A 57,671-nucleotide genomic window follows, 5' to 3' on the forward strand; every position below is an offset into this window, starting at 1 on the left:
CTTCTGTTGATTTTTAGGCAGCAAGGCCATGAGCTTTTCTGACATTGCTATAGCAGGCTCGTGCGTAAAACCACTAAATACGATCTGATCCATCCGCAGCATTTGTTCTGCAACGGCAGAGGTGATCATAGGATTACAATGGCCGTACATACTGATATACCAACTCGAAATGGCGTCGATATAGGAATTCCCAGCTTCATCCCACAGGTAAACACCACTGGCCCGAGTTATGGGAAAAGCCGGCCCAGCGAGTTTATGCTGAGTCAGCGGATGCCAAAGGTGTTTGGAATCTCTATCGGACAAACTCATAGCAGCTTAGATTTAAAATCGTCCGCGTAAGCCTTGACCACATTCTGATCGAAGTATGGTTCCTGATCTATACGCGCCAATACAGGCACATCAGGATGGGTAGTTGTTATGATGTTCTCCGTAGTAGGATGTTCATCTCCAGAGAAAACAAGACTGATGTTCTTAAATCCTCGAGCCTTGAGCAAGGCTATGCTCAACAGGCTGTGATTTATACTTCCCAAATAGTGACGGGAGACCAAAATTATATGATCGCTAGGCTGGGCAATGTCGAGAACGGTATCGCTATTATTCAATGGAACCAACAAGCCGCCAGCACCTTCAATAACCAAATGATTGTCTGTCTTAGGGCGTTTGATCTTATCTAGACCGATCTCCACCCCATCGATGGCAGCAGCGGCATGCGGACTCATTGGAGTTTCTAAGGCATAGGCCGATTGATGAAAGACCGTTTTATCATTGCTGATCAGTCGCCCGACTTTGTGCGTATCTGAATTCGCTAGATCTCCGGCTTGAACAGGTTTCCAATAATCAGCTTGAAGCGCTTCGGTGAGGATAGCCGCAACTACGGTCTTCCCCACATCTGTTCCTATTCCGGTCACGAATAATTGCATATTGCAAAAATACGCAAGGTCTTAGAGAAATTGAATTAATCTTTCAGAAAGCTCGCAATGCGCTCCGCAAGAAGCTCAATACTATCAGATTCGTTGTAACAGTGTAGACATATCCGCAGACGTTCTGCTCCTTCTGGCACTGTGGGTGCAAGAATTGGCAGTACACCAAAGCCTGCTTCATTTAAACTGTCGCTCAATGCTTTTACACGCTCATTTCCGGGAATTATTACTGAATGGATCGCGCTATTTGACACAATGAAGTATTCGTTTAATCCATATTTTTCAATATATGATCGTAATAATGCTATATTACAATGTAATTTATTTATCTCCTGTATAGCCTCAGTAGAATTAGACAACCAAGTATAACGGTCTGCCAAGGCATAGACCATGTCTTCTGCTAAAGCCGTAGTATAGATAAGAGAACGTGCAAAATTTACTAAATAGCTCTTTAATGGTTCTGAGCCAAGCACTGCAGCACCATGGTAGCCTAGGGCTTTCCCAAAGGTCACTATTCTTGCAAACACTCGGTCTTGCATTTGCAAAGCCTGTACAAGTCCATGCCCGCGCTCTCCTATTACACCAAGAGCATGCGCCTCATCAACTATTAAATAGGCTTCGTAACGTTCACACAAGTTGACCAAGGCTTCTAGATCCGGACTGTCTCCATCCATTGAAAAAACAGACTCCGTAACCACATACAAGGTGCCCGTAGACTCCTTATGTTCTTCTAAAAGTTGTTGTAAGTGCATCAGATCGTTATGGCGATACTTGAGACTCCTAGCCTTGGTAAGCTGTAAGCCGTCTCTAATAGAAGCATGTGCCAATGCATCGTAAAAAATATGATCCCCGCGCTGTCCGATAGCTCCCAACAGGCCTAAATTTGCTGCATAACCGCTGTTAAAGACCAATGCAGCCTGCGATTTATGGAAACTGCAAATTTGCTTTTCCAATACCTCATAAGCCTTGTGATTCCCTGTGAGTAAACGCGAGCCGGCGGCTCCCTTTAGCTTATGTGATTTATGGCTCCAGTTGAGCTCCGCAGCAGCCAATCCTAAATAATCATTTGAAGAAAAGTCGAAGGTCGGATTGTAAACACTTAGTTTGCGCAAGGCATTATTTTGCAAGCGTTGTTCTAAGCGTTTTGCCAATTTATCCGGAAGCTGCTTCATCATCACAAAAATACAGAGATTTTACGGGCTCAAACAATTTAGTGCATCGCGAGTTATCGCTCTTATGATTCCTAATGATAATTTAACCTGATTCCCAGCATTGTACTTTAAATTACTCTTTTTATTTGGTATTTTTAAAGAAGAATAACTATCCAAAAATTGAATACCCGAGAATCTCAACTCGCTCGTTTGCTCGAGCAAGAATCTTTTGACATTATTATAGTCGGAGGTGGCGCTAGCGGTTTAGGTATTGCTGTTGATGCGGCGAGTCGCGGCTATAAAACGGCCTTGTTCGAATGGTATGACTTTGCCAAAGGCACATCGAGCAAGAGTACCAAACTTGTTCATGGTGGGGTGCGATACTTGCAACAGGGAGATGTAAAAATGGTCAAAGAAGCCCTGAGAGAGCGTGGGCTTTTAGAGCAAAATGCCAAACACTTGTTCAAAAGACAAGAATTCATCATCCCAAACTACAGCTGGTGGGGTGGTTATTACTATACTATTGGTTTAAAGCTATACGATCTACTGGCCACCAAATTCAGCCTGGGTAAATCACAATTGATCTCCAAACATAAGACGCTAAAGGCCTTGCCAACATTAAAGCGAGATGGCCTACACAAAGGTGTTTCTTATTTTGACGGACAGTTCGACGATGCTAGGTTGGCTGTTAATTTGGCTCAAACCGCCGCAGAACAAGGAGCCTTGGTTATGAACCATATGCGAGTGGTTGGATTGTTAAGCAATGAAGACGGCTCCGCAGCAGGTATCGAAGTCGAGGACATGGAAACCGAGCAGGTGTACAGCGTACAATCCAAAGTGGTGGTCAATGCTGCAGGCATCTTTACAGACAAAGTGCTAAAGCTCAAAGACCCTAATCATAAAAAGACCGTAGTTCCTAGTCAAGGTGTGCATTTGGTGCTAGACCGAGAATTCTTGCAGAGCAATACAGCATTAATGATCCCTAAGACTTCCGACGGACGCGTGCTTTTTATCATTCCATGGAACGGTAAGGTCCTGGCTGGAACAACAGACACCCTGATCAAAAAACCGAAGATAGAACCGGTGGCCTTGGAGTCGGAGATCGAATTCATACTTGAGACCATAGGAGCGTACTTAACAAGAGCGCCGGAGCGCCAAGAGGTACGCTCTGTTTTTGTCGGATTACGCCCATTGGCTAAACCTAAAAAGGATGATACCAACACTAAAGAAGTTTCCAGAAGCCATAAAATTCTGAGCGAACAAGGCGTGGTGAGTATTGTAGGCGGCAAATGGACCACCTACAGAAAAATGGCAGAAGATGTGGTAGACACTATAATTGAGGACTACAATTTCAAACCTGCAGCCTCTGTCACAAAATCCTTGCCTATAAAAGGGAACATTAGCGAGCAAAAACATTCTGATTTTCCCCATTTACAAATGTACGGCAGTCTACTGGACGCCTATTTAGACTTTGAATCTAGTAAAGCCGAATACGCAAAAAAAATTCATCCGGACTATCCTTACACTAAAGGACAAGTAGTTTGGAGCGCTAAAGAAGAAATGGCTAGAACAGTAGAGGACGTTCTGGCAAGACGGGTGAGATTATTATTTTTAGATGCTAGAGCTGCAGTAGATGCAGCTCCAGTAGTTGCTAATTTACTTGCTGCGGAACTAGACAAAGATCAGTCTTGGCAAGACCAACAGCTTAAAAGCTTTAACGATCTGGCCGGACAATATGTGCTGGATTAATAACAGATTTATGAGAAAAAAGTACATACTATCATTAGATCAAGGAACTACATCTTCTCGTGCTATTCTTTTTGATCACAGCGGTTCGAATGCTGGGGTTGGTCAAAAGGACTTTGAGCAAATATTTCCACAGCCGGGTTGGGTAGAACACGATCCGATGGAGATCTGGGAATCTCAGCTCTATGCCGTGCGTCAGGCCTTTAAATCGGCTCAGGTCACCTCCGAGGCCGTTGCAGCCATAGGTATTACTAACCAACGCGAAACTACTGTGGTTTGGGACAGAGAAACCGGAGTGCCTATCTACAATGCCATTGTTTGGCAAGATCGGAGAACGGCCAAGTATTGTGACCAACTCAAGGCAGAAGGACATATCGAGAATATCAAGGAAAAGACCGGGCTGATCATCGATGCCTACTTTTCTGGGACCAAACTCAAGTGGATCTTGGACAATGTAGAAGGCGCAAGAGAAAAAGCAAAACAGGGCAATCTTTGCTTTGGAACTATAGACACTTGGCTGATCTGGAAACTCACTAATGGCAAGAGCTTTGTTACCGATGTGAGTAATGCCAGCCGCACCATGCTGTTTAATATACACACTTTAGACTGGGATAAAGAGCTGCTGCAACTGCTCAACATTCCAAAAACGGTCTTGCCTCAGGTAAAATCCAGCAGCGAGGTCTACGGAGTAACCGCTAGTGAAATACTTGGTGGAACTGTTCCTATTGCCGGTATAGCCGGAGACCAACAAGCCGCTCTCTTTGGGCAGCTCTGTACGGAGAAAGGCATGGTAAAAAACACTTACGGCACGGGTTGTTTCTTGCTTATGAATACCGGCGATAAGCCCGTCTATTCTAAGAACAACCTACTCACAACCATAGCCTGGCAGATCGATGATCAGGTCGCCTACGCCTTAGAGGGTAGTATTTTTGTAGGAGGTGCTGCCGTGCAATGGATCAGAGACGGATTAAAACTAATAGACGATGCCAAAGAAATTGAAGCTTTGGCCAGCAGTGTGACAGACAACGGAGGCGTTTACTTTGTGCCTGCATTGACCGGACTTGGAGCACCACATTGGGACCCTTACGCAAGAGGTGCCATTGTTGGACTAACGCGAGGAAGCACGCAGGCGCATATTGCAAGAGCAACGCTAGAAGGTATTGCCTACCAAGTATACGATATTGTAAAAGCTATGGAAGCCGATTCTGGAGTGGCCGGTGCAGAATTGCGGGTAGACGGTGGTGCTACGGCCAATAATTTACTCATGCAGTTCCAGTCAGATATCTTCGGATTTCCCGTGGTAAGACCAAAGCTATTAGAAATCACCGCGTTAGGGGCTGCTTATCTAGCTGGCCTTGCCGTTGAGTTTTGGCCAGATCTGGACTCCTTGAAATCGCAGTGGAAAATAGACCGTAGCTTTGAGCCAGAAATGGATCAGGCCCGAGTAGAAGAGTATCTCAGCACTTGGCATAAAGCGGTGAAACGCGCAGCAAATTGGATAGAATAAACAACTAAAGAATATAAAAAATGACTCCTTTTATAGCAGAAATTGTGGGCACCTTCATTTTAATGGTATTGGGAAATGGAGTGGTCTGTAATGTGGTACTCAAAGGTACCAAGGGAAACAATTCCGGCTGGATAGTTATTACCACGGGTTGGGCCATGGCAGTCTATGTAGCAGTTCTTATTGCCGGACCGTACAGCGGAGCTCATATCAATCCTGCTGTGACGGTAGCCTTAGCGATTACCGGATTGTTTGAATGGTCTCAAGTGCCTATTTATATTGCCGGGCAATTCATTGGTGCTATGGCTGCGATGGTTGCCCTTTGGATAACCCATAAAGATCATTACGATGCCACCGAGGATTCAGCGAGTATCCATGCTACTTTTTGCAACACTCCTGCTATAGCAAACAACTTTAGAAACCTAATGACCGAAATCTTGGGAACCTTTATTTTGGTCTTCGCTGTATTTTACATTGTCGGCCCGGAATTATCTGTAGGCGAACAAGAAGGGATAATTGGCCTAGGGTCTTTAGGGGCCATCCCAGTGGCCTTTATAGTTTGGTCTGTGGGTATTAGTTTAGGAGGTCCAACGGGATACGCGATCAACCCAGCCAGAGATCTAGGCCCGCGAATAATGCACGCTATTCTTCCTCTTAAAAACAAAGGTGATTCCGGATGGGGATACAGCTGGATCCCTGTTGCGGGTCCTTTAATTGGAGGAGCTATTGCAGCCTTATTGTATTTAGCGATGCAGTAAATAAAAAAAGCCTCTCCATTTTGGAAAGGCTTTCTTATCTCAGTTAAGTTCGATTATAGGTCTGATAATGTATCAACTCGCAAGCGACCGTTGTTTCCATCCCAACTGAAAGTACCGTAACCAGCTGCTTCCGAAGTTCCACAAGCAGGCGTATCGTAAATGAATTCCCCTCCAAAGAAATAATAAGCTAAAGACCAAGTAGCTACCCTTGTTGCAAAGGTGGTCGTTTGATTGTAGCCAATAAATTCGCGATATCCCGTAGTGTCAAAAAACCAAACATGTGGAAATGTCGCGTTGTAAAAGCAGGTTTCGGTAAATGAGTCATTGGTTTGTGCTCCATCTTGATTGATGTACATGTTCGACCCTTGAGTGATAACAATTTCATCCACAATAAGAAGGTCGGTAGCAAAGGTAGAGTGCTCTCCTGCTGGAGAAGTATAAACAGCTCCGCGATGAATCGCATCCCAGTTGCCCTCAAAGCCCCCAGGGGTTGTGTAATCGTCATCAAAAGTACCCATGGCCAGAGAAACATCCCCTCCGCGAGAGCGCTTGTAAGCTACTACATATGAATCGGTGCCGTCAAAATCAAAATGCTCTACCACTAGGCGCTTCTCATCATTTAATAAAATGCTAAAAGAACCGCGGTCTCCAATAAAATAGAATCGATCCGGATCCGACACATCTTGCACACCTTCGAAATAGACCTCGCGCTCAAGCCCATCGTTTACCTTATGTAATCTCGCCGCCGCTACTAAACCGCCTTTTTCGGTGGTATTAATAGCTAGAGTACCTTTAGTTTTTAGGTCATAGCTGGCAATTATTCCTTTGAATAGTCCGCTATTGGAATTGTCAAAGGCAGGATCTGGTTCCAAATCCATGATTGCTGCAACTCTATCTGCAGTTGTGGTCTGAAGTTGAACGTCTTCTGAGTTGTCTGTGCTGCAAGCCGCTAATCCGATGGCCACAAATGCAATGAGTAGTTTTTTCATAATTTAAGATTTAAGTCTAGGAATAGTCTAATATTGTTTGTGAGGTTACTGTATGCAACGAATTATTCCGATTAAGACCATAAAAGTCGGTATTTAGTATTGCCCACAAAAGGGGGTTTTCCCCTGTTTTTCAAACAATAGCAAGCATAAAAAAAGCCTCTCCAAATGGAAAGGCTTTCTTTTTATAAAGTTATAAGCACTTAATCTGCCAAGACAATCACTTTGTTGTCGCTCATCTCTACAGTACCTGAAGTGATCTCTAAGCGAGTGATGCCGTCTTTACCTTGGGTAAACTTATCGGCTACCTCTTCGTCTAGCTTTACATCTCCCCAAACCTTAACGGTTCCAGGACCAAGTAAAGAAACAGTGGCTGCGTGATTGTTCAGCATTTGGAATTCTCCTTCAACCCCAGGCACAGCCACAGATTTTACCTCGCCGCTAAAAAGTGTTGCTTCTGGAGTTACTATTTCTAAATGCATCTTTTAATTATTTGGTGATTAGGCTTCGGCTAACATTTTCTCTCCGGCTTCAATGGCTTCTTCGATTGAACCTTTCAAGTTGAATGCCGCTTCTGGTAGGTGATCTAGCTCACCGTCCATGATCATGTTAAATCCTTTGATAGTCTCTTTGATATCTACAAGTACTCCTGGGATACCGGTAAACTGCTCTGCTACGTGGAAAGGCTGAGATAAGAAACGCTGTACACGACGTGCACGTCCTACGGCCATTTTATCCTCTTCAGAAAGTTCTTCCATACCAAGAATCGCGATGATATCTTGAAGTTCTTTGTAACGCTGTAGCAACTCTTTTACGCGTTGCGCACAGTTGTAGTGCTCGTCTCCTAGAATGTCAGCAGTAAGGATACGAGAAGTAGAATCTAGTGGATCCACCGCAGGGTAGATACCAAGCTCAGCAATTTTACGAGACAATACTGTAGTTGCATCCAAGTGAGCGAAAGTTGTCGCTGGAGCAGGGTCAGTAAGGTCATCCGCAGGTACATAAACCGCCTGTACAGAAGTAATCGATCCTTTCTTTGTAGAAGTAATACGCTCCTGCATAGCACCCATCTCTGTTGCCAAAGTTGGTTGGTAACCTACCGCAGATGGCATACGTCCTAGAAGTGCAGATACCTCAGAACCGGCTTGTGTAAAACGGAAGATATTATCTACGAAGAAAAGTACGTCTTTTCCTTGTCCGTCTCCGGCACCATCACGGAAGTACTCAGCAATAGTCAATCCAGAAAGTGCTACACGAGCACGAGCTCCTGGAGGTTCGTTCATCTGTCCGAATACAAATGTCGCTTTAGATTCTTTCATGGCTTGCTTGTCTACCTTAGAAAGATCCCATCCGCCTTCTTCCATAGAGTGCAAGAAGTCGTCACCGTATTTGATAATTCCAGATTCCAACATTTCACGAAGCAAGTCATTCCCTTCACGAGTACGCTCGCCTACACCGGCAAATACTGAAAGTCCACCGTGTCCTTTTGCGATGTTGTTGATCAATTCCTGGATCAATACTGTTTTACCTACACCTGCACCACCGAAAAGACCAATCTTACCACCTTTTGCGTAAGGCTCAATAAGATCGATTACTTTGATTCCGGTAAATAGCACCTCTGTAGAAGTAGAAAGATCTTCGAATTTTGGTGCTTCGCGGTGAATAGGAAGTCCGTTGTCTCCTGTTTTAGGAAGGTTTCCAATTCCGTCGATAGCATCTCCAATTACGTTGAAAAGACGTCCGTAAACATCTTCTCCGATTGGCATCTGAATTGGCTGCCCGGTTGCTTTTGCATCTACACCGCGGCTCAAACCGTCTGTAGAATCCATAGAGATGGTGCGAACTGTGTTCTCACCGATATGCGATTGAACCTCAAGTACTAAGGTTCCTCCACCTAAGGCAACTTCTAGAGAATCGTAGATTTGTGGAAGCTCCTGACCACTTGTAAACTCTACGTCTACAACAGGTCCGATAATTTGTACAACTTTACCTGAAACGTCTGACATTTGTTCGGATTTAATTTCTTCATTTAGAAGAGCTAATAAGCCCCTCATTTTTAACGGTGCAAAGATAGTTCTTTAACCGAAAAAATGGGAGGCTTAAATGCTTTTTTTGAGAAATTTTTACTCTACCGTTACAGACTTGGCTAAGTTTCGTGGTTGGTCCACGTTTTTACCTAGCATTACGGCGATATGATAAGAGAGCAATTGCAGTGGAATTGTCGTCACAAGTGGCGTTAAAGCCTCGGGAGTTTTTGGTACTTCCATTACGTAATCGGCAATTTCGGTAACTGTGGTATCTCCTTCTGTCACTACGGCAATGATCTTTCCGTCGCGAGACTTGATCTCCTGGATGTTACTCACCACTTTTTCGTAGTGGTTGCTGTTTACAGCGATCACCACTACAGGCATATTCTCATCAATAAGTGCAATAGGACCGTGCTTCATCTCTGCTGCCGGATATCCCTCCGCATGAATGTAAGAGATCTCCTTAAGTTTTAAAGCCCCTTCAAGAGCCACTGGGAAATTGTATCCACGCCCTAAATACAAGAAATTCCTTGCATCTTTGAACTGCTTAGCTACAGCTTCAATATGATCGTTGGTCTTTAATGCCTCTGCAACCTTCTCTGGAATAAGATCCAATTCGCGCAGGTGCATCATATAGTTGCTTTGAGACATTGCGCCTTTCTCTTTGGCCAAACGCAAAGCCATAAGCGTTAGAACGGTGATCTGCGTAGTAAAGGCCTTGGTTGAAGCCACACCAATTTCAGGACCAGCGTGCGTATACGTTCCGCTATGTGTTTCTCTAGATATACTAGAACCTACCACATTACATACCCCATAAACAAAGGCTCCTTTAGACTTAGCCAATTTGATCGCCTCTAGGGTATCTGCAGTTTCTCCGGATTGCGAAATGGCGATAACCACATCGTTTTCCGTAATGATAGGGTTGCGATATCTGAACTCCGAAGCGTATTCTACCTCAACAGGAATTCGCGCCCATTCTTCAAAAATATATTCACTCACCAAACCGGCATGCCAGCTGGTTCCGCAGGCTACAATGATAATACGGTCTGCGTTCATGAATTTTTGAATGTGATCTTCCAAACCGCCCAAACGAACAATTCCCTGATCTGCAAGCAAACGTCCGCGATACGTATCTTTTATTACCGATGGCTGCTCATAGATCTCTTTGATCATAAAGTGATCATAACCACCCTTTTCTATTTGTTCTAGATTCAACTGAAGCTCCTGTACATAAGGATCGACCAGTTTGTCGTTCTTGATCTTTCGTACGCGAACCTCACGCCCCAAACGTATTATAGCCAATTCGCCGTCTTCCAAATAGATAGCGTTGTTGGTAAATTCTATGAAAGGTGTAGCATCACTGGCAACAAAGAATTCCTCGTCGCCTATTCCAATAGCTAAAGGAGATCCTAACTTTGCAACAATGATCTCGTTGGGTTTCTTTCTGTCAAACAGCGCGATCGCATAGGCTCCGACCACTTGGTTCAAAGCGATCTGTACCGCTTTACCAAGCTTTACTTTTTCTTGTTTCTTGATCTCCTCGATAAGATTAACCAATACCTCAGTGTCGGTATCTGACTTAAAGGAATAACCGCGTTTTTCAAGTTCCTTCTTAATGGTCGCATAGTTTTCTATGATCCCATTGTGAATTAACACCAAATCTCCACTGTTAGAAATGTGTGGATGCGAGTTGATATCGTTTGGCACTCCGTGGGTTGCCCAACGGGTGTGTCCTATTCCTAAATGTCCGTTTTTTGAAATGTGTACATCTGCCTTTTGAGAAAGGTCTTCTACCTTTCCTTTGGTCTTACACATTTCAATATCATTTCCGTCATAGAGTGCAATACCTGCCGAATCATAGCCACGGTATTCTAAACGTCGTAGTCCGTTGAGTATAATAGGGTAAGCATCTCTATGGCCAATGTAGCCTACAATTCCACACATAATTTCTGGGTCTTATTCGGGGTCTGTGTAATAGATGGTTAATTTCAGACGCTTGGCCGCATCGGGCGAAGCGTTACCGTGCACTATAGTACCTTCTTGTGAGTTTACACCTCCCGGAGGCACATTATCGATATCTTCACTCAAAGGACTCTCTACCTTTCTAAAGTTGGTAGTGATCACATCCTGAACCACAGCCAAACCAAGTCGAACATTGGTTGAATCTCTTAAAATGATGTTGTTCAGATGGGTTGTGAGTCTGAGCTTATAGCTGATACCATTATCGCTGGCATCACGGACTACAGGCCCTAGATGCGAGCTTTTAAAATCGTTTGCAGTATTGGCAAAGGTATTGTCAATTTCGTAGTCGATCAGAACACGACGATTGTCCATATCGTACAAAAAGAGCCTATCTGGTTCGTTGTTACCTCCTGGAACCTGATCTGTGTCAACAAAGACTTCTAAGTTCGCTTCGTTGATCAACCAGTCATTAGCCTTAAGTTCGGTAAGTTGATCTGGTTCACCATCGCCATCGGTATCTGGTCCAAAAAGCTCAATAACACCTATAGAACCTTCTCCTCCTTTTAAGTAAAGGTAAGGCTCTCCATTGGTAGTGTCTTGATCTGCAAGTAGCAATTCAATAGCAGGGTTGTAATCTGCATCGAATACATTTACAGTAATCCCTTGGAAATTGAATCCTACCTCATCTTCAATGGTAATGGTGTCGGTAGTATCGCCATCGCCGTCGGTGTCTGCAACGTCGATAGCTTGATAGGTGTACTCAATATTTAAAGTTGCTTCCGTAATATCAAAATAGAACAGCACTCCCTCATCACCCAAGGGGGTGATTTTAAAATACATGCCTCTAAAATAGTCTTTAAACGCATTGTTGGAACTCAGTTCTGGCGTACCCTCCATATCCAAGATCAACTCGTTCCAAAAGTCAACAGGTAACTCCACGCGCAATTGCGGTTCCAAGACCTCTTCGTCGTCTTCACCTTCGTTAATGGTAATGGCTTCTTCGGATGGGAAAAAGCTTAAGTCCTCATAGATCAGCTCGCCCATAAAACTCTCAAAAGTCGGCCCTTGATCTGAGAAGTAATCTTGCGGATCCTCAAATCCGGTTTCGGGATCAAAATCCTGCAAGAAATAATTGGATCTAAAAATCTGTAAATGCACTGGCTGATCACCATAGACAGAATCTAAGATATAGGTGTTAGCTTCATCCGCAGTAATATCCAAAGTATTGAAATAAGGGATAGACAGAGTCACTGTCTGAAATTCTGGCTCGTCATTGAAATTCGGACCAGGCTGGTTGAATAACAACTGGGTTAGCACATTGGCTGTTGTTGTTCCGTAAATAGGATCGGTATAGGTTCCGAGCTGATACGAATTCAGTCCGTTAGTTTGTACTCTTGGGGTACGTGCAGTGTAAGATACTACCTGAGTGCCCTCAAAAATGCTAGTTTCGAAATTATTTCCTCCAATGATATTTCCGCCAAGAGTAGTGGAATCTTCATCACAAGCAAGGGTGATCGCTCCGAGCACCAATGCCGCAAGAAACACACGATAGGTGTTCAAGTTGTTCAATACGCTTTTCATAAAATTATAACACTTTGGAGTTGTAAAAGTCCAAATACGCTTCGGAAAAGGAATCTATGTTATGAAAGTTTAACACAGGTTTATCCCATTTTTTAAGATAATCTTCCAATTCTTGAGGAATCTCTTCTGATCCAACAATGGCAGCATCAGAGTGCGAGATAGCAACACGCATGATACTGTTGTAATCGGCTTCGTTGAGTTCCTCTAGTGCGTCTCCTTCGATTCCGTCGAATTTGACCTTCTCTACCATAGAACTATCTAACGTGCCTTCAAAGCCAGTATTGTAAACCGAAGTAACAATCTTGCTGTTTTCGAAAAGCGGTTCTTCCTTGTAGTATTGACGCAAATAAAGCGGGAACAAAGACGCTAACCAACCGTGAACATGAATAATGTCTGGTGCCCAGTTTAGTTTCTTTACCGTCTCTATAACTCCTTTGGCAAAAAAGATAGCGCGTTCGTCGTTGTCTGGGAACAAGTTACCATCTTCGTCGGCAAAGGTTGCTTTGCGCTTAAAGTATTCTTCATTATCTATAAAGTATACCTGCATACGCTCTTTAGGTATAGAGGCTACTTTTATGATCAACGGCATATCCATATCGTTGATCACTAAATTCATTCCAGACAGGCGAATCACCTCGTGCAATTGGTGACGACGCTCATTGATATTGCCGTAGCGCGGCATAAAAATTCGTATCTGTCCGGAGTTGTTATTCACTAAGCGCGGCGCTTCAAACGACATCGAAGAAATCTCGGTCTCTGGCAAATAGGGAATTACTTCAGAAGACACATACAAGATTCTTTTATCTTTCATACAGGATTTTTAATTACTGATGTTTTTCAAAAACTCTGCAAAATTACGAAAAATTAGTGAAGATTCCCGCTAAACTCTTAATTTTGCGGGCCTTCTAGCAGATTCAAATGGCCATTTGTACCAGCATATCGACCTTACAGCAAACCTTGAGCCAAAAACGCGCAAGCGGAGCGCAAATTGGGTTTGTTCCTACCATGGGCGCACTACACGAAGGACACGGGTCCTTGGTGACTCAAGCGCTAGCCCAGAACGACTGTGTCGTGGTGAGTATTTTTGTGAATCCAACCCAGTTCAACAACGCCCAAGATCTGGAGAAATATCCACGCCCTTTTGAGCAAGACGTTGCATTTTTAAATGCTATAGATCCGGAGATCGTGATCTTTGCTCCAGAGGCTGCGGATCTTTACGGCGGAGCTGTACAGGCCAAGTCATACCGCTTTGGAGCTATTGAATCGGCCATGGAAGGCAAGCACAGACCAGGCCATTTTGACGGCGTGGGAACTGTACTAAATCTGTTGTTTAGAGCTGTCGAGCCCGACCGAGCCTATTTTGGAGAAAAAGACTTCCAGCAGTTACAGATAGTACGCAAGCTTGTGGCTTTAGAACAATTAGCAGTAGAAATCATAGGTTGTCCTATTCATCGCGCTGAAAATGGCTTGGCTATGAGTTCTAGGAATCGCAGATTGACTCCGCAGCAACTAGAGGCAGCTCCCTTTATCTTTGAGATCCTAAAGAAGACGCAAGACGAATTCGATTCGAAGTCGATTCCAGCTTTAGTTCGTGAGGCAGAGGCAGCCTTTGCCGCAAATCCGATGCTCGACTTGGAATATTTTGAGATAGCTGCTACCGATAATTTACAAACCGCTTACCGCAAACATCCTAGTAATACCTATAGAGCCTTTGTGGCGGCCTTTGCCGGCGAGGTAAGGTTGATCGATAATATGGGACTCAACTAGGGTAAAAAAATTAATACCTTTGCAGCATGCAAATTCATGTAGTTAAATCAAAGATTCACCGCGTAAAAGTTACCGGTGCCGATCTGAATTATATTGGCAGTATCACCATAGACGAAGATCTGATGGACGCCGCTAATATTGTGCAAGGAGAGAAAGTGCAAATTGTAAACAACAACAATGGTGAGCGTTTAGAGACCTATGCTATTCCTGGGCCTCGCAACAGTGGCGAGATCACCCTTAACGGTGCCGCTGCCCGTAAGGTTGCCCCTGGCGATATTTTAATCTTGATCACTTATGCGATCATGAGTATAGAAGAAGCCAAGAATTTTAAACCTGCGCTGGTATTCCCTAATGAGGAGAATAACCTCCTACAATAAACCAGACATTGAAAAAGGGTCTTCTCAAATTCCTTAAGGTTGGAATTCCGATAGGTATAGGAGTTGCATTGATATGGTTCTCCCTAAGCAAAATGGGGCCAGATTCCCGCGCCGCCCTTTGGGAAAATATTAAAACGGCTGATCCGTTTTGGATTGGGGTTTCGCTCTTTTTGGGCTTTGTGAGTCACTTCATTAGAGCCTACCGCTGGAAGTACTTGCTAGAACCTTTAGATTGCCACCCAAGACTGGCCAATAGTTTTATGGCTGTAATGGTGGCTTATGTGGCCAATTTGGGAATTCCAAGATCTGGAGAGGTCTTAAGGGCAGTGACCATTGCGCGTTATGAGAAAGTGCGCTTTGAACAAGCTTTCGGGACCATCATCTCCGAACGTGTAGCAGACCTCATACTGCTAATAACGGTTGTAGCCACAGCCTTTGCTCTACAGAGCGGCAACCTGCTCAATTACTTTGAAAGTCAACAAGTAAATCCGCTTTGGGCAGTATTAGCTATAGGGATAGGATTTGCAGGCTTATTGATCGCCATTAGGGTTATCCGACACAGTAAAAATAGAATGCTACAAAAGATCAACACTTTTCTTATTGGGATCTTAGAAGGCACCAAGAGTATATTAAAAATGAAGCGCAAAGGAGCCTTTATTTTTCAAACCCTGCTGATCTGGATTTTCTACATCCTGATGTTTTGGGTAATTAAATACGCGGTGCCGGATATGGAAGACACTCCTTGGGGAACGATCATGGTGGCATTTGTGGCGGGAAGCTTTTCTATGTCCACCACCAACGGTGGCTTGGGAATCTTTCCCTACCCTTTGATCATAGGTGCCGTTTTTGCCTTTTCTGGAATACCGCAAGAACAAGGTGAAGCCTATGGTTGGGTCATCTGGGGGTCTCAAACGGTATTGAACATCATTATTGGGGGAGCGTCCTTCTTGCTACTGCCCATTCTCAATGCCAAGAAATAATTTTTTACCTTACGGGGCGTAATTAACTAAGTCCCTTATCATGAAGCGTATTTTATTACTGCTGATCCTCGCTCTTTGCAATAGCGGGATTCTTCAAGCCCAAGTTGTTTATGAAGAATTTGCCTCCGAGCGATTGGGCGCAAATAGAAAGCTCAAGATCCAGCTCCCGCGTAGCTACAGCTCCGAAGAAGAAAAGGTCTACCCCATTGTCTTGGCATTAGACGGCAATTACCTATTTGAGCCTGTAGCTGGTAACGTAGACTATTATTCGTATTGGGAAGATATGCCAGAGGCCATAGTTGTAGGTATAATGCAAGGCGGAGACCAGCGCTATGACGACTGTTATTACGACGACACTGAGTTTTTCCCTGCCGAGACAGGCGCTGCCTTTTTTGAGTTTATCGGCATGGAACTCATTCCTTTTTTAGACGATAATTATCGCACTGCTAAGTTTGTGATCGCTGTGGGCCATGACTTTACGGCCAACTACATCAATTATTACCTCTTTAAAGAGCCGCCTTTGTTTCAGGGTTATATCTCTTTGAGTCCCGATCTAGCTCCTCTTATGGATGAGCGCTTGGCAGAAAGATTGCCTAGCATAGAGGACAAGATCTTTTATTACTTGGCCACTGGTACTGACGATGTGAAAGACCTCATGGAGATCTCCGTGGATCTCAACGAAAGACTCAAGACAATTGAAAGCCCTAATCTGCAGTATTATTTTGACAATTTTGAAGGAGCAACACATTATTCGCTGGTAGGGCGCGCAATTCCGCGAGCGCTGGAACAGATTTTCCAGGTATACCGACCCATCAGCAAAAAAGAATACAAAGAAGTACTGCTTAAACTGCCGGGCTCTCCGTATGATTATCTGATAGAAAAATACGCGACCATCAAGGAGCTTTTTGGATTGGAGAACGACATTCGCGTCAAAGATTTTATTGCGGTAGCAACTGCTGCAGAGAAGACCCAGAAATGGGAAGCTCTAGGAGAGATCGCAAAATTGGCCAGAAGTCAATATCCAGACACCGTTCTAGGTGATTATTATCTGGCGCGCTATTACGAGGAAATGGGCGAACCTAAAAAGGCCATGCGCACCTATCAAGGCGCTTACGATAAAGAAGAGGTGGATTTCATCACCATAGATATGATGCTCGACAAAGCAGACAAGATCAAAGAAGATTTTGGATGGTAAAAAAAAGCCCTGCAGTTGCAGGGCTTTTTAATTTCTATCGCACTACAATTTGCGTTACCTGCCAAGTACCGGCAGTTTGATAGTGCAACGGATAGGTAGCTTTGGGAAAGTTACTAAGGTCTAATTCCATCTGCGTAAAGCTGCGCTCACTACTCCACAACAATCTTCCGAGCATATCGTAAAGTCTTGCTCCAGTGATCTCTTTGGCTTCTGCCTGAAGCATCACATTGCCAGAAGTTGGATTAGGATAGGTTTTCATGTTCGTTGTAAGCCCAGAAGTAGTAGGCCTTTCAAAATGCAGCTCGAATCGGAATGGGTGATTTCCTTCGTCCGCAGTAAAATGGTAATCTGTTTGGTTTAGGTCGATCCAAACATCTTGCACTCTGTCGTAGAGGTATAGCTCGGCGCGACTAATTGCTACCCCTTCTAGTTGAGAAGCACCTATGGTGAATTCATAAAAACCGCGCAGCTGGCTAGAGACTCCTAAGAAAATCATCTGTTCATCATCAAAACGACCCAAAGCTTGTATGCCTAGCTCATCACCCCAGCGGCTATGAGAATAGACAGAAACATAGGTAGCCAAACGCTTGGCGTCATAACCTGGGCTTACCGCTTTGGTTTGACCTTCTAAAAATCCAATAAGCGCAGTACTACTAGCTTGATAGGCTGCTGCTTGAAGCTGTATCCATATTCTATCGCCATCCAAAACAGACTCCGCAGTGCTCCTTAAAGTGTTGTTATTGAAATTGCGACGCATACCATTGTTGAACTCCGCAGTACCGGCCGCAGTTGCTTTGACAGCAAAACCTTGTCCTGAAGCTATATGCCTTGTGGGAACCTCACTCGGCGATGAAGCCGCGGCTATCCCACCAGTTAAATTGTAAACTCATACCAGAGATCGTGCTGGGTGTTTCCTGCCGCTTCACAAGGACCATCGACAGATTCTGTGGCAGTTCTAAAATCTAGTGTAGTATTAGTGACACTACCTGTATTCACTATTATGTTGTTGCGATTAACACATTCATCATTAGCAGCCGTTTCAAAGGCTTGTATAGTAAAGTCATCTGCGCTGGCAAAGAGACTGCGCTCTGACATGCGTAGCACATAGGTGGTTCCAGAGGTCAAGTTATAGAAGAACCCATCGTCAGATCCGCAGACCAGATCAACTCCGCCGCAAGTATCATAAAGTGTTCTATAAACAGTATTAGGAATATTGGTTATTCTTATGTTTCCATTTACAGGCATTGTAAACTCATACCAGAGATCTAACTGATTTTGGCTAGCGGTCTCACAAGGCCCGTCAACCGATTCGGTTGCAGCTCGGTAATCTAAAGCCGTTACCGTAGTTGTTGCTGTAGAAACACTCAATGCTTGTCGGTTTGCGCTTTCGTCATTAACTGCGCTGGCAAAAGCTTCCATTCTAAAGTTCACATTGCCGGCAAAGATGTCTCGTTCTGAGAGTCGGTATACATAGGTGGTTCCACCAACCAGATTATAAAAGAAACCATCATCTCCAAAACATGCTAATTCAGTCCCTGAGCAGCTATCGTATAAGACAGAACGAACAGTATTGGGAACATTGGTCACTCTAAGGTTTCCGCTTACCGGCATGGTAAACTCATACCAAACATCCAGGTTCACTTGGCTGGCAGTTTCGCAAGAAGCGTCTAAGGATTCCGTGGCGGTAGAGGTATCTACGCTGAATTCGTTAAATGTCCCAACGCCAGGGCTAATTGTTAATCGGTTGGCACACTCGTCGTTTACAGCCTGCCCAAAGAGAATACTAGCGGGGAGAACTAGTAATAAAAAGAGTAATTTTTTCATTACATGCGGTTTATTTTAAGTGTTCAAGCTAACTGAAATCCTGAGCCTAAGCTGTATTTATTTAGTGAAGCGGCTCATTTTTTTAGTGAACTAAAATGGCGAGGCTAAAATTCCTTTCAAAGAAGTCTTTAACAGATTTCTCGGGACGCAGAAATATCCCTATTTTCGGTCTTGATATGGCCAAGACCAAAACAGCATTTTTTTGTCAAAATTGTGGCAGCCAATACGCCAAATGGCAAGGCCAATGCAATTCGTGTAAACAATGGAACACCATTAGCGAAGAGGTGCTACAAAAGGCCGAAAAGTCAAAAACTTGGGAAACAACAAGCACAACTTCTAAGCGTGCTCCCAAACCAGTAAAGATTTCAGAGATCTCACTAGAGACTCAAAGACGTATTGCAACGGGCAATGCCGAATTAGATCGTGTGCTAGGAGGTGGATTGGTCCCAGGCTCCTTAGTCCTTCTAGGAGGAGAACCCGGAATAGGGAAAAGTACTTTAATGCTACAAGTAGCGCTACAACTCAAAGCCAAGACCTTGTATGTTTCCGGAGAAGAAAGTGCGCAGCAAATAAAAATGCGTGCCGCTCGATTGGCCGAGAATACAGACAACTGCCTGATCCTGACCGAAACGCAAACCCAACAGATCTTTAGACATATTGGTGAGGTACAGCCAGAAATCCTGGTCATCGATTCGGTACAAACCCTACACACCAATCATATAGAAAGCGGCGCGGGAAGCATCTCTCAGATTCGCGAGAGCACTGCAGAACTCCTACAATTCGCAAAAGAGTCCAATACCCCAGTGATCTTGATCGGGCATATCACCAAAGACGGGAACATTGCCGGTCCAAAGATCTTGGAACACATGGTAGACACCGTGCTGCAATTTGAAGGCGACCGTAATCATGTGTATCGCCTGCTTAGAGCGCACAAAAACCGTTTCGGTTCCACCAACGAACTTGGCATATTCGAAATGCAAGGCAGCGGATTACGAGAAGTGACCAATCCGTCAGAAATACTGCTTTCACAATTCAGCGAACCCATGAGCGGGACAGCAATTGCTGCCACTTTAGAAGGCATGCGTCCGCTACTTATAGAAGTACAAGCCTTGGTCAGTAGTGCAGTTTATGGCACCCCGCAACGCTCGGCAACAGGTTTTAACGTCAAGAGACTCAATATGCTTTTGGCTGTACTAGAAAAAAGGGCGGGTTTTAAACTAGGAGCTAAAGATGTCTTTCTAAACATTACCGGTGGAATTCGTGTGGAAGACCCGGCGATTGACTTGGCCTTAACGGCAGCTGTGCTTTCTTCTAATGTCGATATTGCCGTGGATAGGTCACAGTGTTTTGCTGCGGAGGTAGGCCTTTCTGGCGAAGTCCGTGCAGTTACACGCATAGAACAACGCATCTCCGAAGCGGAAAAACTCGGCTTCGAAAGGATCGTTATTTCAGATCAGAACAAAGTAAATGCTGGCGACTACACCATAGAAGTTGTTAAGATCGCCAAGGTTGCAGATCTGGTTAGGATCCTATTTGGTTAGGCTGCCGGATTGGGCATGCGGCTGTGCACCTCGTTGATCTCTCGGATCACCTCCTCAGAAAGCTGAATATCTATACTTTCTATATTCTCCTTTAGTTGCTCTAAGCTGGTCGCACCGATAATATTCGAAGTCATAAATGGCCTGTCATTTACAAAGGCTAAGGCCATCTGTGTTAAACTCAGACCGTGCTTTTCTGCAATATCTTTGTACGCCTGTGTTGCTGCAAGAGAACCTTCACCATTATAGCGGTTGTAATTTGGGAACAAAGTAACGCGAGCTCCCGCAGGCATGGCCCCGTTGAGGTATTTACCGCTGAGTACACCAAAAGCCAAAGGAGAATAGGCCAAATAGCCTATGTCTTCCATTTGCAAAACTTCAGAGAGGCCAATCTCATCTCTGCGCTGCAGCAAACTGTAAGCATTTTGAGTAGAAACGATCTTGAGTTTGCCTTTGCGGTGTTCTTCCATATAGCGCATAAGTCCAAAGGGGGTTTCATTACTCACCGCAATATGACGGATCTTGCCAGACTTCACATGGCCTTCTAAACGGTCTAAGATCTCACCAATATTATCTTCCCAGCGGGCATTTGGCTTATGGTTGTAGTCGCGAACCCCAAAGATATTCACGGCTCTTTCTGGCCAATGCAATTGATAGAGGTCTATATAATCTGTTTGTAAGCGAGTCAAACTCTTGTTTAAAGCATCTTCTAAAGCATCCGCAGAAAAACCGAGGTTCGGCCTTATGTGTTTGAAAGTTGGGCTGGGTCCTGCTATCTTGGTTGCCAAAATGACCTTGTCTCTATTGTTGCGCTCGGCAAACCAGTTACCAATGATGGTCTCTGTGCTTCCTTGAGTTTCTGGGCGCCCTGGCACCGAATACATCTCTGCAGTATCAATAAAGTTTACGCCCATATCCAAGGCCATATCCATCTGCGCAAAACCTTCGTCTTGGGTGTTCTGCTGGCCCCAAGTCATACTGCCTAAGCAGATCTTACTCACTCGTATTCCGGTTCCTGGAAGTTCTTTATATCTCATTCAATTGCAATTATCAGTTTAAAAATCGAGCTCTACCATATGTGGACAATGATCGCTGTGAACAGCTTCTGATAAGATCACTGCGCGTTTAATATGTTCTTTCAAGGGTTCTGAGACCAAATTGTAATCAATACGCCAGCCTTTGTTGTTTGCTCTGGCATTTGCACGATAGCTCCACCAGGTATAATTGTGAGGCTCTTTGTTTAAGTGTCTAAAGGAATCTATAAAACCACTTTTCATAAAAGCGTCTAGCCAAGCGCGTTCTTCCGGCAAGAATCCGGACACTTTTTTATTGCGGACCGGATCGTGAATGTCGATAGCCTCGTGACAAATGTTGTAATCTCCGCCAATGACCAAGTTGGGCACCTCCTTTTTTAAGTCATCGATATAAGTTCTGAAGTCGTCCATATACTTGAACTTATGTCCCAAACGGGCATCATTGGTACCACTAGGCAAATATAAACTCATAACAGAGACCTCATCAAAATCGACACGCAAGTTGCGCCCTTCGCTATCCATGTAATCAATCCCAGTACCGTAAACTACATTTTTGGGTTCGTGCTTAGACAAAACGGCTACTCCGCTATAACCCTTCTTTTCTGCACTGAACCAATAGTGGTACGGATAGCCTGCAGCCTCTAAGGCCGCAGTATCTACCTGCTCTTGCATGGCTTTGGTCTCTTGAATTAAAAACACATCCGGATCTGCGGCTTGTAACCAATCTGTTAGGCCTTTGTTCATGGCCGCGCGTATTCCGTTTACGTTGTAAGAAATGATCTTCATAAAATAAGTTGTTATTGCCAGCGCAGAACAGCGACTATCCCTGAAAAATAGTACGGCTAGCGAATATGCTAAGTTAAGACAGTATTGTACATTTACTGAAGTGGTAAGTCATATATTTTCATTAACAAATCAACAAAATAATTCTAGTTCCTTTCAGTTTTATATATAGCTTGATTAAATGCCTTAGGGTGCGCCAAACTTTACTTGTAATCGTATTGCTGATCTGCCAGGGAACCTTTGCCCAGGATAAGCTGCGTCGCAATATTAGATTAGCCGCCCAAGACAGTCTGGTGGTAGATTCGGTGAGTATCAATCCGAATTTCTTTGAGGTTTATACTGCGGATGGACAACTGCTAGATGCCTCTCAATACGAAATAGACTTTACCCGTGCTCGCTTGCGATTTAAAACAGCCAGCCCCGCTGACTCGGTAGAGATCCGTTATTTGCGTTACCCTGAATTTCTCACCCGTCGCTATGCAAATCTAGACCCGAATCTGATTGTGAACAATAGTGGCAACCTAGACAGACTTTACAGCCTACAACAGGCAACTACCCAGCGTAACAGCACACCCTTTCAAGGTCTGAATGCCAACGGGAGTATTACCCGAGGCGTAACCATTGGGAACAATCAGAACGCTGTGGTGAATTCAGAATTAGACCTGCAGATCACTGGCCGACTCAGCGAAAAAGTATCTATAAGAGCTTCCATACAAGACGCTAATATTCCTACTCAAGAAGGCGGTTACTCGCAAAATTTAGATGAGTTCGATCAGATATTCGTAGAGCTTTACGGCGATAATTGGAACATCCGCGCAGGCGATATAAACCTAATTCAAAGCGGGACTTACTTTGGGAATTTCACTAAAAAGATCCAAGGGATATCTATTGGAGGAACCTTAAAACACAAGGACAGTAGTGAATCTCGATTTGGAGTGGCCGGGGCCTTGGTACGCGGGGTTTTTAGTCGCAGCACTTTTACTGGACAAGAGGGAAATCAAGGACCTTATAAACTTGTTGGCCCCAATGGAGAATTGTTCATTCTTATCATTTCTGGTAGTGAACGCGTTTTTGTTAATGGCTTGCTTTTGGAGCGCGGAGAGAACAAGGATTATGTAATAGATTACAACGCCGGTGAGATTCGCTTTAACCCTACTTTTCCTATAAATGCCTCTATGCGTATCGTGGTGGAATATCAGTTCACCGATCGCAATTATACCCGCTTTATCGGTTATGGAGAAGGTGGCTATAAACGTGACAATTTTGAGATAAGTGCTTATGGTTATAGCGAATCCGACGCAAAGAATCAGCCCTTACAGCAAAACTTGACAGAAGATCAAGTGGCCGTGCTTCAGACTGCGGGAGACGACTTGAGCTTAATGAATGCGCCTTCTGCTGTGCCAGACACTTTTTCTGAGAATAAGATCCTCTACCGTCGCGAAACCATAGGAGGAATAGAAGCATTTGTGTTCTCTGACAATCCAGATGATGAACTTTTCAACGTTCGATTCAGCTTTGTAGGACCTAATAACGGGAATTACGTTATCCAATCGGAAAATACCATAAGCAGGATCTTTGAGTTTGTTCCCCCTGTAGGCGGTGTGTCTCAAGGAGATTATGCACCAGTAGTTCCTTTGGTTGCACCGACACTGCTTCAAGTTGGTGGTCTTTACGGGAGCTACAGCCCCTCAGAAAAAACACAAATAGGTTTCGAGCTCAGTGCCAGTCGTAGTGATCGCAATTTGTTTTCTGACATAGACGATGACAACAACAACGGTCTGGCAGCGCGATTGACCCTTGCACAAAGACTTTTGGCAAAAGACAGTCTTGCGACACGATTAGATGCCTTTGCCAATGTCAATTATCTGCAAGAAGAATACCAGTCCATAGAACGTCTTTTTAATGTGGAATTTACCCGTGACTGGAACCTTTTTATGCCCGATGGAGATCAGACCTATGCCATTGGAGGCGTAGAAGGAGCTCTTAAAAAATGGGGGGCGGCTCGCTATGAGTTTCAATACTTGAATTTTGACGGCAGTTTTAATGGGTCAAGACATGTACTGACCAGTAATTTGCAACATAAAAAAACACAAGCCTTGATCTCCGCGAGTATACTCAATAGTAGCGGAGACAGCTTGGATTCGAAATTCGCAAGAGTCTTTGTAAATGCTAGGCAAAATCTGGGCAAGTATTGGGCTGGTAGCAAGTTCAATTTTGAAGATAATCAGCAGCGCGCGGTTGCCAATGATTCGCTCACTCCATTGAGCCAGCGTTTTAGCGAATATCAGGCCTATGCGGGCGTGGGTGATTCCACTAAAGTCTACTTGGAGATAGGTTATATAAATCGCGTCACCGACAGTGTGATGAACAACAGTTTAGAACGGGTAGCGAAGGCGGCTTCTTATTACGCCAAAACCCGAATCTTAAATACCCAAGCTACACAGTTAAGCCTTATTGCCAATTATCGCAGAACGCGTTTTGAACAAACCGAGATGCCAGACGAACAAGTGCTCAATGGCCGTTTGAGTTACAATCAGCGGTTATGGCAAGGTGCCTTGGTAGCCACTACTCTTTTTGAATCTAACAGCGGAGTAGTCCCACAACAAGAATTCACCTATGTTGCTGTAGAACCCGGACAGGGAATTTACACCTGGAACGATTATAACGACAATGGCATACAAGAATTGGACGAATTTGAGATCGCGCAATTTCAAGACGAGGCTGAGTATGTCCGTGTGCTTTTGCCCAACAGAACCTTTGTACCCATAAATCAAAACGCTTTTAGCCAAAGTATCACTTTGCAGCCCAAACAATGGGCCGCCAGCGAGAACAAGTTCAAGAAACTCTTGTCTAAATTTTACAATCAAGCCTCTTATTTGGTAGATCGCAAGGTAAGGCGTAACGACGGACGCTTTAAGATCAATCCCTTTGAGGATGGAGGCGATGACCAATTAGGTTTGCAACTCAATTTTAAGAATGTACTCTTCTTTAATAGGGGAAAACAACGCTATACCACCAGTTACACCTATCTGAATACAGCAAATAACAACTTATTGGCCACGGGCTTACAAGAGAATCGTTTGCGCAGCCATCAGTTAAATTTCAATCATAAAATTGGCACCTTCTTTCTGTTAAATGCTAGAAGTATCTGGTCTGAAAATGAAAGCCTGGCAGAGAACTTCCCAAGTCGCAATTTTAGTATCGAGGTGGAAACCTACAATCCGAAGCTATCTTACCTTTGGAATAAAACCACTCGTTTAGACCTGGGTTATAGCTTTACCGGAAAGGCCAATTCCATAGGAGAAGAAGCCTTGGATCAGCACAGATTTACACTGCTGTTCGCCTACAACAAATCACAGAACGCCTCCATCACTGCAGAATTCAATTATATAGATAACAGCTTTAGCGGCAGCACCTTTTCTCCTGTCGCCTATCAGATCTTAGAAGGCTTACAGCCGGGCAGTAACTTTACTTGGAATCTGCTGTTGCAGCAAAAGATCACCAAATATTTAGATGCTAACCTCTCTTACTTCGGACGCAAAAGTGAACAATCCAAAGCCATACACACGGGTAGCGTACAGCTAAGGGCCTTTTTCTAATTCGGTACGTTCTTTGTACTTTCACGCTTAAATGCGCCGCATATGAAATGAGCACAAACAAATTTAATTATTAGTATACCCGCCGGAATAATTAAATTTTTTGTGCGAAAGCGAAGCGGTTGATCGATGCAGATAATTTTTATTTGCTTGATTATCATAGAAATAAAAATTTTTAAATAGATGAAACCGATTATTACACTATTTGCTTTTGCATTCTGCATTGCAGCCTCTTGCAATTCGGGCCAGCAAGCAAAGGAAGACTCCGCAGCAAAAGCCGCTAAAGAACAAATGATGACAGCAGAAGGATATCAAGCTGCTACTGTAGTGGTTCAGGCAGAAAGCTCTGGCTGTTCAGTAGTGCTTAAACTAGAAAATGAATACGTAGACCCCATAGACCTGAAAGACGAATTCAAAACAGATCAATTGGAGGTTTGGGTTAAGTTCAGTCGTTTAAGACGTATGAACCGCTGCGATATGGCAGGCCCGGTAAGTATCACTGATATACAAAAAAAGGCGGAATAAAAATTCCGCCTTTTAGGATTGGTTGGTTAGTTAATTACTTAACTATGATTCGCTTAACTTTTCCGTAGTTGGCGTTACCAACACGTACAAGATAAACTCCACTAGAAACATAAGACATGTCTAGCGTATAAGTGAAAGTCCCTCCTTGATTCGCGATCATGTTAGAAAGGATCTTTTGTCCCATTACGTTGTGTACCTGAATGTTAAGGTCTGAAGTAATTTGTGGGTTACTCAAAGTAACTTGGAAAACCTTCTGATCTGAGCTACTGATGATCAAGTCAGCATCGGCAATTCCTTGCTCGTCCACACCAAGAACACCGGTAACATTAGCAGTGTAATCGTTGGTACGACCAAATTGCAAGTCATCACAAGGATCTAATACATTACCGTCTCCACTGGTGTCCTCTCCACGAACACGCATAAGGTGCTCTCCGGTAGTTAGACCAGGGAATACAGATAGGTCAATGTTGAAAGGGAAGTCTGTATCGGCTGTAGCAACACTTCCGGACTCTACGATCTCGGTAGGTTCGAAAACAAAGTTGTCGTTCCAGTCGATCCACATCGCATAAGAAGAATCTGGCCATCCCATCTGAAGCACTCCATCGTAGGGATTGTCCTCTAGCATGAAAGTAAATACGATATCCGTATTGTCAGCGTATCCGGTAGAGTTACAATCTACAATGATATCCTGATCTGCAAGCTGTAGCATGGTTACCCCATCGCCAAAGCCTTCGCAGTTACCTTCTGGCTGGCAAACAGTGTTCTCTACCTCAACAGTTATTGCATCGTTAGAAGTGTCAGCATCTCCAGCAAGTGAAGTTCCTACTACAAACTCGTAAGTGGCAAGTGCAGAAAGGTCCGCTGTTGCTGTAAAAGTATAAGTGTCTGATTCACCACTGGCAATAGAACCTGTGTAAGTTTCAGAAACTGGAGTACCTCCATCTATAGCAAAAGAAACTGGAATAGTCGTTTGCGTCTCGCCTCCGAAGTTAGTGATAGTAACTGTTACCGTCTCTGCAGCAGTTAGACCAGATCCAGAAGAAGGACTGTTAAGTGCAGTTACACCTACATCATTAGCCTCTAGGTAGGTCACTTCTTTAGAAATACCGTCGTTTGCAGCAAACTCATCTCCAGCAAGAGCAGTGCTCGCGTTAATTACGTAAGTAGTTCCTATAGTACCAAGGTCTGCAGTAGCAGTAAAGGTATAGGTCACATTACTTGAAGGTGGAATTGGCCCAGCAACGATCTCTGTCACATCGGTTCCTCCGTCCACATTGAAAGAAACAGGTACGTTAGTTTGCTCAACCAATCCGAAGTTACGCACAACTACCTCTACAGTTTCTGTAGAAGAAAGCGTTCCACTGTCTGGTTGTACTATAGCGATCACCCCAGTATCATTGTCTAGGTCTGGCGCTAATTTGAAAACTCCTACCACGTTCGCACGACCTCCAGAGATCACTTGCTCATTCACAAAGTAGAAGGTTTGATCGTCTGCAGGGTCCACATCGATCTTGCTGTAGTCTCCCGCGCGGAAGTTTGGAAGGTTCCCCACTCCAGGCTCGATCAAAGTCTCTGCCACGGTCATTTCACCAGGGGCATCCGTAGAAAAACGTCCGGTATAGTAAGAACTTACACGAACAGTAGTTGGAGTAGTCGGTCCTGACATACCCATATAACCCATACCGATATTACCGGCATTATCCATGATCATAGATCCCATCCAGGCGTGCTTTCCGTCTGGTGCGATATAAGTTCCTTCTTGGAACAAAGACCAAGGTTGTCCGTCGCCATCCTGACGTAATTCTACCCAACGAATAGCAGCGAGCTTTCCGGAAGTTGGGTCAGCATCTTCTACAAAGTTGAATACCGCAGAATTATACGTTGGAAACTTGCGGAACTGTGCCTGATTCATAATAGTTGACTGGATCGCATCGATCACAGCTCCACCACCTGGTTGCGGCAAGTTAGAGAAAGATCCTCCATCAAAAACTGAAGTAAAAGGATCTAGAGGAATCTCTTGTTTCGCAGATACAGTAGAACTACCTGGGCTTGCCCAGTTCACGTCAATTTCCCAAAGTCCGATGTGGTCATTTCCTGTATCAACGCCAGCAAAGGCATCATCCTGTAAGAAAACGATAGGAGCAGATCCTGTAGCAGGAAAGTTGTCGTTTGAAATGTTGAAAGCCTGAGGGCTGTAGAAACCATTGGTAGCAATTCCTGGTAATCCAAATGATAGGATCTGAGCCCCTGGATCTCCTGCAAGCATTGCATCACGCTCGAGAGCAGTTATACGCAAACTTGGTGAAGAAATATTGTCTGTAATATAATAACCATCGCTCCATACAGAAAGTTTCTGATAATCATTAATGGTAGAAACCTCGTAAACAAACCAACCGGCGGTTAATGGGTCTGGCCCATCCGAAACGGCGATCTGAGCTCCCGAACCTAAGAATGTTACTACCCAACGATCTGCATCGTTGTCATAAGAAACAGTAAGATCACAACATCCTGGATCTGGAAAAATATTTAGCGGCGAAAGTTGTCCTGTAAGGGGTGTTCCGTCCTTCTCGAAAATTCTAAATCCAGTATTGAATACTGCGAAATAGTGATTAGGCCCAATAGCTCCGGCAGGATCAGTTGGCGAAGAAGAAGTAAAAGCAGAAGTAAAAGAAAAACCAGTTCCGCGAGTTGGGATCATCCCTGCTACAGAATAAGGGTCTCTTGTTTGTGCATTCGGGTCATACCCAAAGCCTTTTCCCGGTACAGATTTGATCCAGCTGGAACGAATACGCCCGTCTTGAGCTTCTTTAGCAACATTAGTCGCCGGAATTAGAGAGGAGCGAGAAGCAAGTGGCTCTACATAGGTCATCTTGTCAACTGTCCCAATTGATATCGGGCCTTGTTGCGCTTGAAGTGTTAGCACACCGAGCAACAACATTAGCACCGAAAGATAATTTTTCAGTCTCATGTTAAAGTTTAATTTTTAGTCAGCACATTAGTTAAAAAGTCATCTAATGTACGTGCTTTCAACCAAAACAACAACGAATTACGGTAATAATTTTGGCATAAAATGGTAAATATCGCATTGATTATCAGCACAATAATGCGAATGCCTACATCATGCTTCTCAAGGAATACCCGCTAAGGCATTGAAAGTAAACTTGTTAAAATTACCCTACTAAATCACTAGGGATTACTTGTTTAACCAAGTTTTGATCGCTACAGCTTCTGAGATGATAGTACCCAGGTCGGCAATGGCAACACGCTCCTGCTCCATGGAATCACGATGTCTGATAGTCACCGTTTTGTCTTCTAGCGTTTGATGATCTACGGTAATACAGAAAGGAGTACCCAGGGCATCTTGTCTGCGGTATCTTCTACCTACTGCATCCTTTTCGTCATAAAGTACATTGAACTCCCACTGCAAGTCATCTATTATGGATTGCGCCAATTCTGGCAAACCATCTTTCTTCACTAATGGAAGTACTGCTGCTTTAACCGGAGCCAAGACAGCGGGTAACTTCAGAACAGTACGCGAATTTCCGTCTTCCAGCTGCTCTTCTTCCAAACTGTGAGAGAGTACAGCCAAGAACATACGATCCAGACCAATGGAAGTCTCCACCACATAGGGCACATAGCTTTCACCCAGCTCAGGGTCAAAAAACTGTAGTTTTTTTCCGGAGTGTTCTTCGTGCGCTTTAAGGTCAAAGTCTGTTCTGGAGTGTATTCCTTCTAATTCTTTGAATCCGAAGGGGAAATTGAACTCTATATCAGCAGCTGCGTTAGCGTAATGCGCCAACTTCTCATGGTCGTGGAAACGGTAATTATGGGCACCCATTCCTAAAGACAAATGCCATTTAAGTCGGGTCTCTTTCCAGTATTCGTACCACTTGAGTTCTTCTCCAGGACGCACAAAGAATTGCATTTCCATCTGCTCGAATTCTCGCATTCTAAAGATGAACTGTCGCGCCACGATCTCATTTCTAAAAGCCTTTCCGGTTTGGGCAATCCCAAAGGGGATCTTCATGCGACCAGTCTTCTGAACGTTCAAGAAATTCACAAAGATTCCCTGCGCGGTTTCTGGGCGCAGATAAAGATCGGTTGCAGATTCGGCAGAGGCCCCGAGTTTGGTCCCAAACATAAGGTTGAACTGCTTCACATCGGTCCAATTCTTGGATCCAGAAACAGGATCTGCGATCTCTAACTCCTCGATCAAAGCTTTGACATCTGCCAGATCTTCTTTGTCTAATGACCGCGCCATGCGTTCCAAGATCTCCTTTTGCTGGGTTTGGTATTTAATGACGCGTGGATTGGTTTGCACAAATTGCTGTTCGTCAAAACTTTCTCCAAAACGCTTGCTCGCCTTAGCAATTTCTTTTTGCGCTTTCTGATTGAGTTTCTCGCAATAATCCTCAATTAGCACATCGGCACGATAACGCTTTTTGGAATCCTTGTTGTCTATCAATGGGTCATTAAAGGCATCCACGTGCCCAGAAGCTTTCCAAGTGGTTGGATGCATAAGGATAGCAGCGTCTATCCCTACGATATTCTGGTGCATATACACCATAGATTTCCACCAGTAGTCGCGGATGTTCTTTTTTAGTTCTACCCCGTTCTGAGCGTAGTCGTAAACAGCGCTAAGGCCGTCATAGATCTCACTGGATCCAAAGATATATCCGTATTCTTTTGCGTGCGATATAACGCGCTTGAATTGATCGTCGTTTTGTGCCATGGCGCAAAAATAAAAAAAGCCACCACGATAGCATCGCAGTGGCTCTGTTTTTTTAAAGGCTACTAGTTACTTGAGCGTAAGGGTGGTCGAGGCCACTTGTTTTGCTCCGTCAAACACATTGATCGTGTAAAGACCATCTACTAGATCTTCTTCTGCCGCCTTGACCATAACGCAAACGTCTAGTTCTTCGTTCTCATAGAACACTTTGGTCGTTGCACTGTAGGTCAACGAGGTCTCATCCTCAAAATTCATAACCGCTTTGTCTCCCAAAACGTTGTTCTTCGGATTGATCACTTGCACCAATAGCAAACGATCTCCAGGCTTGGCAATAGCGTTCTCCGTTAGTGTAAAACAAGAACGGATCTGATCTGCACGGCTCGCACGACGTGTATCTACGATTCGACCACTGTTGCGCACTATAACGGCTCCTGCAGCTAGGTCTGCTACTTTCACTTCCGCTCCTTTAGCAACGGTCTCTGCCAGGGTCTGGTTCTCAATTGCTACAGAATCAACTGTTCTTAATGTCTGAGACAAGATGGTCGCTGTACTATCTCTTTCTGTAAGCAGTACTTGGTTTAGCGCGATCAAACTATCAGCACGCTTAAAGAGTTCCAGACGCTCATTTTTAAGACGCCCGATCTCAGAGCGATAACGACGGATCAAAGCCATATTAGCTTCCGAATCCTTAACCGAATCCAATAGCACCTGAATGCGTTCTTTGGCAGCCAATAGATCTTTGTCTTTAATATCGTTCTCCTGGATCACCACATCGTATTCCTTGATCAGCGATTCTAATTCAGCCTCGATCTTTACTTTATCTTCGGTAAGGCTGTTGGTGGTTTCACGGCTGCTGTTGTATAAACTTACCGTGTAAATGCCTAAAGCGATTAGTAAAAAGGCCAATACGCCTAAAAGCACTTTAAATTTGGTTGTGCTGTTTTCTGTACTCATAATATAAATATTTGTTATATTTCATTGATTGTGAGAATGCAAAGGTAGCAGTCACTTCCCATATAACGCCTCTTTTTGGCGAATAATCCTTTCTAAAATGTTAAAGCTGTTTTTTCCGCACCTATGTTGCGGTTGTGACCGTAGACTTGCTAATGGTTTGCAGGTCTTATGCGTTAATTGTCAGAATGAACTGGCTATTTGCTTCCCAAAGAATATCAAAAACAATCCGTTAACCCAAAGATTCTATGGCCTATTGGATCTAGAGAGCGGTTTTTCGCTCTTGCGGTTTGAACAAACTAATCTTACACAACGATTATTGCACCAACTCAAATACAAAGGGCAGCAACAATTAGGGTCCTACTTTGCGCTTCGGATGGGAACCATGCTGAATCAACTGGAGGTTAAGTCCGAGTTTGATTTAATTGTACCAGTCCCACTCAGCAAAAAAAGATTGCGAAAACGCGGCTATAATCAAGTAGATAAGTTTGCTGCGGATTTGGCCGAGACTCTCCAAACCCAAGTAGCTCTCAAGGCTTTAGAGCGTATCGACAGTGCGAAATCTAGTGTAAAACTGAATCGCAAGCATCGTTTTGAATGTGAACATCGGTTTAAATGTGGCAAATCCTTTGAACCTAAAGCAGGCATGCACATATTATTGGTCGACGATGTGATAACCACCGGAGCTACCTTAGAAGCCTGTGCAAAAGTGCTGTTAAACGCTGCGGATGTACGCCTTAGTTTTGCTACTATTGCGATGACCGAATAAGCTGAACCAAAAAAGTAGCGGTATAGTCCGTAAAAAAACAGAGATAGTTGTTACTTTGCCCACTATAAAATGAGCACAAACAAATTTAGTTATTAGTATACCCGTTGCTATAATTAAAATTTTTGTGCGAAAGCGAAACGGTTGATCTATGCAAATAATTTTTATTTGCTTGACAACCAAGGGAATAAAAATTTTTAAATAGATGAAATTGCCCGCCTTTTGTAAAGCACTTTTAGCGATCGCAGTGACCGCCCTTTTAGCCTTGAGCCCTATTTCTTGCGCAAAAAAAGGCAGCCCAGAAGGTGGCCCTAGAGATACCATTGCTCCGGTTGTTATTCGCACTGTTCCAGAGAACTACAGCGTGAATTTTGACGCTAAGGAAATCCGGATCTATTTTGATGAGTATATCAGGCTCAACAACGCCTCGCGGCAAATGATCGTTTCGCCTCCTTTTGATAATCCACCAGATATTTCACCCTTGGGTGCTGCCAAGTTCATTAAGATCAAGATCAACGATACCTTAAAGCCCAATACTACTTACGCCATAAACTTTGGAAAGAGTATTGCAGACAATAACGAGAACAACGAATATCCCTATTATCGTTATGTTTTCTCAACTGGCAGTTACATAGACAGCCTATCGGTAAGTGGTCGCGTTAAAGATGCCTTTTTGCGCGAGCCAGAAAAAGACCTTACGGTCATGTTGTATCAAGTAGATTCTACCTATACCGACTCTGTGGTCTTTTTAGAAAAACCTTACTATATCACCAATGTGACCGATAGTACCTCGAGCTTTGCACTAGAAAACCTAAAGGCCGGAAAGTACCTGCTCACGGCCATGAAGGATTCTAACTTCAATTACACCTTTGAACCTGGGCAAGACAAGATCGGCTATTTGAACCAATATATAGAAGTTCCTACGGATACAACTTATGAGCTGTCTTTGTTTAAGGAAGTCCTGGATTACAATTTGGAGCGTCCGGTTCAGGTATCGGGCGGCCAAGTATTGTTTGGTTATCGCGGTGCTGCGGATAGCTTAAAGGTAGCGTTAGCAGCTCCAGCCAATGGTTTTGAGACCAGACAGACCAAAGACCAAGAAAGAGACAGTATTCGGTTGTGGATCCGCCCAAAAATTAAAGCAGACAGTCTGATATTCCACGCTAAGAACCAAGACCTTTTAGACACCTTGGTACTGCGTTGGAGAGACTTTAATCTGGACACACTGAATGTTCGTGCAGAGAAATCCGGACGGATCGATTTTGACCAGGTATTCGCTTTAAAAAGTGACACGCCAATTGATAGTGTGTTACCGGAGCTAATCAAGATCACCAATAAGGATTCCATGCAGATCGGCTTTGAGTACAAGATAGACAGTCTTTACAATCGCGTAGAGTTCCCTTTTGAATACAAGGAATCTCAAACTTATAACATAGAGGTCCTACCAGGTGCTATAACTGATTACTTTGGCAACAAGAACGACACCTTAAACTATCGTGTAGCGACACAGAATTACAGCGATTTCGGTACGCTAACGGTAAACCTTGCCAATGTAAAGTCCTATCCCGTGATCGTGGAGCTGGTCAAATCCAATGACGACCTAGACGACTCCTATTATATCACAACAGCCAAGCCTGTCAAGTTTCAATACATCGCTCCAGGGGAATATTATATACGCGTTATTTACGATCTAAATGGCAACGGCCGCTGGGATCCTGGAAATTTTTTAAATAAGACGCAGGCAGAGCCTGTGTTCTACACCCAAGGCGCAGAAGAAATGAATTCCAACTGGATTCGAGAAGTGACCTTTAGACTTCCAGATTAAAAGAATCTCTATCGTCTAAAAAGCGGAGCTTGTCGCGTACTTTTTGCTGATACGTAGCATCTAGTTCAACAATTTGAGCAATGGGCGATTCAAAATCCGCAGTAGAAATCAGCTCCCCAAGGGAATCATAAACTGCAGAATGTCCAACATATGGATAGCCGTTACCGTCTTCTCCAATTCGGTTTACACCAACACAATAACTCATGTTCTCAATGGCCCGAGCCTGCAAGAGTGTATCCCAAGCCTTTATCCTAGTTTTTGGCCAATTAGCAACATAAAGCAATAGATCGTAATCCGAAGTGTTCCGCGCCCATACCGGAAAACGCAGATCGTAACAGATAAACGGACAGATCTGCCAACCGTTTAATTCCACTTGTAATCGTTCGGTTCCTGGCGTATAGACCTCATGTTCTCCCGCCAAAGTAAAACAGTGACGTTTATCGTAGGTGCGAACTTCTCCGTCGGCATACACAAAAAGTAATCTGTTATAGAATTTGTTGTTCTCTTTGATGATGATACTTCCGGTAATGGCTGAGTTATGAGAAGCCGCCATTTGCTTCATCCACAGCGTAGTTGGGCCGTCCGGTTCCTCCCATAAGTCCGCAGCATTCATACTAAAACCCGTAGTGAACATCTCGGGCAAAACCACCAGATCGCATGGCTTTGTCAGTTCTGACAGTTTGTTTTCAAAAAGCATTCGATTGGCCTGCGGATTCTCCCAAACCAAATCCTGCTGTAAAATTGCAAGGGTTAAATTGGACTTCTTATTCATAAGTTGCAATTAAAGCTGCCAAGTTTGAAAATCCCTGCATTTGAGCATGGTCCTTTGCACTTAGACCTCTTTCGTCTTTTTGCCCAGTATCGGCGCCATTTTCTAACAATAAAGCGACTAGTTCATCTTTATTGAACATGGCCGCATAGATAAGCGCTGATGCTCCATTGAAATTCGTCTTGTTGACATCGGCCCCTGCTTGAATAAGCATTTTAGCTACATTCAAATAGCCTTTAAAACAAACCCCCATCAAAGCCGTATTCCCGGCTTGATCTTGGGCATTGATCTCTGGGTTGCGCTTTAAAAGATACTCCACTACAGCTTCGTGACCGTAATATGTTGCAAGCAACAAAGCCGTAGATCCGCGTTGATCTTTCCAGTTCAACAAGTTCGGTTGGGTGTTCAAATAGGCCTCAATATCCTTTAAACGGGCCTCGCGTACAGCATTGATAAATTCAGCCTCCATAGTATTACTGTTTTATTATGACCTATTTAGGCCAATTGCGGTTGTATTTGTTTGAGAATTGAAGCGGCCTCTGCTAAGGTTTGGTCTGTTTTGGCAAAACAAAATCGCAGCATATGATCATTGCGCTCCTCTTTATTAAAGACGGAGGTCGGTATGGCAGCCAAGCCGTATTCCTGTGTAAGACGGGCCGCAAAATCAACGTCCCTTTCTCTTGAAATGGCACTGTAATCGACCATTTGAAAATAGGTTCCCCCGCTGGGAATTGCTTTAAAAGCCGTGCCTTCTAATCCTCTTAGAAAGGTATCTCTTTTTTGCTGATAAAACCCTCCCAAATTGGAATAGTTCGACGGATCTTCCAAATAGGTTGCTAAGGCTCTTTGAACCGGATGATTCACACTAAAGACCAAATATTGATGCACCTTACGGATCTCTTCCATTAAGGACTTTGGAGCAAGACAATAGCCGAGCTTCCAACCAGTGGCATGAAAGGTCTTCCCAAAGGAAGCACTAATCAAAGTACGTGCTGCAAGAGCTTCGAATCGAGCTGCACTATAGTGTGTCTGACCATCAAATACAATATGCTGGTATACCTCGTCAGAGAGTACCAAAAGTTTGTGATCTATTACCAATTGCTCTAAGGCCAGCATGTCATTTTGAGACAGCAAGGTTCCACTTGGATTGTGGGGAGAATTGATAATAAGCATTCGTGTTTTGCTAGTGATGTGCTGTTTGACCAATTCCCAATCGATGCGGTAATTTGGCGCTTCTAATTGCAGCGCTACTGCTTTGGCTCCTTGCAACTCGACTGCAGGGGCATAACAGTCGTAGGCAGGTGCAAATAAGATCACCTCATCTCCAGAATGGACCAGAGCAGTAATAGCCGTATAAATTGCTTGGGTAGCACCGGCGGTTATGGTTATTTCTGAATCAGGATCGTAGTATTTGTTATGTGCTGCCTGGGTTTGCGCCGATATTTGCTCTCTTAGCGGCAAAAGTCCAGGCATGGGGGCATATTGGTTGTGACCCTCGCGCATGGCCTTTGCCACCAAATCGCTCAAAAGCGGATCGATCTTAAAGTTGGGAAAGCCTTGAGACAAATTCAAAGCTCCATATTTGGCTGCCATAGCAGACATTACACTAAAGATACTGGTTGTTGTGTGTGGTAGTTTGGATTTCATCAGTCTAAAGATAAAACAATAAAATACACTCAAAATACACTGTAAACTAGGTTTTTACATTCTTTTTCATATCTTTGAAATACCCAAATTTATCGATGAATTATGCATAAGTGCTACCCCGTATTGCGCTTTTGTGCTCTAGGCCTATTGCTATTTTGCCTTTCTCAGGCTACGGCACAAAACCTGACAGATGGAAAAAAACCCCTTACAGAAAGGGAGTTTCGTGCGTTGATTGACTCCTCGGATTCCTATTACTTTAATGGAAAATACAAAGAATCACTAAAGCTTAATATTACGCTTTTGGATGCTGCCGATGTATTGAAGAAACCAGAGCTTTTGCATCTGGCCTATCGCAATTTGGCCTATGATTATCTAGTAATTACCGACACCGTTAATGCCAAAGAGAGTTTTTTAAAGTCTCAGAAATTCGCCATGGAAGCCAAAAATGACACTGCTGTAGCATTGTCTTATATGGATCTGGGCAATATGTATTCTACCGTAAATGTCAATTATCAACTCGCCAAAAAATACCACAACCAGGCTATAGAAGGCTTCACTAAAATCAAAGATTCTTTAAGACTTGCCAAAGCGCATTACAATGCAGCGTTGACGGCAATGGACCTGGAAGATTATGAAGCGGCTTACATTCACATTGTCAAATCTAAAGCCTTGAGAAGACACCATGACTTTGAATCTTTTGGTATTGGTTTAGATCGACTTTCTGCGGAGTACTACTTGGTCAAAGAAGACTATGAAACTGCAGATCTGTATTACAAAAAGGTAATTGAAGAAGCCACAGCCGCCGATCTCCCCGTGGAGTTAGAATCTGCTTATTACGGTTACAGTCAGAGTCTCTTTGAGCAGCAAAGGTACAAGGAAGCCTTTGAAATGCAGGAAAAGTACAACGAATACCTCAGCCAAAATCTAAGCGATATTGCCTCTACCGAAACAGAGATGATGGTTGCTAAATTTCAGGTAGATGAATTCAAACGAGATATGAAGGCGGCTCAGTTGGAACAGCAAATGCAAGAAGAAATGCTTGCAAATAAGAACAAGCTTAATAACTACCTGATCACGCTTTCGGCCTTTTGCTTGTTATCTATGATCTTGTTATTTCTAGTTTCTCGAAACAGGAAGAAACTAGTTCAGAAGCTCAAGATAAAGAACCGCGAATTCAAAAAGGCCAAGGAAGAATCTGAACGCATGAGCAAGGCCAAGACAAAGTTCTTTTCTACGGTAAGCCACGAATTGCGCACACCACTGTATGGGGTGATCGGTTTGAGCACGCTATTAATGGAAGACAAGTCGCTAAGCAAACACAAAAAAGACCTGAGTTTACTAAAGTTCTCTGCAGATTATCTTTTGGCCCTTATTAACGATGTGCTGCAGATCAATAAACTCGACTCCAACAGCCAACAGGACGAACATACAGTGTTTAATTTGCGAGACCTGATAGGCACTCTTTCAGGCTCATTCGAATATCTATTGATTCAGAACAAAAACAAGTTTCAACTAGAAATAGACCACGAACTACCAACAACCGTTAGAGGAAACGCTATGCAATTGGCGCAGATCCTGATGAATCTTATTAGCAATGCCTGTAAGTTCACGGAGAATGGTACTATAACCGTAAAGGTAGTTAAAGAGTCTCTAGCTGGTGAAGCCGTAAAAGCCAGTTTTAGTGTGATAGACACCGGAATTGGAATTCTGTCAGAAAAACAAAACGATATCTTCGATGAATTCTCACAGATAGGACAAGAAGAGAATTACAACTACCAAGGCACTGGTCTGGGTTTACCAATTGTGAAGAAATTGCTGAACAAATCTGGGTCTAACATCCACCTGAAAAGTGAACTGGGCCAAGGCTCGGAATTCAGTTTTTCGCTGAGCTTTGAGGTGGTTGAAGAAACTCCAGAAAAGGACTCTACTTCTATGATCGATCCTAAAAATCTAGAGGGTAAGAGCATTTTAGTGGTAGAGGACAATCGAATCAATCAGAAGGTAACTCAGAAGATCTTAAAGAAACACAAGGTGAACTGTTTTATCGCAGAAAACGGACAACAAGCTATAGACATGACCAAGGTACAAGACTTTGACCTTATACTCATGGATATCAATATGCCGATTAAAGACGGTATTGAGGCTACTAAAGAGATACGTATGTTCAACAAGCGTATTCCGATCTTGGCCCTAACAGCTGTAGAAATAGAAGAAGTTCGATTCAGTATCTTCAAAGCAGGTATGAATGATATCATTGTGAAGCCTTACGAAATCACAAAATTCAAGCAGACCATTCTAAATAATATCTTCTTACAGCGAATTCAGAATGTTTCCAATCAGCACTTGCGTGCAATGTAATTAGCCTTTAACGCTAGCAGATAAGTACTCACGGTTCATTCGAGCGATGTTCTCTAAAGATATCCCTTTAGGGCATTCTACCTCGCAAGCTCCGGTATTGGTACAGTTTCCGAAACCTTCTTTATCCATTTGCTCCACCATGTTCAATACGCGGCGGGTTGCCTCCACTTTTCCTTGAGGCAATAAAGCATATTGGCTCACTTTAGCTGAGGTGAATAGCATCGCGCTGGCGTTCTTACAAGCCGCCACACAGGCTCCACAACCAATACAAGCCGCTGCCATAAAGGAAGCGTCTGCGTCTGCCTTTTCTACTGGAATAGCGTTAGCGTCTATGGTGTTACCTGAAGTATTTACAGAAATGTATCCTCCAGCGTGTTGAATGCGGTCAAAAGCAGAACGGTCTACCATTAGGTCTTTGATAACCGGGAATGCTTTAGCGCGGAACGGCTCGATCACAATAGTGTCACCGTCGTTGAATTTACGCATGTGCAGCTGGCAAGTAGTGATCAAACGGTCTGGTCCGTGAGGCTCTCCGTTGATCATAAGCGAACAAGATCCGCAGATCCCCTCACGACAGTCGTGATCGAATACTACAGGCTCCTCGCCTTTTTCAATAAGTTCAGTATTGAGTACGTCCAGCATTTCCAAGAAAGACATATCGCCTTCAATTCCAGAAATGGAATAGGTTTGCATGCTACCCTTGGACTGGGCATCTTTTTGTCTCCAGATCTTAAGTGTTAAGTTCATAACGGTTTATTTATAACTTCTGGTTTTAACTTCTATGTTTTCGTAGTCTAGCGATTCCTTGTGCAGCACTGCGTCTGCAGGCTCGCCTTTATACTCCCAAGCTGCTACGTACATATAATTTTCGTCGTCTCTAAGGGCTTCTCCCTCTTCGGTCTGATATTCTTCTCTAAAGTGACCTCCACAAGATTCATTGCGCTCTAATGCATCCTTGGCAAATAGTTCTCCAAGCTCTAAAAAGTCCGCTACTCGCATAGCTTTTTCTAACTCTGGATTCATGCTGTTCATCTCGCCTGGCACACGAACTTCTTTCCAGAATTCTTCGCGTAGGGCTTTGATCTCTTTCATGGCCTTTTTAAGACCTTCTGCGTTACGAGACATTCCTACCTCGTTCCACATGATCTTACCTAAGCGTTTGTGGAAGTGATCTACGGATTTGGTTCCGTTGTTGTTAACCAACTTCTCCAGTGTAGTTCTAACGTTGTTCTCGGCTTCCTCAAACTCTGGGGTCTCTGTGCTAATTGGTCCGGTACGGATATCATCAGACAAATAATCTCCAATGGTATATGGCAATACAAAATAACCGTCTGCCAAACCTTGCATCAACGCAGAAGCTCCTAAACGGTTGGCTCCGTGGTCTGAGAAGTTAGCCTCTCCTGCTGCATAACAACCAGGAATGGTAGTTTGCAGGTTGTAGTCCACCCAAATTCCACCCATGGTATAGTGTACCGCAGGGTAGATCATCATTGGGGTTTTATACGGATTCTCATCTACGATCTTCTCATACATCTGGAAGAGGTTTCCGTATTTGGTTTCAATGACCTTTTCTCCTAGAGCGAGCCATTCTTCTTTAGTCGGATTGTGATTTCCTTGAATAGCGGCTTGTTCTTTTCCGTAGCGCTCAATGGCCGCGGCAAAGTCCAAGTATACAGCTTCTCCAGTCTTGTTCACACCGAATCCGGCATCACAACGCTCCTTGGCTGCACGCGAAGCAACGTCACGAGGTACCAGGTTACCAAATGATGGATATCTGCGCTCCAGATAGTAGTCGCGATCTTCTTCTTTAAGTTCTGTTGGCTTAAGCTTACCTGCGCGGATGGCTTCGGCATCTTCTTTTTTGGCAGGGACCCAAATACGTCCGTCGTTTCTCAATGATTCGGACATCAAGGTCAATTTAGACTGATGGTCACCCGATACTGGAATACACGTAGGGTGAATCTGCGTAAAACACGGGTTGGCAAAGTAAGCTCCGCGTCTGTGGATCTTCCAAGAAGCAGTTACGTTACTTCCCATGGCATTGGTTGAAAGGTAGAATACGTTTCCGTAACCACCTGTAGCAATGACTACAGCGTGTGCTGAGTGGCGTTCTAATTCTCCAGTAACCAGATCACGCGCTATGATTCCGCGTGCCTTTCCGTCTACAATCACCAAGTCGAGCATTTCATGACGGTTAAACGCTTTAATCTTCCCACGGTTGATCTGACGGTTCATGGCGGAGTAAGCTCCGAGCAGCAATTGCTGTCCTGTCTGGCCTTTGGCATAAAAGGTACGAGATACCAAAACCCCTCCGAAGGAACGGTTATCTAGCAGACCTCCGTATTCACGAGCAAAAGGAACTCCTTGAGCCACACATTGGTCAATGATATTTCCAGACACCTCAGCCAAACGGTAAACGTTGGCTTCGCGAGAGCGGTAATCCCCTCCCTTGATGGTATCGTAGAAGAGACGGTAAGTAGAGTCACCATCTCCTTGATAATTCTTAGCAGCGTTGATTCCCCCTTGGGCTGCAATTGAGTGCGCGCGTCTTGGAGAATCTTGATAGCAGAAGGTCTTTACGTTGTACCCAAGCTCTGCTAGGGTAGCAGCAGCAGATCCACCTGCCAAACCTGTTCCCACCACGATCACGTCTATATTACGCTTGTTGGCTGGGTTAACCAGGTCAATTTCATTTTTATGTTTTGTCCACTTATCGGCTAGTGGTCCTGCAGGTATATTTGAATTTAGAACTGACATATGCGATAGTATTAGTGTGGAATTTGATTAAAGTGATGGTAAAGCGCAATCACAGCAAACAACAACGGGATCACAATGGCGAAGGCTTTGGTAAATCCTTGAAGTGCCTTGGAGTATTTGTTGTTGAATCCAACCGATTGGAAGCTGGATGAGAATCCATGCCACAAGTGTACGGCTAGTAATGCGAAAGCTAACACATAAAGTCCAACGCGAACAGGGCTTTCGAACTTGTGCACTGTTTCAGCGTAGTAGCGTGTCGGATCCTCCGGATGTGTCTCGATGTATTTGTGTACGATCTCTGGCACCCAAAAATCATAAAAGTGAAGTCCTAAGAAGGCCAATACAACGATACCAGATATGATCATGTTTCTAGAAGCCCAAGATGCATTAGCACTCCCTTTGTACATGGCGTATTTGTGAGCTCTGGCACTTCTGTTCTTCATTTCTAGGACAAAACCCATCACAAAGTGAAATACCACACCAAAGATCAGAACAGGCTGTAGTGCAAACTGCACCAAACCGTTAGTTCCCATAAAATGAGACCAGCTGTTAAAGGTGTCTGGATCCAAGACGGAGGTCATATTGATCACACAGTGTTGGGTCAAGAAAACTACAAGAAACAATCCCGAAAGCGCCATGGCGACTTTACGGGCAATTGAAGAGGATAAAATTCCCATAGGATTGCGATTACTTTTTAGTGGTACAAATTTACGACACAAGGGAATCAAACCCAAGAATTAAAGTTTGATTCCCTTGTTATTTAGATTTATTTTAAATACGCTATCTACTTCAGACTTAAGGCCGAACTGGCAGAACTTCCACCAGCCTTTATAGTAATGGTGTAGTCTCCTTTTGGCAGGTAGTATTTCCCGTTCTGAGCGGGATATACTCCTGCAGATTTATCCTTGCTGAGGGCTTTCTGGGCCTTGGAACTCATGCTCAGGTCGTAATTCATAGTGTTGAAGCCTTTATCTGCCTGCACTTGCATGCTCTGTACCTCTACTCCAGCAGCATTGGTTATGGTAACATTTGCCTTTCCTGCCTCAGGACTGTAAAAGTCCACAGTAACTTCAGGTTCAAAAGCATCGTACCACTTGCCAAAGGAAGCTCCCCAACGTCTGGAATGATTTATCGGGTCCAGGCCTTTGATCACCACGCTGTTCATCACCTCGGCACTGATAGCTTGCAACATAGAAACATCGGCTTTGTAAATAGAACGGCCGTGAGTACCCAAAACAAGTTCGGAAGCATCCGGATGAACAATTAGATCGTGTACCGCTACATTAGGCAATCCTTCGCTGAACGGATGCCAACTTTGACCTCTATCTATAGAAACATAGGCCCCATTATCTGTTCCTACATACAATACATTCATATTCTTAGGATCTTCCTTGATCACATTTACTGGAGAGGCAGGCAAATTGCTGCTGATGTTCTTCCAAGTCGCTCCAAAATCTTCACTTACATACACATAAGGAGAAAAATCATCCCAACGGTAGCCGTTCAAACTTGCATAGACACGCGCTTTTTTATGCTTGGAAGCCTCTACACGAGATACCCAAAGATCGTTCGGCAAACCAGACGAGACATTGGTCCAAGATCCACCTGCATCTCTGGTCAAATGAATAAGTCCGTCGTCACTTCCGGTATAGATCATTCCAAACTGAAAGATGGATTCGCTTATAGTGGTCAAGGTTCCATAAGCTACATTTCCTTTTTTACCTCCAGTGGTTAGATCGCCAGAAATAGCTTCGAAATCATCTCCTTGGTTCATAGAACGCATCAATTTGTTTCCACCCAAATACAAGATGTCTTGGTTGTGCGGAGACAACAGGATCGGTGTCTGCCAATTGAAGCGATACGGACGCTCACCCAATTTGTGTCTTATGCTGAGTCTTTTCTGGTCTCCTGTACCCAAATTGAGTCTAAAGTAGTTTCCGAATTGGAATCCGGTGTAAACGATATCACTGTTTCGGCTATCTACCTGGATCTGCATCCCGTCTCCACCCATAATGGATTCAAAACCGTATTGTCCGCTCGCTTGCCAGCGCGTAGATTCGGTATTGGTGCTTGAACCTTTCCAAACGCCGTTGTCTTGCAAACCACCATAGACATTATAAGGAGTTTCATTGTCTACTTGGATAGCGTAGAACTGCCCTACAGAAGGGCTGTTGTTCTTCATCCAGGTCTCTCCATCATCATAGGAGATGTTCACTCCACCGTCGTTTCCGTTAATGAGATGTCCAGGTTTTTTAGGGTTGATCCAAAGTGCATGATGATCTGAATGCACATTGTCACCACCTATGAATTTAAAGGTCTTTCCTCCGTCTTTAGAATTCAAAATAGGAACTCCGTAGACATAGATATTATCCGCATTGCTTGGATCTACGTGGATCATTCCGAAGTAATAGCCATAGGAGTAGTACAGATCATCCAAATAACCTTCGTGTGTCTTTTTCCAGGTCTTTCCACCATTGGTACTTTTATAGACCTCAGCACCAATTACAGGAGTATCAAACAACTGACTGTTAGCATCTTCAAGATAAAGCGCAAGATCTGCTGGTTCCAAGCTACCAGATCGAACCATTTGTTTTACGTTAGTGGCTTGGTATTGCTGCGGAAAGCGATTCTCCCTTAGAAAGGCATTGAGTTTACTGTCTTCCAAACTTAAAAAGGCGGACTTGGCCATACCTTTAAAATCGTTCTTTGTCAAACCACCGTTGCCACGACCACCTCCCATATCTGGTCTGCGATCTTGATTGTCGTGTATGGCATATACGGTGTTGGCATCAACAACCGAAAGTCCAATTCTACCCACTCCTTCTCCTGTTGGAAAGCCACTGTTAGGAACACTGACCTTGGTCCAAGTGTTACCAGCATCGGTAGATTTATAAATTCCACTACCTGTTCCGCTACCTCTAAAGTTCCAAGCTTTACGGTCCTTATCCCAAGCAGAGGCGTACATATTATTAAAGTTGTTCGGATCAACAGCTAGGTCTATTATTCCTGTTTGATCGTTTACAAAAAGTACTTTGTTCCAGGTCTTTCCACCGTTCAAGGTTTTGAATACACCACGCTCAGCGTTGGTAGAATACAAGTGCCCTGCAACACCTACAACCAGTTCATCTGGGTTGTTTGGGTTGATCAAGATCCTGCTGATGTGATGCGAATCTTTTAGACCCACATTGGTCCATGTTTCACCCATATCATCAGATCGGAGTAAACCAATACCCGCATAAGAAGAACGCGAAGCATTCACCTCTCCAGTTCCCACCCATAGGGTACCGTTTTTCCAATCTACTGCAATATCCCCTACATTTTGCGTAGGACTGTTATCCAATACTGGCGTGAATGAGATGCCGTTATTGTTGGTGTACCAAACACCACCGCTAGCGTAGCCTACGTAAAATTCGGTAGGGTCGTCTGGGTTTACAGCCAAGTCTACTACCCGACCACTCATGACCGTAGGGCCAATGTTGGTAAATGGTAGGTTCTTAACTAATGAGGTCTCTGTGAGTTGTGCTTTGGCTTGGATACCAGCTTCTACTTGAGCAGCAGAAGTGGCCGGGGTTTGCGCGTTTAGAAAACTAAAACTGAGCATTCCCAGCGCGAGAAGGTAGTGTCGCATTTTTATCAATGGTTGGTTAATGAACTAATTCAGAATGTTAAATTACGACTTCGGGCTCCCAGCACAAAAATTTTAGATGAAGTTTAACATCAGGCTTAAGCCTTTTAAACGCTTAGATTTTGCTACTTTTAGGGCTCAATTAGAAGATCATGAAATACCATCCGATAGACAACAGCTTATACATTCACAACCGTAAGAACTTTATGGCAGCCATGAAGCCAAAGAGTATCGCGGTCTTTAACAGTAATGATATCTACCCGGTTAGTGCAGATAGTACTATGCCTTTTAATCAGCATAGAGATATTTTGTTTTTAAGCGGAGTGGATCAGGAAGAAAGCATTTTGTTGTTGTTTCCGGATGCTGTAGAAGAAAAACACCGCGAGATATTATTCTTACGAGAAACCAACGCTCACATTGCCGTCTGGGAAGGTGAAAAACTCACTAAGGAAAAAGCTTTTGAGACCTCTGGGATCAAAACGGTTTATTGGTTGCAAGACTTTGACAAGATCTTCTTTGAACTCATGACTCAAGCCGAAAGTATTTATTTCAATACGAACGAACACTACCGTCAGGCGGTAGAGACCCAAACCCGTGAGGATCGTTTTATCGCCAAGACCAAAGCGCAGTTCCCGGCACATACCTGGGCCAAAGCAAACCCAATTTTGCAGCGCTTGCGCTCGGTAAAACATCAGATCGAATTGGACTTGATGCAAACGGCTTGTAACATAACAGAAAAAGGATTCCGTCGTGTTTTGGATTTTGTAAAACCAGGGGTTTGGGAATATGAGATCGAGGCAGAATACATGCACGAATTCCTTAGAAATAGATCTAAAGGATTTGCTTATACGCCTATCATTGCTAGCGGGAACAATGCCAATGTATTGCACTATATAGAGAACAATCAGCAGTGTAAGGACGGTGATCTTATCTTAATGGATGTAGGCGCAGAATACGCCAACTACAGCAGTGATATGACCAGAACCATCCCGGTAAATGGTCGTTTTACAGTCCGTCAAAAAGCGGTCTACAATGCAGTGAATCGTGTAAAGAATGAAGCCACAGCCATGCTGGTACCCGGCACACTCTGGAAGGAATATCACGTAGAGGTTGGAAAGCTCATGACTTCGGAGCTTTTAGGCTTAGGTCTAATAGACAAAGCTGATGTGCAGAATGAGAACCCGGATTGGCCGGCTTATAAGAAATACTTCATGCATGGAACTTCACACCACATTGGTTTAGACACTCACGATTATGGCATACTGTGGGAACCTATGACCGCCAATATGGTCTTTACCGTTGAGCCTGGAATCTACATTCCAGAAGAAGGTTTCGGCGTGCGTTTAGAAGATGATGTTGTAGTTCAAGAAAAGGGAGCACCGCATAATCTGATGGGCAATATTCCTATTGAGGTTGAGGAGATCGAGCAGATAATGAATTCTTGATATTTCGTCCCTCTCGCCTTTATTGCCACGTAGATTAGCTATTTTTTTCTAGCGCAGCCTGGTTTCTGTTAGAAATTCCATGACTTTCTGAATCAGAATGGATAGAAAAAAGGATGGGTTTTTAGGTTAAGGGGTTCTAACCCCTCCCCAGAATGAAGGTAACTGTTATTTTAATTCTTTCAAACGGGCGACAAATTAGATTTATAAATCTGCATTTATTTAGGTGAGCTTTTTGAACTTCAAAACTACCAGAGCCTCAAGGATTAATCCTCTGGTCTATAGGTCCATAGTGGAGCCGACTGCCAAGCAATATTGATGATCTTCCACGCTCCGTCCTTTTTAACAAGATTCAAATAGTCAATACCCCAAGAAGCCGTAACCTTAGTTATCGCGATCTTATCGTTGACCTCTAGTACCTCAACCTCTCGAATAGCTTGAGCTTCCTTGGGAATAGGCCTTTCTTTTAATCGTTTCGAAAGATCTATCACGGCCTCAAAAGGCAATTCTCTGTTACCGGAATAAGCCTTCTTTTCTTCATTAAAACGCCAACCGACTTTGCGAAGACTCTTATCGATATAGGTGTAAGCCAATGTAGTGTCACCTTTGTAGAAGATATCAATATACCCTTCTGACGCTGCAACCACTGCATCGAGATCTTTCTTATAATCTTGAGCGTAAGTAATGGAGCAAAGACAAAATGCGATGAGGAAGAGTAATTTTTTCATGACGTTGAGTTTAAAAACTAAAAGGTACAAAAAAAGCCTCTCAAAAAATGAGAGGCTCATCTGAACTAAATACTACCAGACCTTAGAGGTTCAAGACACAGTTGTCTGCACCTGCAAAGTCGTTCCACTGGTATGCATCGGCTTGTTCGTCGTTGGCGTAAGCGCCATCGATCCAATAACGAAACTCGTAAGAGGCACCTTTATCTAGATTCACAGTTCCTTTAAAGGTTCCGTTCTTTAGTTTCTTTAGCGGAGTAGCTTTTTGATTCCACTCGTTGAAGGAACCAACTACTTTTACTTCGTTGGCCTCTTCTGCTGGTACAGTAAAGGTCACTTTACATACCGGCTTTGATTTTAAAAATTGCTTTGTAATAGCCATAATGGGTGTTTTTGCTAACGGGGTAAATGTAGCCAAGGACAATTAGCTTGCAAATCAAATCAAAGGGGAATTCACAAGAATTATCAGATTCCCAATTTTAAGTCGGTCTGAGAAAAAAATTTCAAATTTTACAGGCGCTTAATTGTGATATCCGCAGCTTTTATTCTTCTTTTTAACTGCTGATTTTAAGCAGATTAACTACTACAACGATTTCGAAAAATCACCAAAATGTTAAGAAAGTATTGATTTCGGCAGATAGACGTCAATCCGCAGCTCGTGGAAACAAAAAATTGGCAAAAACAAAGGTTAACAAAGCGGGTAAGACCCAACCCAAACTGAATTGTGAAAGTGGAATCCAAGCCAAAGAATTGCCAAGGGCTTCTGCTCCCCATATACCGGAAATCACATCTGGTATACTGAACAAGAATGTCACTAAAGCAACTGCCTTGAATACTTTGTCCGAACCGTAGCGATCGGGCAAGGCATTGAGTACAATTAATACTATGGTAAGCGGATAGATAAAAGCAAGTATCGGTATGGCCACTACTATTATCGAGTGAAAGTCTAACTGTCCAATGACCACTCCAAGCACACAGCCAATTACAGCTGTGAGTTTATAAACTCGAGTTGACTCATTAAAGACCCCTTTAAAGTAATCTGCAGCACCAGCTATGATTCCCACAGCCGTGGTAAAACAGGCCAATGCTAAGAGCAAACTTAAGAGTGTATTGGCCTGAGCTCCTAAAGTTCCTTGAATGATGCCTCTTAAAAGGGTTGCGCGTTGCATGGTGCTGCTCATTGCATCGGTACCTAAAATGTCATTTCCATAATAGGCTCCTGCGGCAACCAATCCTGCGTACATGACCAACAAGCCCAATCCTGCAATAAGCCCCGCTTTCCAAATGAGCTGCTTTTTAAATTCGTAATCGGTATGTCCTCTAAGATTCAAAGAGATGATAATGACAGCTCCCACGACCGCGGCCCCAATGGCATCAAAAGTCTGATAGCCTTCCAGCACTCCTGTTGTTAGAGGTGATAGGTCTGTAGCTTCATGCACTATTGCCTCACTGGCAAACATCCCTATTCCGATCACCGCCAAAAGCATAATCACAATTAGTGGTGTGAGATACTTACCTATAATACTCATGATCTTACTTCGGTTCAGCACAAAGACCAAAACCAGAGCAAAATAAATGGTACTGGTAAGCCAAGACGGAGTTTCAAAAAGAGGGTATACAGCAATCTCGTGTGTAGCGGCGGCCGTTCTCGGTGCAGGAATGGTAATAGAGATGGCGTAAACCACTATGCAAAAGATAGCACTGAAAAGTGGCGAGACCTTTTTGCCAAAATCGTACATAGTGCCTTGCAACTTTGCATGGGCGTATATTCCTATAATAGGTATTAGTACGGCGGTAATGGCAAAGCCTAGGACAACAATAGGCCAATCCCCAGCTGCTTTGTACCCCAAAAGCGGAGGCAATAATAAGTTGCCTGCTCCAAAAAAGAGAGCAAAAAGGGCAAAGGCCGTAAGCAGTAATTCTTTAGATTTGCTCATCGTTTAGCTAGCGCATCCCAAGATACACAATATGACCAAGCCCCAAAATTCAGAACTGCTTTTTTATACTGACCAAGGTCAAGGTGAAGTAGTGGTGCTCTTACACGGTTTTTTAGAAGACTACAGCATGTGGGATAACTTCGTTACCGCTTTAGCAAAATCCGCTAGAGTGATCTGTATAGATCTTCCGGGACATGGTAAAAGTCGATTGAGCCTTGAGCCTCGAATGGAGTCTTTTACTGCGGATGTATTTCAAGTATTAGACGCAATAGGTGTAGATACTTTTAAACTCATAGGCCATTCCATGGGAGGATATGTAGCCCTAACTATGGCTAAAATGCAACCGGGCAGGATTTTACGAATCGGTTTGCTCAACAGCACTTGGAAAGCAGATTCCCAGGAGCGTAAAGAAAAAAGGCAACAAGCCATTGAGGTAATCCGCAAAGATCCGCAGCTATTCGTCAAAACTGTTGTCCCTAGTTTGTTCCCGCCAAAAGCGCAACGAAAGCTAAAGCCAATAATTGAAGACCTTATTAAGAAGGCTTGTACCATGTCTTCTGAATCCATTATTGCTGCTACTCAGGCCATGATACACAGAGAAGATCACGCTCTTTTGTTTCAGAACCTAGGTGAAAATGGCTATCTCCTTGTTGGTCAAGAAGATCCTTTGGTAGATGTAAACGAACTTATCTCGGCCGCAAAGGCTAATAAAAATCAGACTGAAATACTTGAAACCGGACATATGAGTCCCTTTGAAAACATTGATAAAGTACGAATTTTCTTAACAAAATTCATTTTATAATGCATTTCATCGATTTTTTTATACTTTTCATCGTGTTTTTTGCATTAATTCCTATATTTCTCATCCCCAATGCTAAAAACTATGAACGCAACTACCATCAAAACTACCGCCCTTGGACAGCTACGTTGCAAAACGTTTGGTCACCATTTTGTTATAAAGCAAAAGGTAACCGATTCTGTTAGCGAGTATTGCTGTACCCATTGTAAAGAAGAATTTACAACGAATTCCCAGGGAAAACTGGAAAGACTAACTAACAAGACTCGAGAGATCAACGAGTGCTTGCGCGATTTTTTTATCAGACGCTCCAAATACCGATTACCCAACGTAACCCATTAACCTACTTATGTTTTCAAAATTCCTCCGCTGCAAACTAACTGGTCACAGACTAGAACTCACGGCCAACCATCACTTTCAAATCAACGAATACCGCTGTAAACGTTGTCATAAGGAGTTTACAGATGACGGCTATGGACAAAAGGTTCCGCTAACCGAATATTGGAAACAGACCAACAACAGGTTTAAGTCTTATTTGAACGAGATCTATTCCTGATCAGTTTCCTTATTAAAGGCGTTCCAGCCCCGAGCAACAATAGGAATCTTGGTGTTTGCCCTTGTAATTAGGTGAATTCCTTCATTGGCCGGAGTCATATGCCCGATCACTGTCAAGTTTGGGTTACCCTTTATCTTGTCAAAATCCGAAGTAGGAATGGTAAAGAGCAATTCGTAATCTTCCCCTCCATTTAGCGCCATAGTTGTGCTATCTACCTCAAACTCTTCGCAAACCGAAATGAACTGCGGATCTAAGGGCAATTTATCTTCGTACAGATTGCACCCAACCTCGCTCTGCTTGCACAAATGCAAGATCTCTGATGACAAGCCATCACTCACATCGATCATTGCCGTGGGTTTTACTTCTAAGGCTTTAAGGAGTGCAGGAATATCCTTGCGGGCTTCCGGTTTTAATTGTCGCTCCAACAAATAGGTATAGTTTTCCAAGTCTGGTTGTGCGTTAGGATTCACCTTGAATACCTCTTTTTCACGCTCCAATATTTGTAAGCCCATATAGGCCGCTCCAATATCACCGGTAACTACTAAAAGATCATTTTCTTTAGCGCCGCTGCGGAGTACAGCCTGGTCCTTTGCTACAGCACCAATGGCTGTCACCGAAATGATCAGTCCCGTCACCGAGCTAGTCGTATCTCCACCAATCAGATCAACCCTATAAATATCACAGGCCGTCTTGATTCCGGCATAGAGTTCTTCTAAAGCTTCCACAGGAAAGCGATTAGAAACCGCTATGGATACTGTGATCTGCTTGGCCTCAGCATTCATGGCATAAACATCGGAAAGGTTTACTATAACGGATTTATAACCCAAATGCTTGAGCGGCATATAGCTCAAATCAAAATGAACGCCTTCTACCAAGAGATCAGTGGTCACAACCAACTGCTCATCCGCAGTAATTATAGCTGCATCATCACCTATTCCTTTAACGGTGGTTTTATGTTGAATTTCAAAATGTTTGGTCAGATGATCTATAAGTCCAAATTCTCCAAATTCAGACAGCGGAGTGCGCGATTCGTCCTTGTTTTTTAACATGCCAAATACCCTTAAGTATGTTGATAATATTTAATTTGCAAAGGTATGGTAACTTTAAAGACTAAACTAGTATTTGGGGGCTTTATGGCGGCGATCGCCATCTGCACATTGAGCAGTTGCTCCTCTGATGACGGTGGCCTTCCGGATCCAGTTGTAACAGAAAATGATAATAATGACGATCCCGTAGATGACGGACCGAGTATCATAGGATTCCTGGCCTGTGATGGCGGTCAAGCTGGCTCTTATCCCTGTAATGGCATAAACCTAATGAGTCAGATTCCTTTAGAGATCTTCACCGCTCTTCGCGGCAACGATTCTTGGGGCTGGGTGGACCCTACGACAGGACGCGAATACGCCCTTATGGGTCTCAACAACGGAACCGCATTTGTAGACATTACTAGCCCATCGAACCCTGTATATCTGGGTAAGTTGCCCTCAGCAACCTCCTCCAGTAATTGGAGAGACATAAAAACCTATAACAATCACGCTTTTATTGTTGCAGAAGCAGAAGGTCATGGCATGCAGGTCTTTGATCTGACTCGACTTCGTGATGTAACTAGCGCTCCCGAGATCTTTACTGCGGATGCTGTTTTGGGCGAGTTTGGAAGTGCTCACAACATTGTGATCAATGAAGATTCTGGCTACGCTTATGTTGTAGGGGCTAGCAGTTTTGAAGGTGGCCCTTTATTTGTAAACATACAAGATCCAATCAACCCTGTAGTAGAAGGTGGATACGCCGATGGCAATTATACACACGATGCTCAGGTGGTTACTTACAATGGTCCAGACACCGAGCACCTAGGTAAAGAGATATTTATAGGAAGTAACGAGGATCAGATCGTCATCGTAGATATTACAGACAAAGCCAACCCTATTGCACTGGCCAGTAGCGAATATTCTAATGTTGGCTATACCCATCAAGGTTGGTTTACAGAAGATCAGCGTTACTTTTTATTGGGAGATGAGCTTGATGAAGTACAAATAGGTACTCGCAGTAGAACCATTGTTTTTGACTTTTCTGATCTGGATGCTCCCGTGGTTCAGACCACTTATTTGGGCCCAACCTTTGCTATAGACCACAACGGTTACGTGCAGAACAACAATTTCTATTTGGCCAACTATACTGCAGGAATGCGACTAATTGACATCAGCGATATAGCAGCAACCAATCTTACCGAAATTGCTTTTTTTGATACCTACCCAGACAACGATGACACCTCTTTTAACGGTGTCTGGAGTGTATATCCGTACTTGCCTTCTGGCAATATTATTGTGAGCGATATAAGTGGAGGACTCTTTATTGTTGCAAGACAGTAGGGTAAGACCCGACTAATTTGTTTTAAATTAGCATACTAATTGCTATCTCATGAAATGAGCACAAACAATTTTAATTAGTAGTCTACCCGCCCGAATAATTAAAATTTTTGTGCGAAAGCGAAGCGGTTGATCTATGCAGATAATTTTTATTTGCTTGATTATCGCAGAAATAAAAATTTTGAAATAGATGAAAAAGATATTACTCGCCCTGCTTTTTATAAGCTCTAATCTACTTGTGGCTCAGATTCCTTGCGAATCGGGCACTGCCGATGGCTTCCCTTGTCAAGGTCTGGACCTCATGGACCGAATTCCGCTAGAAACATTTGACGCTTTTTTAGCTAATGACAACTGGGGGTGGACAGATACCGAAACCGGCAAGGAATATGCTATAATTGGACTTAGCAATGGAACCGCCTTTGTAGATATTTCAAACCCTTTAGATGTGGTATATCTAGGGAAGCTTCCCACTTTTACCGAAGCGAGCATTTGGCGTGATATTAAAGTATATCAGAACCACGCTTTTATAGTTAGTGAGGCCGACGATCACGGCATGCAGGTCTTTGACCTAACACGCCTGAGAACCGTTAGTAGTCCGCCAGTCACATTTGACGAAGACGCTCACTACAGCGGATTTGGAAGCGCACATAACATCGCCATAAACGAAGATACTGGATTTGCTTACGCCATTGGAACCGACACTTTTGGTGGTGGAATTCACATGGTGAACATTCAAACGCCATTGAGTCCTCAATTTGCAGGTGGATTTGCAGATAGCGGCTATAGTCACGATGCTCAAATTGTGACTTACACAGGGCCAGACACGGAACATGTGGGCAAAGAACTATTTTTTGGCAGCAATGAAGATGTGGTGGTCATAGTAGACGTGACAGACAAAGACAACCCTAGTATGTTGTCTATGGTAGACTACAGCGACACCGGATACACCCACCAAGGCTGGCTTACAGAAGATCAACGCTATTTTCTTTTGGCCGATGAGGTTGACGAGATCATCTTCGGATTCGAGACCAAAACCATCATTTTCGATGTGTCAGATCTGGACAATCCGGAATTCGCCTTCAACTATTTTAGTCAAAACTCCGCCACCGACCACAACGGCTATGTGGTAGGAGATCAGTTCTATTTGTCCAGTTATCGTGCCGGTTTGCGTGTGCTAGACATCTCCGGAATTGACTCGGGAACTGTAGTAGAATCTCATTATTTTGACACTTGGCCAAGCAGTGACAACGCAGGGACTGGTGCCGGATCTTGGAACGTTTATCCCTTTTTTGAAAGTGGGAACATAGTAGTTTCAGATCAAGACAACGGTTTCTTTTTGGTTCGAGACAACAGTGTTTTAAGCGCTGCAGAAGCAGAAATATTAGAAGCGATCGCTTATCCGAATCCTATGGAAGATCAACTCAATATTCAATTTACAGCTCCAATCTTGTCCATTAAGATATACAACCTGGCAGGCCAACTGGTAAAGAAGCTAGATTCGAATGCAAATGCAACCACAGTTAACCTGAATGTAAGCGAACTCGCTGCTGGATTTTACACCTTGCAGATCAATGACACCGTCACACAAAAACTCATTAAACGTTAATGCGAACTCGCTTTTGGTACATATTATTATTGCTTTTAAGCCTATCAGCTTGTTCTGAATCTGACTTGCCTACAGACAATACCGATGACGGCAGCCAAACCGATGACACCACAGACGATACAGGTCAAACTGCAGATTTTGAAGGAGTTGTAGACTGGGTGTTCACCTATGGAGGCTCTGGAGATGATGTGGCCAATGCTGTAGTACGCACTGCCGATGGCGGTTTCGCTGTATTGGGCTATACGCAAAGCACCGATGGGGACATTACTGACAAAACAGCGACCGATAGCGACTATTGGGTACTTCGTTTAGACCCCACAGGAAACATTTTATGGAGCCGCACTTATGGAGGCTCCGCAGACGACCGCGGCGCAGACATCATTAACACTCAAGATGGTGGCTTTGCCTTAGTTGGTTTTAGCCGATCTAGCGATGGAGATGCAACAACAAACGCTGGGTTTCAAGACTATTGGATAGTAAAGCTCTCGTCTTCTGGAGACCTGCAATGGCAGCAGAGTTATGGTTTTGCAGGCAGTGATCAGGCAAGTTCGGTGATTCAGACTGCCGATGGAGGATATTTTGTAAGTGGATTTTTAGACATAACCGCTAGTGGTGGCGCTGGAAATGACGGTTTTGCTGGGGGAGTTGCTGTTACCCCTAAACACGGCGTTGGCGAATTTTGGGGCATGCGTCTGGATGCTAATGGTGATCTTATTTGGAGACGCTTTTTTGGCGGAACCAATAATGATAGAAGCTATCAGGTCTTACAAACCCAAGACGGAGGGTTTTTAATGACGGGCGCTTCAGAAAGTGATGATTTTGACGTTTCCAACCCCAAGGGCAGTTATGACTTTTGGGCCGTGCGTATTAGTGATAGTGGCGACCTACTTTGGGAGAAATCCTTTGGAGGTTCTGAGATAGATATTGCTTACGGATTGGTACATTCCGCAGCGGGCAATTACGTTATGGTAGGAGACAGCCGTTCTACTGATGGCGATGTTTCTGCACCAAAAGGCAACGCAGATCTATGGGCTGTAGCCTTTGACGATAGCGGTAATTTTCTATGGGAAGAAAGCTACGGAGGCAGTTTGTTTGAATCGGCCAGATCGGTGAACCAAATGCTAGACGGAGAACTCCTAATGGTAGGAACCAGCCGTAGTAGTGATGGGCAAGTCGGAACCAACCAAGGTCAGAACGATGCTTGGGTTATCATGACCACCACTAACGGAGACCTGCTTTGGCAAGATAGTATTGGTGGCTCCGGAGTTGAATTGTTCAACGACTGCACCCCGGCAGATGCAAGCAGCTTTGTTGCGGTAGGTGATACCGATAGTTCAGATGGGGACATCAGTTTAAACAAAGGTGGCAAAGACGCCTTAATCGTAAAGTTTAAGTAAATGAAAAAGTTATTCCTACTCACTTTGACCATTAGCCTGTTGTGGAGTTGTAAGTCTGACGATGCCGAGGCGCTTCCTGGAGAGGTGAACCTGATCTTTAAGAATCAAGTTGCTGGCAGCGATCTGATCTTAGAATCTCAAAATTACGTTAATGCCTCCTCAGAAGTATATCGCGTGAGTGAGTTAAAGTATATTATCAGCAACATCGTTTTAATTGGAGCCAACGGACAAGAATACACCGTACCACAAAACGAAAGTTATTTTGTGATCAACCAGGCAGATAATGCTAGTAAGAAAGTAGCGCTTGCCAATGTGGACGGTAGAAAATACACTAAGATCCGCTTCGGATTTGGCGTGGATCAGTCCAACTATCCTCTTAACGGAATAAACAACTTTATACCAACTGCAGAAGAAACAGACATGCTCTGGGCTTGGTCTGCAGGTTATAAATTCATCAAGTTCGAGGGCGATTATGACGCTGGAACCACCAAGAACGCACCTTTTTTGATCCACGTTGGCTCTCACGGAACAACTTTAGATAATTACAAGACCATAGAACTAGACCTTTCCGAAGATATCACTGTGAACGACAATACGGTAAATGTAAACCTCATCTTTGATGTGGCTCGTATTTTTGATGCCGGACTCCAGTCCTATTCACTTCAAGAGAAAGACGATATTCAAGTGGATCCGGTCTACGCACCTATCATAGCCAGTAATGTTGCAACCGCCTTTTCTGTAGAATAATTGTGATTAGATCTTGCTACATAGTACTCTTTAGTTTCTTACTCCTTTCTTGCGGAGATAATGAGCCTTATGAGGCTGTTCCAGTTTCAGAAGATCCGCTAGAAGATACTGTAGATACAGATGTGGCGCTGACACTTGAAATTCCGGATTACTTCCCGGATCTAACCTATGACCTGAGTCAAAACCCGCCCACTCAAAACGGTTTTGTACTGGGTAAAAAGCTGTTCTATGACGGGCGTTTAGCTTCAGACGGTGTGGTTTCCTGCGGATTTTGTCACATTCAGGCCTTTGCCTTTACTCACCATACACACATTACCAGTCACGGTGTGGATGGCGCCATTGGAAAACGCAATGCGCAGCCTTTACACAACATGGCTTTTATGGAAGATTTCACCTGGGATGGCGCCGCAGATCATTTAGA

At 43.8% G+C, this 57,671-nt stretch carries 48 protein-coding genes (2 of these 48 running past the window's edge); 21 read left to right on the forward strand and 27 right to left on the reverse strand.

Going from position 1 to position 57,671, the window contains the following annotated elements; all coding sequences use genetic code 11:
- The 3 genes in view from bioA to AC0J2F_RS06590 are tightly spaced (at most 35 nt apart) and all read right to left on the reverse strand, a layout consistent with a single transcriptional unit that may run on beyond the window.
- Positions 1-309 carry the beginning of an adenosylmethionine--8-amino-7-oxononanoate transaminase gene (bioA, locus tag AC0J2F_RS06580; RefSeq protein WP_473009347.1) on the reverse strand. It extends 963 nt beyond the left edge of the window, so the window shows 309 of its 1,272 coding nt (coding positions 1-309); the start codon lies at positions 307-309; its stop codon lies off the left edge, out of view.
- Entirely contained in the window at positions 306-920 is a 615-nt protein-coding gene (gene bioD / locus AC0J2F_RS06585) for a dethiobiotin synthase (RefSeq protein ID WP_473006968.1), read from the reverse strand. Before bioD ends, bioA begins: the two co-directional genes overlap by 4 nt.
- Before the next feature lie 35 nt (positions 921-955).
- The gene (locus AC0J2F_RS06590) at positions 956-2,095 is read right to left on the reverse strand and encodes an aminotransferase class I/II-fold pyridoxal phosphate-dependent enzyme (protein WP_473006969.1); all 1,140 of its coding nucleotides are present in this window, start codon (positions 2,093-2,095) and stop codon (positions 956-958) included.
- Between the two features lie 156 nt (positions 2,096-2,251).
- On the opposite strand from AC0J2F_RS06590, the gene AC0J2F_RS06595 reads away from it, so the two are divergent.
- From AC0J2F_RS06595 to AC0J2F_RS06605, 3 genes are read left to right on the forward strand one after another with little or no spacing between them, the layout of a single operon-like run.
- Positions 2,252-3,820, forward strand: a complete 1,569-nt coding sequence (locus AC0J2F_RS06595) for a glycerol-3-phosphate dehydrogenase/oxidase (RefSeq protein WP_473006970.1) — start codon at positions 2,252-2,254, stop codon at positions 3,818-3,820.
- Between the two features lie 10 nt (positions 3,821-3,830).
- Positions 3,831-5,324, forward strand: a complete 1,494-nt coding sequence (gene glpK / locus AC0J2F_RS06600) for a glycerol kinase GlpK (protein WP_473006971.1) — start codon at positions 3,831-3,833, stop codon at positions 5,322-5,324.
- Positions 5,325-5,344: 20 nt separating this feature from the next.
- Positions 5,345-6,079: an MIP/aquaporin family protein gene (locus AC0J2F_RS06605; RefSeq protein ID WP_473006972.1), complete on the forward strand. Its 735-nt coding sequence runs from the start codon at positions 5,345-5,347 to the stop codon at positions 6,077-6,079.
- 53 nt (positions 6,080-6,132) lie between these two features.
- Here the strand turns inward: AC0J2F_RS06605 and AC0J2F_RS06610 are convergent, their stop codons facing one another.
- The 6 genes from AC0J2F_RS06610 to AC0J2F_RS06635 form a co-directional block, all read right to left on the reverse strand.
- Positions 6,133-7,068 (reverse strand): hypothetical protein, encoded by a 936-nt coding sequence (locus AC0J2F_RS06610; protein ID WP_473006973.1) that lies wholly within the window; start codon positions 7,066-7,068, stop codon positions 6,133-6,135.
- Positions 7,069-7,268: 200 nt separating this feature from the next.
- Positions 7,269-7,547 (reverse strand): FoF1 ATP synthase subunit delta/epsilon, encoded by a 279-nt coding sequence (locus AC0J2F_RS06615; RefSeq protein WP_473006974.1) that lies wholly within the window; start codon positions 7,545-7,547, stop codon positions 7,269-7,271.
- Positions 7,548-7,565: 18 nt separating this feature from the next.
- Positions 7,566-9,071 (reverse strand): F0F1 ATP synthase subunit beta, encoded by a 1,506-nt coding sequence (atpD, locus tag AC0J2F_RS06620; protein ID WP_473006975.1) that lies wholly within the window; start codon positions 9,069-9,071, stop codon positions 7,566-7,568.
- A 117-nt stretch (positions 9,072-9,188) separates the two neighbouring features.
- Entirely contained in the window at positions 9,189-11,036 is a 1,848-nt protein-coding gene (glmS, locus tag AC0J2F_RS06625; RefSeq protein ID WP_473006976.1) for a glutamine--fructose-6-phosphate transaminase (isomerizing), read from the reverse strand.
- A gap of 12 nt (positions 11,037-11,048) precedes the next feature.
- Entirely contained in the window at positions 11,049-12,635 is a 1,587-nt protein-coding gene (locus tag AC0J2F_RS06630) for a DUF4270 domain-containing protein (protein ID WP_473006977.1), read from the reverse strand.
- 4 nt (positions 12,636-12,639) lie between these two features.
- On the reverse strand, positions 12,640-13,446 hold the full coding sequence (locus tag AC0J2F_RS06635; protein WP_473006978.1) for a glycogen/starch synthase: 807 nt from the start codon (positions 13,444-13,446) through the stop codon (positions 12,640-12,642).
- A gap of 107 nt (positions 13,447-13,553) precedes the next feature.
- Here AC0J2F_RS06635 and panC point away from each other — a divergent pair, with 107 nt between their 5' ends.
- The 4 genes from panC to AC0J2F_RS06655 are packed head-to-tail and all read left to right on the forward strand — an operon-like array spanning position 13,554 to position 16,954.
- A complete protein-coding gene (panC, locus tag AC0J2F_RS06640) occupies positions 13,554-14,402 on the forward strand; it encodes a pantoate--beta-alanine ligase (RefSeq protein ID WP_473006979.1) in 849 nt (282 codons plus the stop codon).
- A 26-nt stretch (positions 14,403-14,428) separates the two neighbouring features.
- A complete protein-coding gene (gene panD / locus AC0J2F_RS06645) occupies positions 14,429-14,779 on the forward strand; it encodes an aspartate 1-decarboxylase (protein WP_473006980.1) in 351 nt (116 codons plus the stop codon).
- An 8-nt stretch (positions 14,780-14,787) separates the two neighbouring features.
- Positions 14,788-15,759 carry a lysylphosphatidylglycerol synthase transmembrane domain-containing protein gene (locus AC0J2F_RS06650; protein WP_473006981.1) on the forward strand — a complete coding sequence of 324 codons (972 nt, stop codon included), beginning with the start codon at positions 14,788-14,790 and terminating at the stop codon, positions 15,757-15,759.
- A gap of 40 nt (positions 15,760-15,799) precedes the next feature.
- A complete protein-coding gene (locus tag AC0J2F_RS06655; protein WP_473006982.1) occupies positions 15,800-16,954 on the forward strand; it encodes an alpha/beta hydrolase in 1,155 nt (384 codons plus the stop codon).
- Positions 16,955-16,988: 34 nt separating this feature from the next.
- Here the strand turns inward: AC0J2F_RS06655 and AC0J2F_RS06660 are convergent, their stop codons facing one another.
- Both AC0J2F_RS06660 and AC0J2F_RS06665 read right to left on the reverse strand, forming a co-directional pair.
- A complete protein-coding gene (locus AC0J2F_RS06660) occupies positions 16,989-17,711 on the reverse strand; it encodes a T9SS type A sorting domain-containing protein (protein WP_473006983.1) in 723 nt (240 codons plus the stop codon).
- Positions 17,712-17,827: 116 nt separating this feature from the next.
- Positions 17,828-18,778, reverse strand: a complete 951-nt coding sequence (locus AC0J2F_RS06665) for a hypothetical protein (protein WP_473006984.1) — start codon at positions 18,776-18,778, stop codon at positions 17,828-17,830.
- Between the two features lie 176 nt (positions 18,779-18,954).
- Between AC0J2F_RS06665 and radA the strand changes: the two genes are divergently transcribed.
- Complete coding sequence (gene radA, locus AC0J2F_RS06670; protein ID WP_473006985.1) at positions 18,955-20,319, forward strand: DNA repair protein RadA; 1,365 nt, start codon at positions 18,955-18,957, stop codon at positions 20,317-20,319.
- Here radA and AC0J2F_RS06675 read toward each other — a convergent pair.
- A complete protein-coding gene (locus tag AC0J2F_RS06675) occupies positions 20,316-21,353 on the reverse strand; it encodes an aldo/keto reductase (RefSeq protein WP_473006986.1) in 1,038 nt (345 codons plus the stop codon). The two genes, radA and AC0J2F_RS06675, sit on opposite strands and share 4 nt — an antisense overlap.
- An 18-nt stretch (positions 21,354-21,371) precedes the next feature.
- A complete protein-coding gene (locus tag AC0J2F_RS06680) occupies positions 21,372-22,136 on the reverse strand; it encodes an exodeoxyribonuclease III (RefSeq protein ID WP_473006987.1) in 765 nt (254 codons plus the stop codon).
- A gap of 188 nt (positions 22,137-22,324) precedes the next feature.
- Between AC0J2F_RS06680 and AC0J2F_RS06685 the strand changes: the two genes are divergently transcribed.
- Both AC0J2F_RS06685 and AC0J2F_RS06690 read left to right on the forward strand, forming a co-directional pair.
- On the forward strand, positions 22,325-25,732 hold the full coding sequence (locus tag AC0J2F_RS06685) for a hypothetical protein (RefSeq protein ID WP_473006988.1): 3,408 nt from the start codon (positions 22,325-22,327) through the stop codon (positions 25,730-25,732).
- Positions 25,733-25,912: 180 nt separating this feature from the next.
- On the forward strand, positions 25,913-26,254 hold the full coding sequence (locus AC0J2F_RS06690) for a hypothetical protein (RefSeq protein ID WP_473006989.1): 342 nt from the start codon (positions 25,913-25,915) through the stop codon (positions 26,252-26,254).
- A gap of 34 nt (positions 26,255-26,288) precedes the next feature.
- Here the strand turns inward: AC0J2F_RS06690 and AC0J2F_RS06695 are convergent, their stop codons facing one another.
- The 3 genes from AC0J2F_RS06695 to AC0J2F_RS06705 form a co-directional block, all read right to left on the reverse strand.
- Positions 26,289-29,222: a GEVED domain-containing protein gene (locus AC0J2F_RS06695; protein ID WP_374957199.1), complete on the reverse strand. Its 2,934-nt coding sequence runs from the start codon at positions 29,220-29,222 to the stop codon at positions 26,289-26,291.
- Between the two features lie 225 nt (positions 29,223-29,447).
- Positions 29,448-30,986 carry a glycine--tRNA ligase gene (locus tag AC0J2F_RS06700; RefSeq protein ID WP_374957198.1) on the reverse strand — a complete coding sequence of 513 codons (1,539 nt, stop codon included), beginning with the start codon at positions 30,984-30,986 and terminating at the stop codon, positions 29,448-29,450.
- 66 nt (positions 30,987-31,052) lie between these two features.
- Positions 31,053-31,937: a hypothetical protein gene (locus AC0J2F_RS06705; protein ID WP_473006990.1), complete on the reverse strand. Its 885-nt coding sequence runs from the start codon at positions 31,935-31,937 to the stop codon at positions 31,053-31,055.
- A 97-nt stretch (positions 31,938-32,034) separates the two neighbouring features.
- On the opposite strand from AC0J2F_RS06705, the gene AC0J2F_RS06710 reads away from it, so the two are divergent.
- On the forward strand, positions 32,035-32,703 hold the full coding sequence (locus tag AC0J2F_RS06710) for a ComF family protein (protein ID WP_473006991.1): 669 nt from the start codon (positions 32,035-32,037) through the stop codon (positions 32,701-32,703).
- Positions 32,704-32,905: 202 nt separating this feature from the next.
- The gene (locus AC0J2F_RS06715; protein WP_374957195.1) at positions 32,906-34,525 is read left to right on the forward strand and encodes an Ig-like domain-containing protein; all 1,620 of its coding nucleotides are present in this window, start codon (positions 32,906-32,908) and stop codon (positions 34,523-34,525) included.
- Here the strand turns inward: AC0J2F_RS06715 and AC0J2F_RS06720 are convergent.
- Genes AC0J2F_RS06720 through AC0J2F_RS06730 form a run of 3 tightly spaced genes read right to left on the reverse strand, consistent with a single transcriptional unit; the run spans position 34,509 to position 36,941 of the window.
- Complete coding sequence (locus tag AC0J2F_RS06720; protein ID WP_473006992.1) at positions 34,509-35,297, reverse strand: amidohydrolase; 789 nt, start codon at positions 35,295-35,297, stop codon at positions 34,509-34,511. The two genes, AC0J2F_RS06715 and AC0J2F_RS06720, sit on opposite strands and share 17 nt — an antisense overlap.
- Positions 35,290-35,763 carry an ankyrin repeat domain-containing protein gene (locus AC0J2F_RS06725; RefSeq protein WP_473006993.1) on the reverse strand — a complete coding sequence of 158 codons (474 nt, stop codon included), beginning with the start codon at positions 35,761-35,763 and terminating at the stop codon, positions 35,290-35,292. Before AC0J2F_RS06725 ends, AC0J2F_RS06720 begins: the two co-directional genes overlap by 8 nt.
- Positions 35,764-35,789: 26 nt before the next feature.
- Positions 35,790-36,941 carry a methionine aminotransferase gene (locus AC0J2F_RS06730; protein WP_473006994.1) on the reverse strand — a complete coding sequence of 384 codons (1,152 nt, stop codon included), beginning with the start codon at positions 36,939-36,941 and terminating at the stop codon, positions 35,790-35,792.
- Positions 36,942-37,043: 102 nt separating this feature from the next.
- Between AC0J2F_RS06730 and AC0J2F_RS06735 the strand changes: the two genes are divergently transcribed.
- Positions 37,044-39,299, forward strand: coding sequence for a tetratricopeptide repeat-containing hybrid sensor histidine kinase/response regulator (locus tag AC0J2F_RS06735; RefSeq protein ID WP_473006995.1), 2,256 nt, complete (start codon positions 37,044-37,046; stop codon positions 39,297-39,299).
- Here the strand turns inward: AC0J2F_RS06735 and AC0J2F_RS06740 are convergent, their stop codons facing one another.
- The 4 genes from AC0J2F_RS06740 to AC0J2F_RS06755 form a co-directional block, all read right to left on the reverse strand.
- Positions 39,300-40,046, reverse strand: a complete 747-nt coding sequence (locus AC0J2F_RS06740; protein ID WP_087524063.1) for a succinate dehydrogenase/fumarate reductase iron-sulfur subunit — start codon at positions 40,044-40,046, stop codon at positions 39,300-39,302.
- A gap of 6 nt (positions 40,047-40,052) precedes the next feature.
- Complete coding sequence (locus AC0J2F_RS06745) at positions 40,053-42,056, reverse strand: fumarate reductase/succinate dehydrogenase flavoprotein subunit (RefSeq protein WP_374957190.1); 2,004 nt, start codon at positions 42,054-42,056, stop codon at positions 40,053-40,055.
- An 11-nt stretch (positions 42,057-42,067) separates the two neighbouring features.
- Positions 42,068-42,733 (reverse strand): succinate dehydrogenase cytochrome b subunit, encoded by a 666-nt coding sequence (locus AC0J2F_RS06750; protein WP_087524061.1) that lies wholly within the window; start codon positions 42,731-42,733, stop codon positions 42,068-42,070.
- A gap of 107 nt (positions 42,734-42,840) precedes the next feature.
- Positions 42,841-45,684 carry a VPS10 domain-containing protein gene (locus AC0J2F_RS06755; RefSeq protein ID WP_473006996.1) on the reverse strand — a complete coding sequence of 948 codons (2,844 nt, stop codon included), beginning with the start codon at positions 45,682-45,684 and terminating at the stop codon, positions 42,841-42,843.
- 149 nt (positions 45,685-45,833) lie between these two features.
- On the opposite strand from AC0J2F_RS06755, the gene AC0J2F_RS06760 reads away from it, so the two are divergent.
- The gene (locus AC0J2F_RS06760; RefSeq protein ID WP_473006997.1) at positions 45,834-47,126 is read left to right on the forward strand and encodes an aminopeptidase P family protein; all 1,293 of its coding nucleotides are present in this window, start codon (positions 45,834-45,836) and stop codon (positions 47,124-47,126) included.
- 263 nt (positions 47,127-47,389) lie between these two features.
- Here AC0J2F_RS06760 and AC0J2F_RS06765 read toward each other — a convergent pair whose 3' ends face one another.
- From AC0J2F_RS06765 to AC0J2F_RS06775, 3 genes are all read right to left on the reverse strand, one after another.
- Positions 47,390-47,851 (reverse strand): nuclear transport factor 2 family protein, encoded by a 462-nt coding sequence (locus AC0J2F_RS06765; protein WP_473006998.1) that lies wholly within the window; start codon positions 47,849-47,851, stop codon positions 47,390-47,392.
- 82 nt (positions 47,852-47,933) lie between these two features.
- Positions 47,934-48,230 carry an isoamylase early set domain-containing protein gene (locus AC0J2F_RS06770; RefSeq protein WP_473006999.1) on the reverse strand — a complete coding sequence of 99 codons (297 nt, stop codon included), beginning with the start codon at positions 48,228-48,230 and terminating at the stop codon, positions 47,934-47,936.
- Between the two features lie 262 nt (positions 48,231-48,492).
- Positions 48,493-49,785: a branched-chain amino acid transport system II carrier protein gene (locus AC0J2F_RS06775; protein WP_473007000.1), complete on the reverse strand. Its 1,293-nt coding sequence runs from the start codon at positions 49,783-49,785 to the stop codon at positions 48,493-48,495.
- A gap of 31 nt (positions 49,786-49,816) precedes the next feature.
- On the opposite strand from AC0J2F_RS06775, the gene AC0J2F_RS06780 reads away from it, so the two are divergent.
- Together AC0J2F_RS06780 and AC0J2F_RS06785 are read left to right on the forward strand one after the other, a co-directional pair.
- Positions 49,817-50,587 carry an alpha/beta fold hydrolase gene (locus tag AC0J2F_RS06780; RefSeq protein ID WP_473007001.1) on the forward strand — a complete coding sequence of 257 codons (771 nt, stop codon included), beginning with the start codon at positions 49,817-49,819 and terminating at the stop codon, positions 50,585-50,587.
- 343 nt (positions 50,588-50,930) lie between these two features.
- On the forward strand, positions 50,931-51,137 hold the full coding sequence (locus tag AC0J2F_RS06785) for a DUF1660 family phage protein (RefSeq protein WP_087524054.1): 207 nt from the start codon (positions 50,931-50,933) through the stop codon (positions 51,135-51,137).
- Here AC0J2F_RS06785 and thiL read toward each other — a convergent pair.
- On the reverse strand, positions 51,128-52,186 hold the full coding sequence (gene thiL, locus AC0J2F_RS06790) for a thiamine-phosphate kinase (RefSeq protein WP_473007002.1): 1,059 nt from the start codon (positions 52,184-52,186) through the stop codon (positions 51,128-51,130). The two genes, AC0J2F_RS06785 and thiL, sit on opposite strands and share 10 nt — an antisense overlap.
- A gap of 45 nt (positions 52,187-52,231) precedes the next feature.
- Here thiL and AC0J2F_RS06795 point away from each other — a divergent pair, with 45 nt between their 5' ends.
- The 5 genes from AC0J2F_RS06795 to AC0J2F_RS06815 all read left to right on the forward strand — a co-directional run.
- Complete coding sequence (locus AC0J2F_RS06795; RefSeq protein ID WP_473007003.1) at positions 52,232-53,503, forward strand: choice-of-anchor B family protein; 1,272 nt, start codon at positions 52,232-52,234, stop codon at positions 53,501-53,503.
- A gap of 187 nt (positions 53,504-53,690) precedes the next feature.
- Positions 53,691-55,106: a choice-of-anchor B family protein gene (locus AC0J2F_RS06800; RefSeq protein WP_473007004.1), complete on the forward strand. Its 1,416-nt coding sequence runs from the start codon at positions 53,691-53,693 to the stop codon at positions 55,104-55,106.
- Positions 55,106-56,503: a hypothetical protein gene (locus AC0J2F_RS06805; protein WP_473007005.1), complete on the forward strand. Its 1,398-nt coding sequence runs from the start codon at positions 55,106-55,108 to the stop codon at positions 56,501-56,503. Before AC0J2F_RS06800 ends, AC0J2F_RS06805 begins: the two co-directional genes overlap by 1 nt.
- A complete protein-coding gene (locus AC0J2F_RS06810) occupies positions 56,504-57,250 on the forward strand; it encodes an MbnP family protein (RefSeq protein ID WP_473007006.1) in 747 nt (248 codons plus the stop codon). It begins immediately after the preceding gene.
- Between the two features lie 5 nt (positions 57,251-57,255).
- Positions 57,256-57,671 carry the start of a cytochrome-c peroxidase gene (locus tag AC0J2F_RS06815; protein ID WP_473009373.1) on the forward strand. 661 nt of this gene lie beyond the right edge of the window, so only the first 416 of its 1,077 coding nucleotides appear in the window; it begins with the start codon at positions 57,256-57,258; the stop codon falls past the right edge of the window.

The organism is Gilvibacter sp. CC01 (assembly GCF_055755295.1).

Coding starts and splice junctions, on each gene's coding strand:
- AC0J2F_RS06770 (WP_473006999.1), bottom strand. CDS start 48,230: ATGGCTATTACAAAGCAATTTTTAAAATCAAAGCCGGTATGTAAAGTG.
- AC0J2F_RS06730 (WP_473006994.1), bottom strand. CDS start 36,941: ATGAAATCCAAACTACCACACACAACAACCAGTATCTTTAGTGTAATG.
- AC0J2F_RS06605 (WP_473006972.1), top strand. CDS start 5,345: ATGACTCCTTTTATAGCAGAAATTGTGGGCACCTTCATTTTAATGGTA.
- AC0J2F_RS06745 (WP_374957190.1), bottom strand. CDS start 42,056: ATGTCAGTTCTAAATTCAAATATACCTGCAGGACCACTAGCCGATAAG.
- bioD (WP_473006968.1), bottom strand. CDS start 920: ATGCAATTATTCGTGACCGGAATAGGAACAGATGTGGGGAAGACCGTA.
- AC0J2F_RS06780 (WP_473007001.1), top strand. CDS start 49,817: ATGACCAAGCCCCAAAATTCAGAACTGCTTTTTTATACTGACCAAGGT.
- AC0J2F_RS06655 (WP_473006982.1), top strand. CDS start 15,800: ATGAAGCGTATTTTATTACTGCTGATCCTCGCTCTTTGCAATAGCGGG.
- AC0J2F_RS06795 (WP_473007003.1), top strand. CDS start 52,232: ATGGTAACTTTAAAGACTAAACTAGTATTTGGGGGCTTTATGGCGGCG.
- atpD (WP_473006975.1), bottom strand. CDS start 9,071: ATGTCAGACGTTTCAGGTAAAGTTGTACAAATTATCGGACCTGTTGTA.
- AC0J2F_RS06715 (WP_374957195.1), top strand. CDS start 32,906: ATGAAATTGCCCGCCTTTTGTAAAGCACTTTTAGCGATCGCAGTGACC.
- AC0J2F_RS06710 (WP_473006991.1), top strand. CDS start 32,035: ATGTTAAAGCTGTTTTTTCCGCACCTATGTTGCGGTTGTGACCGTAGA.
- AC0J2F_RS06680 (WP_473006987.1), bottom strand. CDS start 22,136: ATGAAGATCATTTCTTACAACGTAAACGGAATACGCGCGGCCATGAAC.
- glpK (WP_473006971.1), top strand. CDS start 3,831: ATGAGAAAAAAGTACATACTATCATTAGATCAAGGAACTACATCTTCT.
- AC0J2F_RS06750 (WP_087524061.1), bottom strand. CDS start 42,733: ATGGGAATTTTATCCTCTTCAATTGCCCGTAAAGTCGCCATGGCGCTT.
- AC0J2F_RS06805 (WP_473007005.1), top strand. CDS start 55,106: ATGCGAACTCGCTTTTGGTACATATTATTATTGCTTTTAAGCCTATCA.
- AC0J2F_RS06705 (WP_473006990.1), bottom strand. CDS start 31,937: ATGAGTACAGAAAACAGCACAACCAAATTTAAAGTGCTTTTAGGCGTA.
- AC0J2F_RS06690 (WP_473006989.1), top strand. CDS start 25,913: ATGAAACCGATTATTACACTATTTGCTTTTGCATTCTGCATTGCAGCC.
- AC0J2F_RS06785 (WP_087524054.1), top strand. CDS start 50,931: ATGTTTTCAAAATTCCTCCGCTGCAAACTAACTGGTCACAGACTAGAA.
- AC0J2F_RS06695 (WP_374957199.1), bottom strand. CDS start 29,222: ATGAGACTGAAAAATTATCTTTCGGTGCTAATGTTGTTGCTCGGTGTG.
- AC0J2F_RS06720 (WP_473006992.1), bottom strand. CDS start 35,297: ATGAATAAGAAGTCCAATTTAACCCTTGCAATTTTACAGCAGGATTTG.
- AC0J2F_RS06755 (WP_473006996.1), bottom strand. CDS start 45,684: ATGCGACACTACCTTCTCGCGCTGGGAATGCTCAGTTTTAGTTTTCTA.
- AC0J2F_RS06590 (WP_473006969.1), bottom strand. CDS start 2,095: ATGATGAAGCAGCTTCCGGATAAATTGGCAAAACGCTTAGAACAACGC.
- AC0J2F_RS06660 (WP_473006983.1), bottom strand. CDS start 17,711: ATGCGTCGCAATTTCAATAACAACACTTTAAGGAGCACTGCGGAGTCT.
- radA (WP_473006985.1), top strand. CDS start 18,955: ATGGCCAAGACCAAAACAGCATTTTTTTGTCAAAATTGTGGCAGCCAA.
- AC0J2F_RS06800 (WP_473007004.1), top strand. CDS start 53,691: ATGAAAAAGATATTACTCGCCCTGCTTTTTATAAGCTCTAATCTACTT.
- panD (WP_473006980.1), top strand. CDS start 14,429: ATGCAAATTCATGTAGTTAAATCAAAGATTCACCGCGTAAAAGTTACC.
- panC (WP_473006979.1), top strand. CDS start 13,554: ATGGCCATTTGTACCAGCATATCGACCTTACAGCAAACCTTGAGCCAA.
- AC0J2F_RS06610 (WP_473006973.1), bottom strand. CDS start 7,068: ATGAAAAAACTACTCATTGCATTTGTGGCCATCGGATTAGCGGCTTGC.
- AC0J2F_RS06615 (WP_473006974.1), bottom strand. CDS start 7,547: ATGCATTTAGAAATAGTAACTCCAGAAGCAACACTTTTTAGCGGCGAG.
- AC0J2F_RS06810 (WP_473007006.1), top strand. CDS start 56,504: ATGAAAAAGTTATTCCTACTCACTTTGACCATTAGCCTGTTGTGGAGT.
- AC0J2F_RS06735 (WP_473006995.1), top strand. CDS start 37,044: ATGCATAAGTGCTACCCCGTATTGCGCTTTTGTGCTCTAGGCCTATTG.
- AC0J2F_RS06675 (WP_473006986.1), bottom strand. CDS start 21,353: ATGAGATATAAAGAACTTCCAGGAACCGGAATACGAGTGAGTAAGATC.
- AC0J2F_RS06635 (WP_473006978.1), bottom strand. CDS start 13,446: ATGAAAGATAAAAGAATCTTGTATGTGTCTTCTGAAGTAATTCCCTAT.
- AC0J2F_RS06775 (WP_473007000.1), bottom strand. CDS start 49,785: ATGAGCAAATCTAAAGAATTACTGCTTACGGCCTTTGCCCTTTTTGCT.
- AC0J2F_RS06725 (WP_473006993.1), bottom strand. CDS start 35,763: ATGGAGGCTGAATTTATCAATGCTGTACGCGAGGCCCGTTTAAAGGAT.
- AC0J2F_RS06760 (WP_473006997.1), top strand. CDS start 45,834: ATGAAATACCATCCGATAGACAACAGCTTATACATTCACAACCGTAAG.
- AC0J2F_RS06665 (WP_473006984.1), bottom strand. CDS start 18,778: ATGAAAAAATTACTCTTTTTATTACTAGTTCTCCCCGCTAGTATTCTC.
- AC0J2F_RS06700 (WP_374957198.1), bottom strand. CDS start 30,986: ATGGCACAAAACGACGATCAATTCAAGCGCGTTATATCGCACGCAAAA.
- AC0J2F_RS06630 (WP_473006977.1), bottom strand. CDS start 12,635: ATGAAAAGCGTATTGAACAACTTGAACACCTATCGTGTGTTTCTTGCG.
- thiL (WP_473007002.1), bottom strand. CDS start 52,186: ATGTTAAAAAACAAGGACGAATCGCGCACTCCGCTGTCTGAATTTGGA.
- glmS (WP_473006976.1), bottom strand. CDS start 11,036: ATGTGTGGAATTGTAGGCTACATTGGCCATAGAGATGCTTACCCTATT.
- AC0J2F_RS06740 (WP_087524063.1), bottom strand. CDS start 40,046: ATGAACTTAACACTTAAGATCTGGAGACAAAAAGATGCCCAGTCCAAG.
- AC0J2F_RS06765 (WP_473006998.1), bottom strand. CDS start 47,851: ATGAAAAAATTACTCTTCCTCATCGCATTTTGTCTTTGCTCCATTACT.